The sequence below is a fragment of the Pseudoduganella buxea genome (genome assembly GCF_009720835.1).
In the GTDB taxonomy this organism is placed as follows: domain Bacteria; phylum Pseudomonadota; class Gammaproteobacteria; order Burkholderiales; family Burkholderiaceae_D; genus Rugamonas; species Rugamonas buxea.
The window spans coordinates 1-56,835 of the sequence record NZ_WNKZ01000022.1 but is presented as its reverse complement, the minus strand read 5'-3'; the positions used below and the strand labels follow the sequence as shown (position 1 = coordinate 56,835).

Annotated in this window: 54 protein-coding genes, 1 tRNA gene and 1 riboswitch (1 of these 56 only partly in view); of the genes, 31 read left to right on the top strand and 24 right to left on the bottom strand. The window is 66.6% G+C overall.

From position 1 onward, the window contains the following. From GM672_RS28910 to GM672_RS10245, 6 genes are all read left to right on the top strand, one after another. Positions 1–2,379, top strand: partial view of a two-partner secretion domain-containing protein gene (locus tag GM672_RS28910; protein ID WP_155470433.1) — the 3' portion only. Its footprint begins 1,224 nt before the window's first position; 2,379 of the gene's 3,603 nt are visible here — the last part of the coding sequence; its start codon lies off the left edge, out of view; the stop codon is at positions 2,377–2,379. Between the two features lie 40 nt (positions 2,380–2,419). After that, entirely contained in the window at positions 2,420–3,145 is a 726-nt protein-coding gene (locus GM672_RS10265; RefSeq protein WP_155470432.1) for a FecR family protein, read from the top strand. 79 nt (positions 3,146–3,224) lie between these two features. After that, positions 3,225–3,443, top strand: a riboswitch (cobalamin riboswitch). A gap of 83 nt (positions 3,444–3,526) precedes the next feature. Continuing rightward, positions 3,527–4,135 (top strand): MotA/TolQ/ExbB proton channel family protein, encoded by a 609-nt coding sequence (locus GM672_RS10260; protein ID WP_155470431.1) that lies wholly within the window; start codon positions 3,527–3,529, stop codon positions 4,133–4,135. Continuing rightward, positions 4,135–4,470: a DUF2149 domain-containing protein gene (locus GM672_RS10255; protein WP_155470430.1), complete on the top strand. Its 336-nt coding sequence runs from the start codon at positions 4,135–4,137 to the stop codon at positions 4,468–4,470. The genes GM672_RS10260 and GM672_RS10255 overlap by 1 nt, the downstream gene beginning before the upstream one ends. Continuing rightward, positions 4,457–8,392, top strand: coding sequence for a cobaltochelatase subunit CobN (locus tag GM672_RS10250; RefSeq protein WP_155470429.1), 3,936 nt, complete (start codon positions 4,457–4,459; stop codon positions 8,390–8,392). The genes GM672_RS10255 and GM672_RS10250 overlap by 14 nt, the downstream gene beginning before the upstream one ends. Before the next feature lie 12 nt (positions 8,393–8,404). Beyond that, complete coding sequence (locus GM672_RS10245; protein WP_229417659.1) at positions 8,405–10,471, top strand: TonB-dependent receptor; 2,067 nt, start codon at positions 8,405–8,407, stop codon at positions 10,469–10,471. On the opposite strand, the gene GM672_RS10240 is transcribed toward GM672_RS10245, so the two are convergent. After that, positions 10,472–11,233: a sulfite exporter TauE/SafE family protein gene (locus GM672_RS10240; RefSeq protein ID WP_155470428.1), complete on the bottom strand. Its 762-nt coding sequence runs from the start codon at positions 11,231–11,233 to the stop codon at positions 10,472–10,474. 145 nt (positions 11,234–11,378) lie between these two features. On the opposite strand from GM672_RS10240, the gene GM672_RS10235 reads away from it, so the two are divergent. After that, a complete protein-coding gene (locus GM672_RS10235) occupies positions 11,379–12,098 on the top strand; it encodes a glutathione S-transferase (RefSeq protein ID WP_155470427.1) in 720 nt (239 codons plus the stop codon). Here GM672_RS10235 and GM672_RS10230 read toward each other — a convergent pair whose 3' ends face one another. The 5 genes from GM672_RS10230 to GM672_RS10210 form a co-directional block, all read right to left on the bottom strand. Next, a complete protein-coding gene (locus GM672_RS10230; protein ID WP_155470426.1) occupies positions 12,099–12,299 on the bottom strand; it encodes a heavy-metal-associated domain-containing protein in 201 nt (66 codons plus the stop codon). 211 nt (positions 12,300–12,510) lie between these two features. Then, a complete protein-coding gene (locus GM672_RS10225) occupies positions 12,511–13,479 on the bottom strand; it encodes an IS1595 family transposase (RefSeq protein WP_155470425.1) in 969 nt (322 codons plus the stop codon). Positions 13,480–13,620: 141 nt separating this feature from the next. Then, on the bottom strand, positions 13,621–15,489 hold the full coding sequence (locus GM672_RS10220) for a PhoH family protein (RefSeq protein ID WP_155470424.1): 1,869 nt from the start codon (positions 15,487–15,489) through the stop codon (positions 13,621–13,623). Between the two features lie 294 nt (positions 15,490–15,783). Further along, positions 15,784–16,251 carry a peroxiredoxin gene (locus GM672_RS10215; RefSeq protein ID WP_260098572.1) on the bottom strand — a complete coding sequence of 156 codons (468 nt, stop codon included), beginning with the start codon at positions 16,249–16,251 and terminating at the stop codon, positions 15,784–15,786. A 44-nt stretch (positions 16,252–16,295) separates the two neighbouring features. Continuing rightward, entirely contained in the window at positions 16,296–16,670 is a 375-nt protein-coding gene (locus GM672_RS10210; RefSeq protein ID WP_155470423.1) for an Mth938-like domain-containing protein, read from the bottom strand. Positions 16,671–16,858: 188 nt separating this feature from the next. Here GM672_RS10210 and GM672_RS10205 point away from each other — a divergent pair, with 188 nt between their 5' ends. Beyond that, the gene (locus GM672_RS10205) at positions 16,859–18,088 is read left to right on the top strand and encodes a pyridoxal phosphate-dependent aminotransferase (protein ID WP_155470422.1); all 1,230 of its coding nucleotides are present in this window, start codon (positions 16,859–16,861) and stop codon (positions 18,086–18,088) included. Between the two features lie 55 nt (positions 18,089–18,143). Beyond that, complete coding sequence (locus GM672_RS10200; protein WP_155470421.1) at positions 18,144–19,466, top strand: homoserine dehydrogenase; 1,323 nt, start codon at positions 18,144–18,146, stop codon at positions 19,464–19,466. Between the two features lie 50 nt (positions 19,467–19,516). Here GM672_RS10200 and GM672_RS10195 read toward each other — a convergent pair whose 3' ends face one another. From GM672_RS10195 to GM672_RS10170, 6 genes are all read right to left on the bottom strand, one after another. Beyond that, positions 19,517–20,437: an AraC family transcriptional regulator gene (locus GM672_RS10195; RefSeq protein WP_155470420.1), complete on the bottom strand. Its 921-nt coding sequence runs from the start codon at positions 20,435–20,437 to the stop codon at positions 19,517–19,519. A gap of 201 nt (positions 20,438–20,638) precedes the next feature. Further along, positions 20,639–20,956 (bottom strand): BON domain-containing protein, encoded by a 318-nt coding sequence (locus GM672_RS10190; protein ID WP_155470419.1) that lies wholly within the window; start codon positions 20,954–20,956, stop codon positions 20,639–20,641. 874 nt (positions 20,957–21,830) lie between these two features. Continuing rightward, positions 21,831–22,145: a BON domain-containing protein gene (locus tag GM672_RS10185; protein ID WP_155470418.1), complete on the bottom strand. Its 315-nt coding sequence runs from the start codon at positions 22,143–22,145 to the stop codon at positions 21,831–21,833. A gap of 210 nt (positions 22,146–22,355) precedes the next feature. Continuing rightward, entirely contained in the window at positions 22,356–23,735 is a 1,380-nt protein-coding gene (locus tag GM672_RS10180; RefSeq protein ID WP_155470417.1) for a sigma 54-interacting transcriptional regulator, read from the bottom strand. Beyond that, positions 23,735–24,313, bottom strand: a complete 579-nt coding sequence (locus tag GM672_RS10175; RefSeq protein WP_155470416.1) for a hypothetical protein — start codon at positions 24,311–24,313, stop codon at positions 23,735–23,737. The genes GM672_RS10180 and GM672_RS10175 overlap by 1 nt, the downstream gene beginning before the upstream one ends. Beyond that, positions 24,303–25,736 (bottom strand): HAMP domain-containing sensor histidine kinase, encoded by a 1,434-nt coding sequence (locus GM672_RS10170; protein WP_155470415.1) that lies wholly within the window; start codon positions 25,734–25,736, stop codon positions 24,303–24,305. Before GM672_RS10170 ends, GM672_RS10175 begins: the two co-directional genes overlap by 11 nt. A gap of 287 nt (positions 25,737–26,023) precedes the next feature. Between GM672_RS10170 and GM672_RS10165 the strand changes: the two genes are divergently transcribed. Genes GM672_RS10165 through GM672_RS10150 form a run of 4 tightly spaced genes read left to right on the top strand, consistent with a single transcriptional unit; the run spans position 26,024 to position 28,342 of the window. Further along, positions 26,024–26,989, top strand: coding sequence for a CsgG/HfaB family protein (locus tag GM672_RS10165; protein ID WP_188915865.1), 966 nt, complete (start codon positions 26,024–26,026; stop codon positions 26,987–26,989). A 2-nt stretch (positions 26,990–26,991) separates the two neighbouring features. Continuing rightward, complete coding sequence (locus GM672_RS10160; RefSeq protein ID WP_155470414.1) at positions 26,992–27,315, top strand: hypothetical protein; 324 nt, start codon at positions 26,992–26,994, stop codon at positions 27,313–27,315. After that, entirely contained in the window at positions 27,312–27,674 is a 363-nt protein-coding gene (locus tag GM672_RS10155; RefSeq protein WP_155470413.1) for a DUF4810 domain-containing protein, read from the top strand. The genes GM672_RS10160 and GM672_RS10155 overlap by 4 nt, the downstream gene beginning before the upstream one ends. Then, positions 27,671–28,342, top strand: coding sequence for a DUF799 domain-containing protein (locus GM672_RS10150; RefSeq protein WP_155470412.1), 672 nt, complete (start codon positions 27,671–27,673; stop codon positions 28,340–28,342). The genes GM672_RS10155 and GM672_RS10150 overlap by 4 nt, the downstream gene beginning before the upstream one ends. Positions 28,343–28,404: 62 nt before the next feature. Here the strand turns inward: GM672_RS10150 and GM672_RS10145 are convergent, their stop codons facing one another. Next, complete coding sequence (locus GM672_RS10145; protein WP_155470411.1) at positions 28,405–29,061, bottom strand: energy transducer TonB; 657 nt, start codon at positions 29,059–29,061, stop codon at positions 28,405–28,407. A 149-nt stretch (positions 29,062–29,210) separates the two neighbouring features. Here GM672_RS10145 and GM672_RS10140 point away from each other — a divergent pair, with 149 nt between their 5' ends. The 7 genes from GM672_RS10140 to adeC all read left to right on the top strand — a co-directional run bounded on the left by GM672_RS10140 (position 29,211) and on the right by adeC (position 40,109). After that, positions 29,211–29,861: a response regulator transcription factor gene (locus tag GM672_RS10140; RefSeq protein ID WP_155470410.1), complete on the top strand. Its 651-nt coding sequence runs from the start codon at positions 29,211–29,213 to the stop codon at positions 29,859–29,861. After that, entirely contained in the window at positions 29,858–31,120 is a 1,263-nt protein-coding gene (locus tag GM672_RS10135; RefSeq protein WP_155470409.1) for an ATP-binding protein, read from the top strand. The genes GM672_RS10140 and GM672_RS10135 overlap by 4 nt, the downstream gene beginning before the upstream one ends. 129 nt (positions 31,121–31,249) lie before the next feature. Next, positions 31,250–33,148, top strand: a complete 1,899-nt coding sequence (locus GM672_RS10130; protein WP_155470408.1) for an MFS transporter — start codon at positions 31,250–31,252, stop codon at positions 33,146–33,148. Positions 33,149–33,247: 99 nt separating this feature from the next. Next, positions 33,248–34,009, top strand: coding sequence for a hypothetical protein (locus tag GM672_RS10125; protein WP_155470407.1), 762 nt, complete (start codon positions 33,248–33,250; stop codon positions 34,007–34,009). Positions 34,010–34,300: 291 nt separating this feature from the next. Further along, a complete protein-coding gene (locus GM672_RS10120) occupies positions 34,301–35,512 on the top strand; it encodes an efflux RND transporter periplasmic adaptor subunit (protein WP_155470406.1) in 1,212 nt (403 codons plus the stop codon). Between the two features lie 24 nt (positions 35,513–35,536). After that, entirely contained in the window at positions 35,537–38,698 is a 3,162-nt protein-coding gene (locus GM672_RS10115; protein ID WP_155470405.1) for an efflux RND transporter permease subunit, read from the top strand. 1 nt (position 38,699) lies between these two features. After that, the gene (gene adeC, locus GM672_RS10110; RefSeq protein ID WP_155470404.1) at positions 38,700–40,109 is read left to right on the top strand and encodes an AdeC/AdeK/OprM family multidrug efflux complex outer membrane factor; all 1,410 of its coding nucleotides are present in this window, start codon (positions 38,700–38,702) and stop codon (positions 40,107–40,109) included. Between the two features lie 324 nt (positions 40,110–40,433). Here adeC and GM672_RS10105 read toward each other — a convergent pair whose 3' ends face one another. Next, complete coding sequence (locus GM672_RS10105) at positions 40,434–40,928, bottom strand: GNAT family N-acetyltransferase (RefSeq protein WP_170300006.1); 495 nt, start codon at positions 40,926–40,928, stop codon at positions 40,434–40,436. A 128-nt stretch (positions 40,929–41,056) separates the two neighbouring features. On the opposite strand from GM672_RS10105, the gene GM672_RS10100 reads away from it, so the two are divergent. Together GM672_RS10100 and GM672_RS10095 are read left to right on the top strand one after the other, a co-directional pair. After that, positions 41,057–41,668 (top strand): TetR/AcrR family transcriptional regulator, encoded by a 612-nt coding sequence (locus tag GM672_RS10100; protein WP_155470402.1) that lies wholly within the window; start codon positions 41,057–41,059, stop codon positions 41,666–41,668. 19 nt (positions 41,669–41,687) lie between these two features. After that, the gene (locus GM672_RS10095) at positions 41,688–42,398 is read left to right on the top strand and encodes a fumarylacetoacetate hydrolase family protein (RefSeq protein WP_155470401.1); all 711 of its coding nucleotides are present in this window, start codon (positions 41,688–41,690) and stop codon (positions 42,396–42,398) included. 3 nt (positions 42,399–42,401) lie between these two features. Here the strand turns inward: GM672_RS10095 and GM672_RS10090 are convergent, their stop codons facing one another. Next, positions 42,402–43,244: an SIR2 family NAD-dependent protein deacylase gene (locus tag GM672_RS10090; protein ID WP_155470400.1), complete on the bottom strand. Its 843-nt coding sequence runs from the start codon at positions 43,242–43,244 to the stop codon at positions 42,402–42,404. Positions 43,245–43,402: 158 nt separating this feature from the next. Here GM672_RS10090 and GM672_RS10085 point away from each other — a divergent pair. Next, a tRNA-Pro gene (locus GM672_RS10085) sits at positions 43,403–43,479 on the top strand. 107 nt (positions 43,480–43,586) lie between these two features. Here GM672_RS10085 and GM672_RS29945 read toward each other — a convergent pair. Both GM672_RS29945 and GM672_RS10075 read right to left on the bottom strand, forming a co-directional pair. After that, positions 43,587–43,775, bottom strand: coding sequence for a helix-turn-helix transcriptional regulator (locus GM672_RS29945; protein ID WP_371867050.1), 189 nt, complete (start codon positions 43,773–43,775; stop codon positions 43,587–43,589). Positions 43,776–43,797: 22 nt separating this feature from the next. Further along, the gene (locus tag GM672_RS10075; protein WP_155470398.1) at positions 43,798–44,286 is read right to left on the bottom strand and encodes a hypothetical protein; all 489 of its coding nucleotides are present in this window, start codon (positions 44,284–44,286) and stop codon (positions 43,798–43,800) included. Positions 44,287–44,583: 297 nt separating this feature from the next. On the opposite strand from GM672_RS10075, the gene GM672_RS10070 reads away from it, so the two are divergent. Continuing rightward, complete coding sequence (locus tag GM672_RS10070) at positions 44,584–45,234, top strand: PEP-CTERM sorting domain-containing protein (protein ID WP_155470397.1); 651 nt, start codon at positions 44,584–44,586, stop codon at positions 45,232–45,234. Positions 45,235–45,468: 234 nt separating this feature from the next. Here GM672_RS10070 and GM672_RS29940 read toward each other — a convergent pair whose 3' ends face one another. The 3 genes from GM672_RS29940 to GM672_RS10060 form a co-directional block, all read right to left on the bottom strand. Beyond that, complete coding sequence (locus GM672_RS29940) at positions 45,469–45,567, bottom strand: PEP-CTERM sorting domain-containing protein (protein WP_371867049.1); 99 nt, start codon at positions 45,565–45,567, stop codon at positions 45,469–45,471. Between the two features lie 47 nt (positions 45,568–45,614). After that, positions 45,615–45,839 (bottom strand): hypothetical protein, encoded by a 225-nt coding sequence (locus GM672_RS28305; protein ID WP_170300005.1) that lies wholly within the window; start codon positions 45,837–45,839, stop codon positions 45,615–45,617. A 96-nt stretch (positions 45,840–45,935) separates the two neighbouring features. Beyond that, positions 45,936–46,112, bottom strand: coding sequence for a hypothetical protein (locus GM672_RS10060; RefSeq protein ID WP_155470395.1), 177 nt, complete (start codon positions 46,110–46,112; stop codon positions 45,936–45,938). An 806-nt stretch (positions 46,113–46,918) separates the two neighbouring features. Between GM672_RS10060 and GM672_RS10055 the strand changes: the two genes are divergently transcribed. Continuing rightward, positions 46,919–47,239 carry a hypothetical protein gene (locus GM672_RS10055; protein ID WP_211517346.1) on the top strand — a complete coding sequence of 107 codons (321 nt, stop codon included), beginning with the start codon at positions 46,919–46,921 and terminating at the stop codon, positions 47,237–47,239. Positions 47,240–47,253: 14 nt separating this feature from the next. Here the strand turns inward: GM672_RS10055 and GM672_RS10050 are convergent, their stop codons facing one another. Continuing rightward, on the bottom strand, positions 47,254–47,526 hold the full coding sequence (locus tag GM672_RS10050) for a hypothetical protein (RefSeq protein ID WP_155470393.1): 273 nt from the start codon (positions 47,524–47,526) through the stop codon (positions 47,254–47,256). Between the two features lie 223 nt (positions 47,527–47,749). On the opposite strand from GM672_RS10050, the gene GM672_RS10045 reads away from it, so the two are divergent. The 4 genes from GM672_RS10045 (at position 47,750) to GM672_RS10030 (ending at position 49,662) form a co-directional block, all read left to right on the top strand. Beyond that, the gene (locus GM672_RS10045) at positions 47,750–47,956 is read left to right on the top strand and encodes a hypothetical protein (protein ID WP_155470392.1); all 207 of its coding nucleotides are present in this window, start codon (positions 47,750–47,752) and stop codon (positions 47,954–47,956) included. Between the two features lie 102 nt (positions 47,957–48,058). Beyond that, positions 48,059–48,427 carry a DUF6152 family protein gene (locus GM672_RS10040; protein ID WP_211517345.1) on the top strand — a complete coding sequence of 123 codons (369 nt, stop codon included), beginning with the start codon at positions 48,059–48,061 and terminating at the stop codon, positions 48,425–48,427. Beyond that, positions 48,427–48,921, top strand: coding sequence for a DUF6644 family protein (locus tag GM672_RS10035; RefSeq protein WP_155470391.1), 495 nt, complete (start codon positions 48,427–48,429; stop codon positions 48,919–48,921). Before GM672_RS10040 ends, GM672_RS10035 begins: the two co-directional genes overlap by 1 nt. A gap of 3 nt (positions 48,922–48,924) precedes the next feature. Next, on the top strand, positions 48,925–49,662 hold the full coding sequence (locus tag GM672_RS10030; RefSeq protein ID WP_155470390.1) for a metallophosphoesterase family protein: 738 nt from the start codon (positions 48,925–48,927) through the stop codon (positions 49,660–49,662). A gap of 23 nt (positions 49,663–49,685) precedes the next feature. Here GM672_RS10030 and GM672_RS10025 read toward each other — a convergent pair whose 3' ends face one another. From GM672_RS10025 to GM672_RS10015, 3 genes are read right to left on the bottom strand one after another with little or no spacing between them, the layout of a single operon-like run. Next, complete coding sequence (locus GM672_RS10025) at positions 49,686–50,036, bottom strand: VOC family protein (RefSeq protein ID WP_155470389.1); 351 nt, start codon at positions 50,034–50,036, stop codon at positions 49,686–49,688. A 7-nt stretch (positions 50,037–50,043) separates the two neighbouring features. Continuing rightward, positions 50,044–50,262: a DUF7661 family protein gene (locus GM672_RS10020; protein ID WP_155470388.1), complete on the bottom strand. Its 219-nt coding sequence runs from the start codon at positions 50,260–50,262 to the stop codon at positions 50,044–50,046. 56 nt (positions 50,263–50,318) lie between these two features. Further along, complete coding sequence (locus GM672_RS10015) at positions 50,319–51,197, bottom strand: LysR substrate-binding domain-containing protein (RefSeq protein ID WP_155470387.1); 879 nt, start codon at positions 51,195–51,197, stop codon at positions 50,319–50,321. A 99-nt stretch (positions 51,198–51,296) separates the two neighbouring features. Between GM672_RS10015 and scpC the strand changes: the two genes are divergently transcribed. Further along, positions 51,297–52,796, top strand: coding sequence for a succinyl-CoA:acetate CoA-transferase ScpC (gene scpC / locus GM672_RS10010; protein WP_155470386.1), 1,500 nt, complete (start codon positions 51,297–51,299; stop codon positions 52,794–52,796). Between the two features lie 267 nt (positions 52,797–53,063). Then, on the top strand, positions 53,064–56,835 hold a 3,772-nt coding region (locus GM672_RS10005; protein WP_155470385.1), incomplete at its 3' end, for an Ig-like domain-containing protein.

Here is a 56,835-nt window from a genome sequence, read left to right as displayed (position 1 = left end):
GGCGGCAATGGTGCCTGGCTGCTCGACCCTTATGATATCGACGTCAGGCGCGTGCCCGTCAACGGCGGCGCCGGCCTGGCCGACGTGGCCGATTTCGGCGCTGGCGCAGCCCAGGGCGTAACGGAGATCGACACGGCGCTGCTGTCGGATGCCCAGGCCGACGTCGTGCTGCAGGCAAAGCACGACATCACGTTCAGCCATGCCGTCAACGTGGCGGCGCAGGGCGTGGGGCTGACGGCGCAGGCCGGACACGACATCAACATCAATGCGTCGGTCACGACGCACGGCGGCGCCGTCATTTTGACGGCCGACGATCCGGCCGCCGCCGGCGGCTTCACGGGCGGCGCAGTCACCACCAGCGGCGCGATCCGCACCGGCACGGGCGACGTGACGATGAGCGGCGCGGCCGTGGCGATCGGCGCTCCTGTCACCGCCGCCAATATCTCGCTGGTGGCCGATGCCATCAACCTTGGCAGCGACCTGTCCGCGCCGGGCGGCACCGTGTCGCTGACGACGGCAACGGCCTCGCGCCCGATATCGCTCGGCGCCGAGACGGCCGGCCAGATGGGGCTGACCGGCACCGAACTGCGCCGCATCGGCACGGGCGACCTGCATATCGGATCGAGCCTGCACACGGGCGGCGTGAACGTGCCTGGGGCCGTGGCGCTGGACGGCGTGGACGCCCTGTATGTCGAATCGCAGGGCGACATCGCCGTGAGCGCGGCACTGGGCACGAGCCGTGCCGGCAGCCTGGTCTACCTGGGTAACCAGGACGGCGCGGGTCGCGTCGTGCTGGGTGGCGCCGCCGCCGTGACGGCGCCCTCGGTGCGCCTGCGTTCGGATCACCTGGTGCTGCAGGATGCGGCCCGCATCGCGGCGGACGCCGTGTATGCCGACGCCTACGGGTTCGATACGGCCCTGTCCCTGGGCGCCGCCGATGCCTGGTTGAGCAATGCCGCTCTGGCCCGCATCGATTCGCCCAAGGTGGCGATCGGCACGTGGGAAGGCTACACCGGCGCCGTCACCGTGACGGGCGCCATCAGCCTGGGACAGACGGCGGCCAACGGCCTCACGCTGGCCGGCGGCAGCATCGCCATCGACGCGCCGCTGGTCACGCAGGGCAAGCTGTCCCTGCTGACGAGCGGTGACGTGACGCAGGGCGGCCGCATCGCGGCCGACAGCCTGGCGGTGCGCGCCGCCTCGGTCGCCTTGGACAGGGAAGACAACCGGGTACGCAGCCTGACCGTCGACAGCGAGGGCACCGTCAACTTCGCCAATGCGGCCGACCTGGCCATCGCTGGCGTGCGCGGCACGGACATCATGCTGGCAACGGGCGGTTCGCTGTCGTCCAGCAACGTGGCCGATGCCGTAATCTCCGGCGACACGCTGGCCATCACGGCCGGCGGCGCCATCGGCAGCAGCGCCAGGCCCCTGTTGACGGCTGTCCGTCAACTGGACGCAGAAAGCACGGCCGCCAGCGGCACGTCGCCGATCGCCATCCGCAACAACACGCCGGGTCTCGCCAACGGGCTGACGGTGCGCCGGCTCAAGCTGGGCCTGGGCAACGGCGGCGCCATCACGCTGAACAACTATGGCGCCGTGACCTTGCAGGAGGACGGCCAGATCACCAGCGACAGCGGCGACATCGCCGTGACGGCGCACAGCCCGTTGACGATCTTCGGCGCAGTGACGTCGCGCCAGGGCGACATCACGCTGGAGGCGGCCCCCAGCGGCTCGCCGCTGGACCGCCTGACGGTGGGCCCGGGCGCGCGCATCAGTACCGACCGCCGCATCGCGCTGCGGGCCGGCGCCACCGTCACCGTCGATGCGGCCGCCGTTGTCGGCGCCGGCGCGGGTATCACGACAACGGAAAACCTCAACGGCGCGGCACCACCGCCGGTGGACCCTGTGCCGCCGGTGACCCCGCCCGTCGATCCAGTCACCCCGCCAGTCACGCCGCCGGTCACGCCGCCGGTCACGCCACCGGTGGAGCCGGTGCCCCCGGTCGTCCCGCCGGTGACGCCGCCAGTGGATCCGGTCACGCCGCCCGTCACGCCACCGGTAGACCCCGTGCCGCCGCCCGTCACCCCGCCGGTCACGCCCCCGGTCGGGGAGCCCATCACGAACGTGGACCAGTGCCGCCTGACGCCGACGCTGCCCGCTTGCACGGTGATTGCGCCGCCGTCGGTGACGGAGCCGGACAAGCCGGTCCAGCGTGCGGCCAACCAGGTCATCGCCGCCGTGCAGCAATCGCAGCCGGTACAGGAAGAACGCCAGGCCGGGGAACCGGCCGAGAAGAAGACAACAAGCGACGGCAGCGCCGACGCAGCAAAGGGAGCGCCAAATGAAAAACCCGCGATCAAGAACTACTGCAACTAAGGCAGCCATCGCCGCGCGGCCATCCGCCCCGCGGTCGGCCATGCTGTCGGTCCTGCTGCTCGCCTTGACGCTGTTCGCCACGGCCGGGGCCTGGGCCGCGCCCGTGGCCGGCGTCGTCGTCCAGCTGAGCGGCCCCCTGCTGGCCAAGAAGGCCGGGGGCGCCGTCAAGATCCTGTCGCTCAAATCCGAAGTGGAGAACGGCGACACCCTGGTCACGGAGAAGAACACGTACGCCCAGATCCGCATGATCGACAGCAGCGAAATCACCTTGCGCCCGGCCTCCACCTTCGTCATCGAAAACTTCAGCTTCGACAGTGCCAGACCCGAAGGCGACCAGGCCCGCTTCAACCTCGTCAAGGGCGGCCTGCGTTCCGTCACGGGCCTGTTGGGCAAGCGCAGCAAGGAAAAATTCGAGCTGAAGACGCCAACGGCGACGATCGGCATTCGCGGCACTACTTTCGTCGCCGAGTTCGTGCCGCCTGGCGTCCCGACGGCACCCGGTGCAGGCTCGGCCAGCCGCAGCCCTGGCCTGTACGTGCAGGTGCTGGACGGGATGATCTACGTCAGTAACCCGGGCGGCGGGGCCAGCTTCAACGCGGGTCAGTTCGGTTTCGTGCCCAATGCCGTGCTGCCGCCGGTGATCGTGCCGGCCAATCCCGGCATCCAGTTCACGCCGCCGCCCGTGTTCAACGCGAGCACCGGGCCGCAGGCGGCAGGCCGGCCCGGCACGGCGGCGCCCGGGGCGGTCGACTGCGAGGTACGCTGAACGGGCCAAGGCGGCGACGCATTGCCGCCACGGCGACGGGCGGCCCGACTGCCTGATCTTGCAAACCCTCGCCACCAACGTATAATCCGCCCCGTTTGGTGCCCGCGCCCGTGTCCACGAGCGCAGTTAAACGGGAAACACATGGCGTGACGCCAGGGTGTGCTGCCCCCGCAACGGTAAGCAAGCGCCGTCGATGACGGCAGAGCCTCTTCGTAAACCACTGTTCGCCGCAAGCGGATGGGAAGGTGAGGGGTTCGGACTTGCCAGCCCGGATACCGGCCAGACAGGTGGAGCGACATGCTGTCCGCGAGGATGGGCATGCGCTCTGTTCAGGCGCGCCCACGGGGAAGTCGGCGCGCTTGCCTGCTGACCGGGACCTCCATGTTCGACCTGCCTGCCGATGGCGCCGTGCGCACCGTCGAGAGTTTGCTGTACTCCGTTTCCACCTTGCTGTACCTGCCCGTCCTGCTGGGCATCGCCGCGCTGGCCCTGTACATGCTGGTCTGCCTCGGTGTTTTCGCTGGCGAGTGGCGCGAGCGCCGCTGCGGGGTGCGCATGCTGGTCGACGCAGCCCGGGCCCAGATGCTGGCCTGTGCCGCCGACGGCGACGGTGACGACGCAGCGGCGGCGCCGCTGGACGCGCGCCTGGAACGCATCGTCCAGCGTGCCGACGGCCTGGGCCTGCGGCGCCTGGACCGGGTCCGCTTCGTCGTGCGCGTCGGCCCCGCGCTGGGCCTGATGGGCACCCTGATCCCGATGGGCATCGCGCTGGCCGGCCTGGCCCAGGGCAATGTGCCGAAGATGGCCGAGAGCATGACCACGGCCTTCACGGCCACCGTCGTCGGCCTGGCCGGCAGCGTGCTGGCCTACGTGCTGGCGCTGGCGCGCGAGCACTGGCTGCGGGCCGACATGACGGACGTGGCCTTCTGCGCCGAGGAGATCCTGCACGCCCGGCGCGGCGGTCTACACTTGGTGCGGAAGGATTCCTGATGCGCTTCATGCGAAGCACCCGGCACGCCCGCCATGCCGACAGCGGCGACGATCCGCTGGCCGGCGTCGCCAACCTGTTCGACGCCAGCATCGTCTTTATCGTGGCGATGATGCTGGCCCTGTTCTCGGCCTGGAACATGATGGACCTGCTCGACCCCGATTCCGAGGTCACCATCGCCAAGAAGGGCGCGGACGGCAAGGTCGAGATCCTGACGAAAAAAGGCGCCGAGATCAAGGTCAGCCGGGTCAGCGACAAGCCCCTGTCCGGCGACGGCAAGCGCCTGGGCACGGCCTACCAGCTGCCCGACGGGAAGGTCGTGTATGTGCCGGAATAAGCTGCACTGCTGGCTGTTCGCCCTGTGCGCGTTGCTGGCATCGCTGGGCGCGCAGGCACAGACGCGCACCTTGGCGCTGCTGCTGGGCGACGTCGAATCGCGGCCCGCCGTGCTGGCCGCGCGCGAACTGGGCGCCGAGCTGAACGCAGCGCGCGTGGCCGTGCGCATCATTCCCGCCAGCGGCATGACAGCGGGCGATCACGCCGCGTTGGCCAGTGCCGATGTCGCCATCGTCAACGTCAAGGGCAGCCAGCTGGTGCAGGCCATCGCGCCCGAGCTGGAAACCTTGCGGCGGCGTGGCGCCACTGTGCTGGCCGTCGGCGCCACGCCGGACGACGCCCAGCGCGCGCTCGGCTTCACGGTCGATACTGCCGTGCAGGCCTATCACCGCGAAGGCGGCGTGGAGAATGCGGCCGGGTTACTGCGCCACGTGCTGGTTCAATCCTTCGGCGCAAATGTCACCGTGCCGCCCGTGCAGGCCATGCCGGAACACGGCCTGTACGACGTGGCCGCGAACCGCAGCGCGGCCAGTTTCGACGATTTCGTGGCGCATTACGCCCGCCACCGCCCCGGCGCGCCATGGATCGGTGTGATGTTCTACCGCTCGAACCTGGTGGCCGGGCAGACCCTGCCGCTGGCGGCCATCGTCGCGCGGCTGGAGCAGTCCGGCTACAACGTGCTGCCGGCCTACGGCTATCCCTACGATGTGCCGCTGCGCCTGTTCCTGGACGGCGCGGGCCGCAGCCGCATCGAGCTGCTGGTGGCGCTGGGCATGAAGGTGGGCGGCACGGCCGCCACGGCCGGGCTGCTGGAACGGATCGGCGTGCCCGCCATCAATGCCATCACCCTGAGCCAGCACAGCGCGGCCCAGTGGGAAGCGTCGAAGACGGGCCTGGACCTGATGGAGCGTACGTGGCAGATGGCCGGCGCCGAGATCGCGGGGCTGATCCAGCCTACCGTCGTGGCCAGCCGCGAGAACGTGCGCGACAAGGCCACGGGCCTGGTCTACGTGGAAGAGCAGCCCATCGCCGGGCGCATCGAACGCCTTAACGCGCGCGTGGCGGCCTGGCTGGCGCTGCGCCGCACGCCGAACGGCGAGAAAAAAATCGCCATCCTGTATTACAACTATCCGCACGGTTCCGGAACCATCGGCGCGGCCTACCTGAACGTGCTGCCGGAGAGCCTGTGGCAGATCGGCGCGCGGCTGCAGGCGGTCGGCTACCGCTTCGGCGTGCATTACCCGGCCACGCCGGCGGCGCTGCAGGCCGAGATCCAGCAGTGGGGCAATTACCCCGGCAAGGGCGGCAAGGAGTACCTGGCCGGCCTGGCGCGGCTGGCACGCAGCGGCGAAGCGCTGCTGGTGCCGCTGGCGGACTACCGACGCTGGTACGACGCCTTGCCGGCCGCGCTGCGCACGGCGGTGGAAGCGGCGTGGGGCAAGCCGGAAACGTCGCCCGTGCTGTGGCGCGACACCCATGGCGTGCCGCACTTCGTATTCCCCGCGCGCCGGCACGGCAACGTGCTGCTGGCGCCCCAGCCGGGCCGCGCCTGGGAACAGAACCTGGCCAAGCTGCACAACGATGTCAGCCTGCCGCCGGGGCACGAGTACATCGCCTTCTACCTGTGGCTGCAGCATGGCTACGGTGCCGGCGCGGTGCTGCACGTCGGCACCCACGGCACCCAGGAATGGCTGACGGGGAAGGAGGCGGGCCTGTCGGAAAGCGACGCCACCGAGGCGCTGATCGGCGCCATGCCGAACATCTACCCGTATGTGATGGACGACGTGGGCGAAGGCCTGCAGGCCAAGCGGCGCGGCATGGCCACCATCATCGACCATATGACGCCGCCCTTCGACGCCGCAGGACTGAACCCCGACCTGCGCGAGCTGGGTGCGCTGCTGAACGACTACCGCGTGGCCGGGCAGAAGAGCCCCCTGCTGGTGAAGGCGCACCTGGCCGCGCTGAACGCGCTGGCCGCGAAAGCTGGCGTGCTGAAGGACATGGGCAGGAAGGGGCTGACGACGGAAGCGGACATGGAGGCGCTGGAGGAGTACCTGGACGATACGGGCGCCAGGCTGACGCCGTTCGGCCTGCACACCTTCGGCGTGGCGCCGCCGGCCGCGCTGCGCAACGCGACGGCGCGCGCCGTCGTCAGCCTGGACACGTCCGTCGCCCCGGACCGGCAGGCCGCGCGCACCGCGCAGCTGGAGGACGACATCGTCGCCAGCGCCGAGGCCGAGCTGGCCCGCCTGGTGCAGGCACTGGACGGGAAATTCATTCAGACGGGACCCAGCGCCGACCTGCTGCGCAACCCCGGCGCGCTGCCGACGGGGCGCAATTTCTTCGGCCTGGACCCGTCGCGCATTCCCAGCCGCGCCGTGTACGAGCAGGGTAGCAACCTGGCCACCAGCCTGGTGACGGACTACCGGCGCCGCCACGGGACATGGCCGGACCGCATCACGATGAACCTGTGGGGCGTGGAGACGTCGCGCCACGAGGGCGTGATGGAAGCGCAGGCGATGGCACTGATGGGCGTCAAGCCCACGTGGGACGAGCGGGGCCGCGTCACGGGCGTGGAAGCCATTGGCCGCCGCGCGCTGGGCCGCCCGCGCGTGGACGTGACGATGGTGTCCTCCGGCCTGTTCCGCGACCTGTTCGGCAACCTGCTGGCGCTGCTGGACCAGGCCACGCAGCTGGCCCAGGCCCAGGACGACGGCGGCGAAAACGGCAGCGACAATCCGCTGCGTGCACGCACCCAGGCCACGGCGGGGGCATTGCGCACGGCCGGCCTGGACGCCGATACGGCGGTCCGGCTGGCCGGCGTGCGCATCTTCGGCCTGCCGTCCGGCGCCTACGGCACCAACATCGAAAAACTGATCCCGCTGACGAACGCGTGGCAGGACGAGAAGCAGGTGGCCGACGTATTCGTCAACCGCATGAGCCACCCCTTCGGCAACGGCTACTGGGGCGACGATGCGGCCGACCCGGCGCAGCGCCGCGCGCTGTTCCGCCAGGCCCTGTCCGGCAGCAAGATTGCGCTGCACAGCCGCTCGTCGAACCTGTTTGCCACCCTGGACAACGACGACTTCTTCCAGTACCTGGGCGGCACGGCGATGGCGATCCGCTCCGTCGACGGCAAGACGCCGGACGTGATCGTGTCCGACCTGTCGAATGCGCGCCGGCCCGGCCACAAGACGCTGGCCCAGTACATGGGCCAGGAAATGCAGAGCCGCTACCTGAACCCCCGCTGGGCCGACACGATGCTCAAGGAAGGCTACTCGGGGGCGCGCTTCATCAACCGCGTCGTCGATTACCTGTGGGCGTGGCAGGTAACGGTGCCGGAAGTGGTCGACAACGGCACCTGGCAGCGCATGTACGACACCTACGTGGCCGACCGCCATGGCCTGAAGGTGCGCGAGCGCATCGCCGCCGGCGGCAACCTGCGCGCTTACCAGGCCATCACGGACCGGATGCTGTCGGCCATCGAACGGGGCTACTGGCAGCCTTCGCGGGAAGTGCGCGACACCCTGGAGGCGCAGAACGATGCCGCCATCGCCCAGGCGGGCGTGGCCTGCAGCGCCGATTCGTGCAGCCGGGCCACGTTGCGTTCGGCACCCCTGCTGGCGCCGGGTCCGGCAGGGCAGGGCGGCGCGCCGGCCGACACGGTTACCGAAGCTGTCGCGGTGAAGGCGGCGCCCGTTGCCGGGACCGCGCCACTGGTGCCGACACAGGCGCAGGCGCAGCCGGCTCCTGCGCAGGCTTCCACGGCAGTGAGCGGCTTCCAGATGGAAGCGATCGAACACATGACACCGGTGCAGAAGACCATCGGCGCGCTGGTGCTGCTGGCGCTGGCGGCCGTGCTGGTCGGCCTCGGGTACTGGTGGCGGCGCGGCACGGCTGCGCGCCTGCAGGCGGATTTATAAATGGAGAAGCCAATGAAGCGAAACACGCTGCGCCGTCGCATGACGGTGCTCACCGCAAGCCTCCCCTCGCTGCTCGTCGGTGCCGGCGCCGGCGCCCAGGAAGAAGCGCCACCGGTGGTCAAGGTGCTGGGTCACTACGATAACAGCGTCGGCACGTCCGACGCGGCCAGCCAGGGCACGGTGACGGCCGGGCTGATCGCCAACCGGCCCGCGCTGCGTCCGGGCGAGCTGCTCGAATTCGTCCCGGGCGTGATCGTCACGCAGCACAGCGGCGACGGCAAGGCCAACCAGTACTTCCTGCGCGGCTTCAACCTCGATCACGGCACCGACTTCGCCACCTATGTCGACGGCATGCCCGTCAACATGCGCAGCCACGCGCACGGCCAGGGCTACACGGACTTGAATTTCCTGATTCCCGAACTGGTATCGCGCATCAGCTACCGCAAGGGGCCGTACTACGCCGACGAAGGCGATTTCTCGTCCGCCGGCGCCGCCCACATGGGGCTGGCCGACCGTCTGGATGCCGGCACGGCCACCGTCACGGTGGGGCCGCACCAGTACCGCCGGGCGCTGGTGGCCGATTCGGTGGCGCGGGGCGACGGCAACCTGCTGTATGCGCTGGAACTGGCCCACAACGACGGGCCGTGGCAGACACCGGAAGCCTTCCACAAGTGGGCAGGCGTGCTGCGCTACAGCTTCGCCGCCGGCGCGGACAAGTTTGCCGTCACGGCGATGGGCTACCGGGCCGGCTGGCGCGCCACCAGCCAGATCCCCCTGCGCGCCGTGACAAGCGGGCAGCTGGACGAATTCGGCGCCCAGGACCCCAGCGACGCGGGCCACACGTCGCGCTACAGTCTGTCGGGCGAATGGAAGCGGCGCACGCTTGACACGGCCTGGCATGCCAATGCCTACGTGGTGAGATCAAGCCTGACCCTGTACAACAACTTCACGTGGTTCCTCGACGACCCCGTCGACGGCGACCAGTTCATGCAGGCCGAGCGCCGCACGATGGCCGGCTTCGACGTATCGCACACGTGGTTCGGCCGGCTGGGCGAGCGTGCCGCCAGCACCGTGGTGGGCGTGCAGGGCCGCTTCGACCATATCGCGCCGCTGCTGCTGGGCGCGACGCGTGCGCAGCAGCCGCTGCGCACCTATGCATCGTCGAAGGTGGACGAGGCGAGCGTGGCCCTGTGGCTGCAGAACACGGTGCAGTGGAACGGCTGGCTGCGCTCCGTCGCCGGCCTGCGGCACGACAGCTACCGCTTCGACGTCGACAGCTCGCTGGCCGCCAACAGCGGCCGCGCGAACGACCATGTGACGTCGCCCAAGCTGTCGCTGGTGCTGGGGCCCTGGCGCAAGACGGAACTGTTTGCCAACTACGGCGCCGGCTTTCACAGCAACGACGCACGCGGCACGACGGCCCACGTGGCGCCGCGCGAACTGGCGCCGGTCGATCCCGTCACGCCGCTGGTGCGCACGCGCGGCTCGGAGCTGGGCCTGCGCAGCGAAATCGTGCCGGGGCTGCAAAGCTCGGTGGCCCTGTGGCGGCTGCGCTCCGGGTCCGAGCTGGTGTTTTCGGGCGACGCCGGCGACACGTCGGCCAGCCGTGGCAGCAAGCGCAGCGGCATCGAGTGGAACAACCACTATATCGCCGCGCCGTGGCTGCTGTTCGACCTGGACCTGGCGTATTCGCGCGCCCGCTTCACGGAAAGCGACCCGGCCGGCGACCATGTGCCGGGCGCGGTGGAGAAGGTGGCTTCGTTCGGCGCCACCGTCAACGATATCGGCCCTTGGTCGGGCGCCTTCCAGCTGCGTTATTTCGGTCCCCGTCCGCTGGTCGAGGACAACAGCCGGCGATCCTCGTCGACGGCGCTGGCCTACCTGCGCGCGGGTTATCGCATCAACCGGGCGTGGGCGCTGTCGGTGGACGTGTTCAACCTGTTCGACCGCAAGGTCAGCGACATCGAGTATTACTATGCGTCGCGGCTGCCGGGCGAGGCGGCCGAAGGGGTGGAGGACATCCATTACCACCCGGGCGAGCCGCGCAGCGCCCGCGTGACCCTGCGCCTGACCTTCTGATCAGCGCAGGAACATGTAGACCGTCAGCAGCGCGCCGACGATCACGACGAAGATGCGCATCACGCGCGGTGGCAGGCGGTGGATCAGCCAGGCGCCCAGCAAACCGCCGCCGATGCCGCCGGCGCACAGCGCGGCCGCGGCGGGCCAGCTGATCAGGCTGGAGAAGGCGAAGATCAAGGTGGCCGCCGCGTTCATCGCCATGGCCAGCATGTTCTTGGTGGCGGTGGCCGCGCGGATCTGCTGGCCGGCGATGGTCAGCGCGGCCAGCATCAAAAAGCCGATGCCGCCGCCGAAGTAGCCGCCATAGACGGCGATGGCGCTCTGCGTGGCGACCAGGGCCCAGCGCGGCATCGACGCCGCCGCGTGCAGGGGCTGCTTACGAAAGGTCCCCCAGGCGAACATCGACGTGGCGAACAGCACCAGCCACGGCACCAGCCGTTCGAAGAAGGTGGGCGGCGTCACGCGCAGCAGGATGGCGCCAAGGATGCCGCCGACGATGCTGATGGCGAACATCTGGCGGAAGGTCAGGGGCCCGACGTCGTCGACCAGCTTGCGCCCGGCGATGGCCGACGTGGTCTGGCTGGGGAACATGGCGATGGTCGACGTCATGTTCGCCGCCAGGGGATTCAGGCCCGCCAGCAGCAGGGCGGGAAAGGTGATGAAGGAGCCGCCGCCCGCCAGCGCGTTCTGGGTGCCGGCAAACAGGCCGGCGGCGGCGATCAGCAGGATGGTGGGCAGGTCGAGGGGCGGCACGGGCGGCATGAAGGCTTTCAGGAGGGCGCAAATCCGGGAGAGATCGAAACGCGTGGTCAAGCGATTATAGCGTCGCCCGCAGGCCACCGCCTGCCGTGCGCTGCCCGGGCAGCGCTACAATCGAACGACCGACAATCACTCACGCGGAGGCAGCTTGGACCCTTATATCCTGTACTACTGGCCCACCATCCAGGGCCGCGGCGAATTCGTGCGCCTGGCGCTGGAGGAGGCGGCCATTCCCTACCAGGACGTGGCACGGGGCAGGAACGGCATGGCGCAGATGGAAGCGGTGCTCGACGCCGGCCGCGAAGCGTTTGCCGCCTATGCGCCGCCGGTGCTGCGGGCCGGCGAACTGCTGATCGGGCAAACCACCAATATCCTGCTGTTCCTGGGCGCGCAACACGGCCTGGCCCCCCGTACCCAGGCCGGACGCCTGTGGTGCAACCAGCTGCAGCTGACGATCGCCGACGTCGTGGCCGAGGCGCACGACAGCCACCACCCGATCTCGATGAACCAATACTACGAGGACCAGAAGAAGGAAGCCAAGGCACGCGCGGCCGACTTCCGCGCCGAGCGGATACCGAAATACCTCGGCTACTTCGAAGGCGTCCTGGCGCGTAATCCGGGCCGGGGCGGTTTCGCCGTCGGCTCGCGCCTGACGTATGTGGACCTGTCGCTGTTCCAGCTGGTCGAAGGCCTGCGCTACGCTTTCCCGGCCACGATGGCCCGGCTCGAACCGCAATGGCCGCACCTGGTGGCGGTGCGGGACACCGTGGCGGCACGGCCGAACATCGCCGCCTACCTTGCCTCGAAGCGGCGCATCGCCTTCAATGAGGACGGCATCTTCCGCCGCTACCCCGAGCTGGACAAGTGATCAGGCGGCGGCCGTGACCGGGTAGCCAGCCTCGGCAATAGCCGCCTTGACGGCCGCCAGCGGCGCGGATGAGTCCACCTTGACGGCCTTGGCGCCCAGGTCCACCTCGACCTGGGCGCTCCCGTCGACCGCCTTGATGGCCTTCGTCACGCTGGCCACGCAATGGCCGCAACTCATGTTTTCCACTTGCAGTTGGTACATGCTGTACTCCTTTCGTTGTCGATACCGTACTGTAATGCTTACCACGGTGGGAAGGTCAAGCGTGCCCGCAATATTGCCCGAATTCGGGAATTCCATGCTTGAGAACCTGTGTCGCCTGAAAACGGTGCCTGACCGCTGCGGCGGACCGACCGGTTTTCAGGCAATAAAAAAGGCGCTGTCACCCGGTCGCAGTGAACTGTCCACTCAGCATTCAACTTCCTGCCGGGAATAATGCAGCCCGTAAAAATTGCTGCGGCGTGCTCAGGTGTCGACAGTCGAGCTCGTGTATCCAGCCCAGGTAGTAGGGCAGGTAGCGGCTCGCCACGCCGTGGAAGCGGAGCAGCCAGTTCTTGAACACGGCGTGATACCGGTTCACGTTCTGGACGTGGATTTCCCCCAGCACCCGCTCGCCCTGGCGCAAATTGACGGCCCGGTGTGCGATGCCGTGACCTTTCGCGAAATCCCGATAGGCTGCCGCCGCATCGGTGGCCAGCAGCACGGCCTTGTCCAGCACGGGCAATAAATGGCGCTGCAATTGCGCCACCGTGACGGGGCCGCGCCCCGGCACGAAATCGCAGGTACGCCCTTGCCGGTCGCGTGCCACGAGAATGCAGTCCAGTTCGCCGCTGATGCCGCGCTTTTTCGCATGACCACCTCGCCGCCGGGGAGGACGCGTCATGTGACGCGAGCCCTTCTGCGATTCCAGTAAATACGTTTCGTCGGCCTCGACGATGCCGTTCAAGGGTTTGGGGCGGTCATCCTTGGCCATGGCGAGAAAGCGGTGGCGCCAGCGAAAACTGGTGTTGCGGTGGATGCCGGTCGATTCGGCTGCCGCGCGCACAGTCATCGAACCGAGCATGCACTGCAGGAACGGCAGCCATTTTTCGCGCAGGCGGATGAAAGCCAGCGGCGTATCGGTCAGTGCATTGAAGGACCTGTGGCACTGCCGGCATCGGTATCGCTGCAGGCCGCGCAGGATGCCGTGGCGGTACAGCTTGTCGCCGTCGCAGTGCGGGCATCGGCGTATGCGCGCGCCCCGTTCCTCGATGACGGCCAGGCAATCGGCCAGCGAGGCACATCCTTCGAACAGACGGCGCAAGCCCTCGCCCTGCTCCCAGGTCAGCCTGGTCAGCCAGGCCAGACATTGCATCCGTACGGCTTGGTACTCGTCGATTTCCATGCCCGCCTCCGTCTTGGCTGATGCCAACTTACGGTATGACAATGGTCGAGCCTACAAGTTCCTTGCGGCCGGGGCACAGAGCCATAAAAAAACCCCGCCGGCATCGCTGCGGGCGGGGTATGGCGCCGTGAGGCGTGAGATTTACAGCACGTCGCTGGCGTGGTCGGCCAGGCGCGAGCGCTCGCCGCGGGCCAGGGTGACGTGGCCGCTGTGCGACCAGCCCTTGAAGCGGTCGACCACGTAGGTCAGGCCGCTCGACCCTTCGGTCAGGTAAGGCGTGTCGATCTGGGCGATATTGCCCAGGCACAGGATCTTCGTGCCGGGACCGGCACGCGTCACCAGGGTCTTCATCTGCTTCGGCGTCAGGTTCTGCGCCTCGTCGATGATGAGGAATTTGTTGACGAAGGTGCGGCCGCGCATGAAGTTGAGCGACTTGATCTTGATGCGCGAGCGGATCAGGTCCTGCGTGGCGGCGCGGCCCCATTCGCCGGCGTCGTTATCGGATTTGTTCAGCACTTCCAGGTTGTCGTCGAAAGCGCCCATCCACGGCCCCATCTTCTCTTCCTCGGTGCCCGGCAGGAAGCCGATATCCTCGCCCACCGGCACGGTAACGCGGGTGACGATGATCTCGTTGTACAGCTTTGTCTCCAGCACCTGCGCCAGGCCGGAAGCGAGCGCCAGCAAGGTCTTGCCGGTACCGGCCTGGCCCAGCAGGGTAACGAAATCGCATTCCGGGTCCATCAGCAGGTTCAGCGCGAAGTTCTGCTCGCGGTTGCGCGCCGTTACGCCCCACACATTGTTCTTGTTGTGGCTGTAGTCGCGCAGCACCTTGATGACGGCCGTCTTGCCGTTCAGCTGCTTGACCTGGCCGTAGAACGAGGCCTCGCCGTTGTTCGGCTCCAGGAACACGAACTGGTTCACCAGCAGCGACGGCACGAACGGGCCCGTGACGCGGTAGTAGGTGTAGCTGTAGCCGTTCTTGTTCTCCTGCCAGGACTCCATGTCCTTGCCGTGCTTGTTCCAGAAGTCGTCCGGCAGCTGCACGATGCCCGAGTACAGCAGGTCCGTGTCTTCCAGCACGTGGTCGTTGAAATAGTCCTCGGCGGGCAAGCCCAGCGCGCGCGCCTTGATACGCATATTGATGTCTTTCGACACCAGCACGACGGCACGGCCCTGCTGGTCCGCTTCCAGCGAACGGACGACGGCGAGGATCTGGTTGTCGGCCTTGCCTTGCGGCAGGCCTTCCGGCAAGTCGGCCAGTTGCAGGCGGGTCTGGAAGAACAGGCGGCCCTTCGCGTCCTTGTTGCCCAGCTTGGCCAGCGGGATGCCCTGTTCGATGGCATCGTCTTCCGTGTTGGCGATCAGGGCGTCCAGGGTGCGCGACACCTGGCGGGCGTTGCGCGCCACCTCCGTCATGCCCTTCTTGTGGTTGTCCAGCTCTTCCAAGGTCATCATCGGCAGGTAGACGTCGTGTTCCTCGAAACGGAACAGCGATGTCGGGTCGTGCATCAGCACGTTCGTGTCGAGCACGAACAGCTTGGTGCCGCCGACCTGGTCGGCATGGCGGCTGGCCGAGGACTTGATGACGACTTCCTTGGCCTTGTGGTGAACCGGGTGCGGTGCCTCGGCCTTTTGCGGCACGTCGGCTTTTTGCGGCGTGGACTTGGCGCGGGGTGCCTTGGCGGTCACGGGGGCAGCTTCGGCAACCGGCACCGGTGCGGCGGCAGGCGGCGTCGGCACGGCAGGAGCGACGGGGGCAGCGGCCGGCGCGGCGGTCTTCGCCACGCTCTTGCGCGCGGTTTTCTTCGGTGCCGGCGTCGGCAGCTCGGCCATCACCGGTGGCGCCACCGGTTCCAGTACTTCCACGGATTTCGCGCGGGCCGATTTCTTCGGCGCGGCGGCGGCGGCTTCGTGTTCAGGGAAAGGGACCGGATTCGCTCCGCTCGCCTTGGGGTAGTCTTTCGCCAGCAGCAGGGTCGCTGGCTTGGTAGGCAGTTTTGGCAGTGGCATCAGGATCTCGTCTTAAAAGGGTGCGCCATGGCGGGCACATGCCGGGCCATGGGGGCGGGGTCTGTCGGAATAATGGGATGCCGGGTTTGGGCGCAATGCCGGGACAAAACAAGGAAACAGCTGGTGACCCGGGGGCCACCGATCAGTGGGGAGAGGAGAACGCTGTTGACTCAAAATCTGGCGATGAAAGTAGGGAAGATCCGTGGCTGACGTTCGTTGGAATCAGTGTAAGGCATGCGGTGATCGGACATGCCCGGCCAGTGTACCGCGCCGGCCGAAACAGTGCTGTACTGTTCAGCTGCGCGTGACGAATTCCAGCACTTCGTCGACGTGGCCGGGAACCTTGACGCCACGCCATTCTTTCACCAATCGGCCGTCAGCGTCAATGACAAACGTACTGCGCTCGACCCCCCGCACTTCCTTGCCGTACATCTTCTTCTGCTTCATGACGCCGAAGGCCAGGCACATCGCCTCGTCGGGATCGGAAATCAGTTCGAACGGCAGTTCCAGCTTGGCCTTGAAGCCTTCATGAGAACGCAGCGAATCGCGGCTGATGCCGTAGATTTCCACGCCGGCTGCCTTGAAACGCTCGTGCAGGTCGCGGAAGGCCAGGCTCTCGGTGGTGCAGCCGGGTGTATTGTCTTTCGGGTAGAAATACAGCACGGTGGCCTTGGCCGGGCGGCCCAACAGCCGGAAGGTCTGGCCGCCCGTCATGGCGGCGGTAAAGTCAGCCAGGGGGGCTGGGGTTTGGCTATCTGCCACTGCGATTCTCCTGGATTTTCAGATGATGCCGGCCGTGCCGGCACTTATTTTTCGATGATCAGGGCCAGCAGCGCCTTGCGCCCTTCGCCCATCAGGATATTGTAGGTGCGGCAGGCGGCATTGGTGTCCATGCACTCGACGCCGATTCTCTGCGCGGTCAGCGGCGCGGACAGGCGCGGGTGGATGAAGCGCTGGCGCTCGCCCGTGCCGAGGATGACGACATCGGGCTGCTCGGCCAGCAGCTGCTCGAAATGCTCGACCGTCAGCTGGTCGAAAGCGGAGACGGGCCAGGCACGCGGCGCCGTCTCGGGCAGCATCAGGAGGCTGTAGTCGTAGGGTTGGGCGTTGATTTCGACACCGCCCTGAAAGTACCCCGTCACGGTCTGGTACTGTTTGGTGTTGCTGGCGTGAAGCTTCATGAAAAAGGCTCGTATCTGGTCTCAAACAACCCTTATTGTAACGCCAATCGTGGGGTTTACCGGGCAGGGCGGGGCCGGAGGTTGCTTAAATGGGGCGCTTTCGGCAGAATGGGTTATTTTCGCAATGCAGCATCGCGGGATCGGCGGGCCAGGCGGCACGCCATTTCGCGGACAGACAAGGATTGATTTTGCGCCCGATTCAGAAATCGAACAAGCTGGCCGAAGTTTGCTATGAAATCCGTGGTCCCGTGCCGGAAAAGGCGCGGCAGATGGAGGAAGAGGGCCACAAGATCACGAAGCTCAATATCGGCAACCTGGCCGTCTTCGGCTTCGATCCGCCCGACGAGATCGTGCAGGACATGAAGATCCAGCTGCCCAACGCGGCCGGCTACACCGATTCGAAGGGCATGTTCGCGCCGCGCAAGGCGGTGATGCACTACACCCAGGAGAAAAATATCGCCGGTGTCAGCATCGACGATATCTACCTGGGCAATGGCGCCTCGGAACTGATCGTGATGGCGATGAACGCCTTGCTCAACAACGGCGACGAAGTGCTGGTGCCGGCGCCGGATTACCCCCTGTGGACGGCCGCCGTCAGCCTCTCCGGCGGGCGCCCGGTGCACTACATCTGCGACGAGCAGCAGGACTGGTACCCGGACATCGAGGACATGCGGCGCAAGATCACGCCGAACACGAAGGCCATCGTCGTCATCAACCCGAACAACCCGACCGGCGCGCTGTACCCGGACGAGGTGCTGCTGCAGATTATCGAGCTGGCGCGCCAGCACCAGCTGATCATCTATGCCGACGAAATCTACGACAAGGTGCTGTACGACGGCGCCGTCCACACGTCCATCGCGGCGCTGTGCGACGACCTGCTGGTCGTCACCTTCAACGGCCTGTCGAAGAACTACCGCGCCTGCGGCTACCGTGCCGGCTGGATGGTGCTGTCGGGCGAGAAGCGACATGCGAAGGACTATATCGAAGGCCTGAACATGCTGGCCTCGATGCGCCTTTGCGCCAATGCGCCGGGCCAGTTTGCGATCCAGACTGCGCTCGGCGGCTACCAGAGCATTCATGACCTGGTGGGCCCGGGCGGGCGCCTGCTGAAGCAGCGCGACCTCGCCTACCGGCTGCTGACGGAAATCCCCGGCATCAGCGTGGTGAAACCGAAGGCGGCGCTGTACATGTTCCCCCGCCTCGACCCGAAGATCTACCCGATCGCGGATGACCAGCAGTTCGCCTACGACCTGCTGGCCGAAACCAAGGTCCTGGTCGTCCAGGGCACGGGCTTCAACTGGATCGCGCCGGACCACTTCCGCGTCGTGTTCCTGCCCAATACCGACGACATGACGGAGGCCTTCGGACGCATTGCCCGCTTCCTCGAAGGCTACCGCCGCCGCAACGGCCAGGCCTGACCGATCAACCCGGTGCCCTTGCCGCAAGGCGGGGCGCCGCACCAGAAGCACAGACATGAAATCGATAAAAGTAGGTTTGCTAGGCGTGGGCAATGTCGGAGGCGGTACCTTCGACGTCCTGAAACGCAACCAGGAAGAGATCCGCCGCCGCGCTGGCCGCGGCATCGAGGTGGTGGCCGTCTCGGCCCGCAATACCGAGCGCGCGAAACAGCGCACGGGCGGCGAGGTCACCGTCGTGGCCGATCCTTTCGCCATCGTCGACGATCCGTCGATCGACATCGTCGTCGAACTGATCGGCGGCTACGACACGGCGCGCGAGCTGGTGCTGCGGGCGATTGCCAACGGCAAGCACGTCGTCACCGCCAACAAGGCCCTGCTGGCCGTGCACGGCAACGAGATCTTCAAGGCGGCCCAGGACAAGGGCGTGATGGTGGCCTTCGAGGCGGCCGTCGCCGGCGGCATCCCCATCATCAAGGCGCTGCGCGAAGGCCTGACGGCCAACCGCATCGAATGGCTGGCCGGGATCATAAACGGCACCACCAACTTCATCCTGTCCGAAATGCGCGACAAGGGCCTGGACTTCGACACCGTGCTGAAACAGGCGCAGGCCCTGGGCTACGCCGAAGCCGATCCGACCTTCGATATCGAAGGGGTGGACGCGGCGCACAAGGTCACCATCATGTCGGCTATCGCCTTCGGCATTCCGATGCAGTTCTCCAAGGCCCACGTGGAAGGCATCACGCGCCTGGAAGCGATCGACATCCGCTACGCCGAGCAGTTGGGCTACCGCATCAAGCTGCTGGGTATCGCCAAGCGCGCCAAGGTCAATGGCGTGGAAGGCATCGAGCTGCGCGTGCACCCGACCCTGATTCCCGCCAAGCGCCTGATCGCCAACGTGGAAGGGGCGATGAACGCCGTGCTGGTGCAGGGCGACGCCATCGGCGCCACGCTGTACTACGGCAAGGGCGCCGGCGCCGAGCCGACCGCGTCGGCCGTCATCGCCGACCTGGTCGACATCACCCGGCTGGCCACGGCCGATCCGGAACACCGCGTGCCGCATCTGGCCTTCCAGCCGGATGAACTGGCCGATATCGCCATCCTGCCGATGGCCGAAGTCACCACCAGCTACTACCTGCGCATGCGCGTGGCCGACCAGCCGGGCGTGCTGGCGGACCTGACGCGCATCCTGGCCGATGGCGAAATCTCGATCGACGCGATGATGCAGAAGGAGCCGGCCGAAGGCGAGGTCCAGGCCGACATCATCATGCTGACGCACCAGACCCAGGAAAAGAAGGTGCTCGCGGCCATCGCCTGCATGGAAGGCCTGCCGACGGTGCTGGGCAGCGTCACCAAGATTCGCCTGGAAAACCTGAGCTGACTCTGCCTCGCGCCGGCGCATGAAGGACGGCAGCAGCCGTCCTTTTTTGTTTACAGCGGCGCCACCGGCATGCACAGCTCCGCCTCGAACACGCCGGTGGCGGGATCGTAGGCCGCGTCGGGTGGGTAGTGCTCGAAGAAGGGCCGGCCGTCCAGCTGCAGCCCGCTCGACGGCAGCCAGTCGCGGGTCAGTGCCGTCCATGCATGGTTGACGGCGTGGCCCGGGCCGCGGAAGCGGTGCACGGCATAGCGCCCGCCCGGCAGCACGGTGCGCATCGGGTTGCCGGACAACACACGCTCCGGCGCCACCTCGACGGCCGCGTCGTAGCGGCACTGTGCGGGCGCCGTCGTGATGGGATCGTCCAGGCAGATGCCGTAGCGGGGCAATCCCAGCAACTGGTTCGTCGCCATCCACGGATAAACCGTTTCGGTCCAGAAGGTGAAAAGCTCGGGGCCGTAGGGTCCCGTCTTGCGCAGGTAGGCCAGGTGGACGGGCTGGCGTTCGACGATGGTGACTTCGATCATGGTGTGCTCCCTCGGGTTGGTGGAGACACCATCGTGCCGCGTCGCGGGACTGCCCGCCTGACCGCCGTTGCGGGCCACCTGACCGGACTTGCTGTCCTGTGCCCGCTGCCCCTGGCGCCATGTCGTCGGCGCCTGGCCGAAGCGGGCCTTGAAGGCGCGCGTAAAGGCCTCGGCCGAGCCGAAACCGGCCGCCAGCGCCGCCTGCAGCACCGTCACGTCGGGTTGCGAAGCCAGGCGCGAGGCGGCCGTTTCCAGCCGGCGCCGACGCACGTAGTCGCCCACCGTCTCGCCCATCCAGCTCGAAAACAGACGGTGAAAGTGGAACGGTGAAAAATGCGCCACTTCGGCCAGCTCGGGCAGGCTCACCTGCCGGTCCAGGTGGCGGTCGATATGTTCCAGTACCCGGTGCATGCGGTGCTCGTATTCGCGGCGGTGCAAGTCGGTCATGGGCGTCCTCGGCGTGATGGCTACACGCTACCTTGGACTACGTCGGCGGGCAAGGGGGGACGGCGCAAAAAAAACGGGCGACATCTGCATGTCGCCCGGGAAGGGGTTACTGCTACTCTCAGATACTACTCACACTGCGGCATTGCCGACCGCGCAGGTCCCGGCTCCCCGGGATGTTTGCGGTCCTTACACAGGTCGTGCTTACTTCGCTGCGACGGTCAGTTCGCTTTTCACTTCCTTGACGCCGGCGACGGCCGATGCAGCCTGGATGGCCTTGGTGCCTTCGTCGGTGCTCGCAACGGTGCCTTTCAGGACGACGACGCCAGCGTTGCTGGTGACGGCGATTTCTTTCTGGTCAGCCAGCGCGGCCGAGACTTTCGCGGTCAGCGCGGTATCGCCCGAAGCGGCGGCTGCACCTGCCATGGCCGCATCCTGCTGCGGCTCGGCGGCGATAGCGAAGGAAGCTACGCTCAGCGAAGCGGCGGCCAGCAGGGATGCGATCAGGTTCGATTTCGTCATGGTTACTCTCCAGTGTTATTTAAGGGAACGCCTTGTGACGTTGAAGAGGTAATAGCGAATACCGTGCCAGCTAAACTATTTGTTTATGAATCAATGACTTAAAAGTTTGGCACGGATTTTTGTTTCTGTGAGGTAGTGAAATAGATGGCGGAATGACGCCATATGGCGACAGTTATCGCTACAGTATTTCTAAGTATTTGATTTTAAAGAATTATTTTTGTTACCGAACAGCGACAAAGGCGCTTCCGGGCGGTATTTCACGGGTTTTTAGCTGCCGCATGGGAATAAACCGCCGCCAAAGCGCCGTCATGGCTACCCATTCGCCCAATGCACAGGCGCCTCCGCCGGCGACAAGGGTCACGACCAGGATGATGGGATGGATGATCGGCGCGGCCCCGGCAGCGGCGCCAGGCAGCAGGCCGGCAACGAGCCAGGCGCCGACGCCGCACAGAATGCGGCTGGCATAGGCGGACAGGCGCTTACCGTAGCGGTAACCCGCCAGCGGGACGGCAGGCCAAGCATCGTCGCCAGCGCCGCCATGTCGGTTACCGCGCCTGCTGCCAGCGCCAGGAGCGTGGCGAGCTGGCCGTGCATAAAGGGAGGCAAGATGTCGAGTTTCTTGACGAAGGAAGACATCGGGATCGTTATGAGATGCATAACCTGCCAGTTTAGCTCCGGGGGTAGTGGCCAGGGCAGGAGTGGGGAGGGCGGCGACGGATGGTTGCGCCAAAAAAAACGGGTGACATTTGCATGTCACCCGGGGAAGGGGAGGTACTACTGCTACTCTCAGATGCTACTTCTACTACAAACTACAAAACAACAGCCTCGGCTCCCCGAGGCTGCGGGGGATCGGTATTGCAGTGTCGTGCGCCGTTTACTTGGCGGCGACGGTCAGTTCGCTTTTCACTTCCTTGACACCGGCCACGGCGGACGCTGCCTGGATGGCCTTCGTGCCTTCGTCGGTGCTGGCAACGGTACCGGTCAGGACGACGACGCCGGACTGGCTCGACACGCCGATCTGCTTCTGGTCAGCCAGTGCAGCCTTGACTTTGGCGGTCAGCGCTGTATCGCCCGAAGCGGCGGCTGCGCCTGCCATGGCGGCGTCCTGCTGCGGCTCGGCGGTAGCGATGGATGCAACGCTCAGCGAAGCGGCGGCCAGCAGGGCAGCGATCAGTTTCGATTTCGTCATGGTTTATCTCCATTCAATATTAAATAACGCCTAATGACGCTGTCGAATACTGAGCAAAAGCCGTGCCAGATAAAATAACGTCATATAAATCAATGACTTGAAAATTTTTGGGGCGTTAAATTTGCGTTAAGGAATCAAAAAAGGCCAGATCTGTCGCCTGGGAGCGACAGCTTCTGGCCCATAAACGTCAAGTGGTTGATTCTTATGCGTTTATTCCTGTCGCTCCTCAGCGACAGCATTATTGTCGATACGGAACTGGCTGGCGTTCAGGTCGTACTTCTGCAGCAACCGGTAGAACTCGGTGCGGTTGCGTTCGGCCAGCCGGGCAGCGTCGGAAACGTTGCCATCAGTGAGTTTCAGCAGTTGCACGAGGTAGTTGCGCTCGAAACGCTGCTTCGCTTCCGTGTAGCTGAGCACCTCCAGGGTCGGCACGCGCAGCGCGCGTTGCACCAGCGACAGGGGCACCAGCGGCGCCGTCGCCAGGGCGCACACATGCTCCACCACGTTGTACAGCTGGCGCACATTGCCCGGCCAGGAAGCGCGTGTCAGCGCCTCCAGTGCGTCCGGCGCGAAGCCGTTGACGGTCTTCTCGTATTTCTTCGCCAGCATCTGCAGGAAGGTGGTCGACAGCAGGCCGATATCCTCGCGCCGCTGTGCCAGCGCCGGCAAGGTCAGGGTAATGACGTTCAGGCGGTAATACAGGTCCTCGCGGAACTGGCCTTCCAGCATGGCGGCATCCAGGTCGCGGTGCGTGGCCGACAGGATGCGCACGTCCACCGGCTTGCCGGCGTCGGAGCCCAGCTGGCGCACTACGCGCTCCTGCAGCACGCGCAGCAGCTTTACCTGCAGCAGCAGCGGCATGTCGCCGATTTCGTCGAGGAACAGCGTGCCGCCGTCGGCTGCCTGCACCAGGCCTTCGCGGTTCGTCACGGCGCCCGTGAACGCGCCCTTGACGTGGCCGAACAGTTCCGATTCCAGCAGGGGCTCGGGAATCGCGCCGCAATTGACGGCGATGAACGGCGCCTTGGCGCGCCGGCTGGCGCGGTGGATGGCGCGCGCCAGCAATTCCTTGCCGGTGCCGCTCTCGCCCCGTATCAGCACGCTGGCGTCGGAAGCGGCCACCAGGCGCGCCTCGGCCAGCAGCTCGGCCATCGACTGGCTGCGGCTGATGATCTCGGCGCGCCAGCTGTCGTCGCCGCTGGTGCGATTCGCCGTCGGCGCCGTCAGGGCCAGGGCCTGGCCGATCCGTTCCAGCAGCACCTTGGCGTCGAACGGCTTGGTCAGGTAGGCGTAGGCGCCCAGCGACGTCGCCTCGACGGCGTCGGGAATGGTGCCGTGCGCCGTCAGCAGGATCACGGGCAGGGCAGGATACTGGCTGCGGATCTGCTGGAACAGGGCCATGCCGTCCCGTTCGGGCAGGCGGATATCGCTGATGACGAGCGACGGCAGTTGCATCGACATGCGTGCCAGCGCCGCTTCGGCGCTGCCGACGGCGGTGACGCGGTAGCCGTTGGCCGTCAGCCGCATCGACAACAGGCGCAGCAGGTCCGGGTCGTCGTCGACCAGCAGCAGGTGGGCGCCGTTCGACATCAGCGGCTCCCCGCGGTCGAGCTGCCGCTGGTGGGCCGCACGGGCAGCCCCCGTTCGATGGCCTTCAGCGCTTCCAGCGTTTCGCCCAGCTGATCGGATTTGCGCTGCGTCTCGCGCAGCTGGAGGGCCAGGCGGTCGGCCGTGTCGGACAGGCGGCGCGCTTCGGCGCAATGGCTCGACAGCAGCTGCGCCAGCGGCTTCAGGCCTTCCGCTTCCGGTTCGTTGGAAGTGGCCACGCTGTCGAAGATCGACTGGGCCCGGGCCAGGTCGCCGCCGCCGCGCGTGAGCATCAGGATCAGGCCCGTCTGCAAGGTGATCTTCGGCGTGCGCTGTTGCAGGGTGATGCCGGACAGTTCCTTCAGCAGTTCGCCCTGGGTCATGCGGCGCAGCGACTGGTGATAGGCCAGCAGCGGCGCCACCTCGTCGCGCGGCGCCACCGGGGCCACGGCCACCGGCAGCGGCGCCACGCGCGGCGTGACGGGATAGTGGATGGCAAGCGGTTTCTGCGCGCAGCCGGCCAGCAGCAGTGCCAATGACAGGCACAAGGGCAGGCCGGGCGCGTTCGATTTAATGTTCATAAGGCAGTTCGATGCGGAAGTGGGCCCCCCGCGAGGAGGGCATGAGTTGCAGGCTGCCGCCGTGCGCGTTGATGTATTCGCGCACGATGGACAGGCCGATGCCATTGCCGCGGCGGGCGCCCGGCGGCTGGCGTTCGCCCTGGTAGAAGGGCTCGAAGACCCGCTCGGCATCGTGCGGGGCCACGCCCGGGCCCTGGTCGATGCAGTCGAGTCGCAGCTGCCTGCCTTGCGGCGTCGCCACGCAGTCGAGCGTGAAACGGATGGTGCCGCCGGCGGGGCTGAAGCGCAGCGCGTTCGACAGCAGGTTGCTGACGACGATGGCCAGCTGGTCGCCGTCGATGTCGATCGGCGGCGCCATGCCGTCCACCGTCACCGTCAACGCATGCGCCTGCCATTGCAGGCGCTGGCTGTCGATCACCCGTGCCAGCAGTTCGCCCATGTCCGTGCGCACGCGGCGCAGGTGCTGCGCGTCGAAACTGGCAGCATTGTAGCGCAGCAGGTCCTCGATCTGGCCCTGCAGCGACACGGTATTCTGCCGCAGGATGACGGCGATCTCGCGCTGGTTCGGCGCCAGCGGTCCGGCCACCTCGTCCTCCAGCAGGGCCACGCCTTCGACCAATGCGGCCAGCGGCGTTTTCAGTTCGTGCGAAATATGGCGCAGGAAGCGCGACTTGTCTTCCTCCAGGTGCGACAGGCGCTGGCGCAGCCAGTCCAGGTGGCGGCCCAGGCGGCGCAGGTCGGCCGGGCCGTCGACCGCCACCGGCACGTCGTAGCGGTTGTCGCCCAGCTGGGCGATGGCGTTCTCGATCTGGCGCAGCGGCCGCGCCAGCCAGATGCCGAAGGCCAGCGCCAGCACGGCAGCCAGCCCGATCGACAGCGCGGCCTGGCCTTTCAGGATGGTGCGGCGTTCATCGAGCTCGGTCAGGATGGCGGCGTTGCGCCGGTCCACTTCTTCCTTGACCCGCTCGGCCAGTTCATCGTTGACGGCGGGTAGTTGCGACAGGGCCGCGTCGAGGCGCAACTGGCGCGCATTGCGCCGCTCGCGTGGCATCTCCAGCGCCTGCCAGGCCGCCTGGCCGTTGCGGCGCCAGTCGGCGAACGCCGTCGGCTCGCCCGCCGGCAGTTCCGCGGCAATGGCGTCGAGCGAGGCCAGCGCATCGCGCCAGGCTTCGGCGAAGCGTTCGCGGAAGGCAGCATCGTCCAGCACGAGGAACTGGCGCGCACTGCGTTCCATCGCCACGCTGCGCTCGGCCAGGCGCTGGGCATTGGCCGTCAGCGCGATCGCATCCTTGCTCGTTTCGCGGCTTTGCGCGGCCAGCCGCTCGAGCGTCAGCAGCGCCTGCACCGACGTGGCGGTGAGCAGGGCCGCAATGAGCAGGAATGCCCCCAGCAGCAACTGGCGAAATGACGGTTTCAGGGACATGGAAGGGGGCGAATCGGGCGGCAAAAGTCCTAATGTTAACCGATCAATAATATACAGGGTGGTTTCCTTTGCGCGGGCGCGCTGTGGCGCGGACTGGTGCCAACCGTCGTGGCGTGGCAAAGCGGCCACGCCAAGGGTGTTCGATTCCGTATGGACAATATAAATTTCCATATCATAATTAGTTGCCTGATAGTCTCACCAATTGTCACAGCTGCAAAAGTATACTTCTGAAATTTCCAGGTGGAAATAGTACGATGGCGTTTTCGTGACTGCCTGATGAGGTTGATGTGTTCAAGAGTTCTCCAGCGGTAGCGGCCGGCCTGTTGTTCCTGGCCGGCTGCGCCACCACCAGCACGCCGCCGGTCGCCGTCGAGGCACCCGTATCGCGCGTACAGCAGGCCCAGGCCCAGAAGGCCGCCGCGCTGCCCCAGCAAAAAATCTTCAAGCGCAAGGTTGCCATCGGCCGCTTCAGCAATGAAACGCGTTACGGCCGCACCTTCCTGACGGACGCCAGCAGCGATCCCCTGGGCAAGCAGGCCTCCGACATGCTGGCAACAAAACTGGTCGGCTCCAACAAGTTCCTCGTCTTCGAACGCCAGGACCTGGCCAAGATCACGAGCGAGCAGCAGCGCAATGGCGCCGCGGCGAGCGACCTGGTGGGCGTCGATGCCCTGATTCTCGGTTCGGTGACGGAGTTCGGCCGCAGCACCACGGGCAAGGCCGGCTTCCTCAGTTCGACCAAGATCCAGACGGCGCGGGCCAAGGTCGAAGTGCGCCTGGCCGACGCCCGCACGGGCCACGTCTTCTTCACCGCATCGGGCACGGGCGAGGCAAGCACGGAATCGGGCGAGGTTGCCGGTTATGGCAGCAAGGCCGATTACGACGCGACCTTGAACGACCGCGCCATTGCCGCGGCCATCTCCGACGTGCAGACGGCGCTGATGAACAAGCTCGAAGAGCGCCGCTGGCGCACCGACATCCTCAAGAGCGACGGCCGGTCGGTGTTCATCTCCGGCGGTGCGAGACAGGGCGTCGTCGTCGGCGATACCTTCGCCGTCATGCGCGAAGGCGAAAAGGTCAAGAGCGCCCAGAGCGGCTTCGAGATCACGCTGCCCGGCACCCAGGTGGCGACCGTGAAGGTGGTCAGCCTGTTCGGCGACGCCGAGAACAACGAAGGTGCGGTGGCCGAACTGGTCAGCGGCAGCGTGCCGAAAAGCGGCGGCGCTTACTTCATTACGGAAGCGGGGAAATGACGATGGCAATGATGAAGACGATATTGGCCGCCGCGCTGGCGGCGGCGGTGGCCGGCTGCGCGCTGCCCACCACCACGGTGAAGGCAGGCGCGTCGCGCCCGGCGCTGTCGGTGCAGGGCGCACCGGCGGGTGCGGTGCTGTATGTCGACGGCATGTCGATGGGCGAAGCCGGCACCTATGACGGCGTCAAGCAAAAGCTGCTGATCGAGGAAGGCGCCCACCGCGTCGAAGTGCGCCAGGGCCAGGCGGTCCTGCTGACGCAGCAGATATTTGCCGGCAGCGGCGAGACCACGACCGTCACCGTCAGCGCGGAGGCGGCCAAATGAAGCGGCTCGCACTGATCGCCACGACGGCGCTGCTGGCGGCATGCTCGACGGCGCCGCAGAAGAAATACGACTGGGGTAATTACGAGCAGTCGCTCTACCAGTACTACAAGAGCCCGGCCGAAGTGAATGCGCTGGTGGCATCGATCGACGCCACGATCGGCAACGCCGAGAAGGCCAGCCGTCCGGTCCCGCCAGGGCTGTATGCGGAGTACGGTTTCCTGCTGCTGCAACAGGGCAAGACCCAGGACGCCATCGCCTTCTTCGGCAAGGAAAAAACCCGCTGGCCCGAATCGGCCACGCTGATGAACCGGATGATCAAGATGGCCGAATCGAAGCCGGCGCGCGAGGTGACCCCATGAAGCGCATCATCGGTAAACTGGCGGCACTGGGCGCATTGGCGGCGATCGTCACGGGCTGCGCCACTCAGCCGCCCCAGCGCAAGGACTACACGGCCTTCCGCCAGGCCGATCCCCGTTCCGTGCTGGTGGTTCCCGTCGTCAGCCGCAGCGTCGACGTCGATGCGCCGGACTACTTCCTGTCGACCATTTCGCAACCGATCGCGGAGCGGGGATACTATGTCTTCCCCGTCAACCTGATCAAGCGCGTCATGGAAGACGACGGCCTGGGCGACGCCAATCTGGTGCACGCCAGCGCAACGCCGAAGCTGGCGGAACTGTTCGGCGCGGACGCCGTGCTGTACGTCGTCATCGAGCGCTGGGATTCCAAGTATGCCGTGTTCTCGACCGTCACGACGGTGGAACTGAGCTACTCGCTGAAGAACGGCAAGAGCGGCAACGAGCTGTGGAAGCATTCGGAAAAAATGGCCTACGACCCGGCCGCCCAGCAGTCGCAAGGCGGCCTGGCGGGGCTGATCGCCAAGGCGGTGGTGGCGGCAATCGAAAAGGCCAAGCCGAACTACATTCCGCTGGCCCGTTCCGTCAACGGCGCCTCGGTCGTGCGCGCGGGCCACGGGCTGCCGGCCGGTCCCTACGATCCGGGCTACAAGGCCGACCAGCAGCAGTTCTGATTCCGGCTGCACTGCCAGGGGCCGGGCCGTCATTGGCCCGGCTCTTTTTTTTCATTCGTCCTTCACTCGTCCAGCTGCCAGACATACTGCATCCGCGTCCATGACTGGTAAGGTACGCCGTCCACCGTGCCGGGCTGGAAGCGGCACAGCGACAGCCCCGCCTGCGCCGCGCGATCCAGTTCGCGCGTGCCGCTCGACTTCTCCACCTTCGATTCCACCACCTTGCCATCCGTGCCGATCAGGAGCGCCAGGGTGACGGTGCCCGTATCGCCGTTTCGCTGCGCAGTGCGCGGGTACTCGGGCCGCGTGCAGGCCTTCGCGTCGACCACGGCTTCCTTGCGCACGGGCGCCGCTTTCGGCACCGGTTCGGCCACCTGGGCCGTGCCCGTGCCGATGCCCATGCCGGGGGGCGGCGCCACCGTGTCCGTGGTAGAGCGGGTCGTCAGCACCGGTGGGTCGGTCGGCTGCTGGAAGTCCGGCAGGTCCACGGGCGGTACCGCCATGGATGGTGGCGCCTTCATGCTTGGCTCCGGCAGGGGTTCCGGCAGCGGCTCGGGCTCGGGAATGGGCGTGGGCAGGATGTCGATCACGCCCGGGATGCTGTGCGTCAGGCTGACCGTGCTGTTTTGTAGGGCGATGCCCGCCGCGAGTACGTGCAGCAGCACGACGGCGGCAATGCCGGTGGGGTTTTTGCGGCGTCCATTGGCAATGAAGTCCATGGTGATCTCCGGTGGTTTGTGGAAGTTCGAATTGCTATGAAGTGGAAGTATATTATTCCATCGAATAGCAATATTGGAACGAATTTCTTTGCCATGTCCTCCCGTGCTATCCTTCTTCCAATAAGTACTCTGATTGCCAGGAGGTGGAAATGAAGAAGAAGGCGGAACGCATCCGCGTGATGCTGGCCGACGATCACCCGATCGTCATGGCGGGGTTCGCGATGTCGCTGGCGGCACCGGAATTCGATGTGGTGGCGCAGGCGCGCACGCCGGAGGAGGCCATCGCGCAGTTCGGCGAGCAGCGGCCGGACGTGCTGATCCTCGATATCCGCTTCGGCGAGCAGCTGACGGGGCTTGATGTGGCGCGCCGGCTGCTGGCCGACACGCCGGACGCACGCATCGTGTTCCTGACCCAGTTCGATCAGGACAGCCTGATCAAGGAGTGCTACCGCATCGGCGGGCGCGCCTTCATCACGAAGGATTGCGACCCCGAGGAACTTGCGGCGGCGGTGCGGCGCGCCCACGCGGGCGAGCTGTATTTCATGGCGCCGATCGCGGAGCGGCTGGCCAGCATTTCCGTGCTGGGCGACGTGTCGCCCCAGGCGCTGCTGGACGAGCGCTCGCTGGAGATCTTCACCTTGATGGCCGAAGGGCTGACGAATGCGGAAATCGCCGAGCGGCTGGACGTGTCGAGCAAGACCATCAGCAACGCCAGCCAGGCCGTCAAGGAAAAGCTGGGCATCCACCGGCCGGCCGACATCACCAGGCTGGCCGTGCGCCATGGCCTGATCCAGCCTTGAACCTGCGCTGGAGCACGCGCAAGCGGCTGCTGGCGATCACCATCGCGCCGCTGGTGGCGATGTGCCTGACCCTGGTGTGGACCAATTACCAGTCGCGCCAGGACGAGGTGCGGGCCGAACTGGCAGAGCGGGGCCGCTTGCTGGCGAGGGTGCTGGCCGACAGCAGCGAGCGGGCCATCGCGGCGGGGCATTACGAGGACTTGCAGCGCACCATCCGCGACGTGCTGCAGTCCGACACGGCGATCTGGCAGGTGGCCCTGTTCGACGCGCGGCGCCGCCCGCTGCTGCGGGTGCAGGGCCGAGCCCCAGGCGGGCCGGAGACGCGCTACTACGAGGCGGCCGTGCTGAAGCGGCTGATCTGGGTCAGGACGCCGGCCGGCGGGAACGGCACCGGCATGTCGGTCGAGACGGTGGGCTACCTGCAGGTACGCATGGCGCCGGCGGCCCTGCTGCAGAAGCAGGCGCGCCGCTTCCAGCTCGAGCTGCTGTGGGCCAGCCTGGGGCTGCTGCTGTGCGGCGCTGCCGCCTTCCGGCTGTCGCAGGGTTTCGACACGTCGCTGCAGCAGTCGATGCAGGCGCTGCGCGATGCCGATGCCGAGAAGCGGCGGCTGCTGCGGCGGGTGAATACGGCCGTCGAGGAGGAGCGCCGCAGCATCGCGCTGGAGATCCACGACGAACTCAATGCCGTGCTGGTGGCCGCGCGGCTGGAGGCGCAGCGCATCGCCGCGCTGGCGCGCGGGGTCGAGCCGCAGGCGACGGGCCTGGACATCGCCCGGCGCGCGCAGACCGTCACGCAATTGACTCTGGGCCTGTATAACAGCGGCCGCGCGCTGGTGCGCCGGCTGCGCACGGAAGTGTTGGACATGCTGGGCCTGCAGGGCGCCGTGGAGGAAATGGTGCGCCAGTTCGACACCAGCCATTCGGACTGCACTTTCGACTGCCGCGTGGTGGGCGATTTCTCCGGCATCGGGCCGGAAACGGCCATCACGGCCTACCGCGTCGTCCAGGAGGCGCTGGCCAATATCGTCAAGCACGCACGCGCTTCGCACGCTTCGGTGCTGCTGGAACGGCAGGGCGCATCGCTGCGTATCGAAGTATGTGACGATGGCATCGGCTTTCACGCTGCCAGCCGTCAGGATGGCATCGGCGTGGCCGGCATGCGCGAACGGGTGCATGCGCTGGAAGGCAGCTTCACGATCGCCAGCAACGGCGACGGCGGCGGTACGCGCATCGTCATCGCGCTGCCGCTGGCCGGCTAGCGCCCCGGTGGCAAGACAGCGACCGGATGCACCCGGCGGTATCGCGAGCCGATACCGTGCGCGGCAGCATTGTTCGTGCGCCGGTTGTGCTGTATGTTGTCGATTCCCTCAACTCGAAACACCACCACCATGAGCCAGGCGAGCCAGTTTTCGCTGCTGACGCAGCGCCGTTTCGCGCCCTTCTTCTGGACCCAGTTCCTGGGTGCCTTCAACGACAACCTGTTCAAGACGGCGTTGATCGTCGTGCTGACCTTCGACGCCGCCAGCTGGACCAGCATGTCGCCGTCGCTGATCACGAACCTGGTACCGGGCCTGTTCATCCTGCCGTATGTGCTGTTTTCCGCCACGGCCGGCCAGATCGCCGAGAAGTTCGAGAAGGCCGGCCTGGTGCGCTTCATCAAGTGGCTGGAGATCGCCATCATGGGCGTGGCGGCGCTGGGCTGGATGACGCAGACCTTGTGGCTGTTGATCCTGGCCGTCTTCGCCATGGGCACCCACTCCACCCTGTTCGGACCCGTCAAGTATGCCTACCTGCCGCAGCAGCTGCGCCCCGAGGAGCTCACGGGCGGCAACGGCGTCGTCGAGATGGGCACCTTCGTCGGCATCTTGCTGGGGCAGGTGTTCGGCGACGTCATCGTCATGCACAAGGGCCTGGGCATCGCCTTCGTGGCGGCCGGCACGGTGGGCTTTGCCGTGCTGGGACTGGTGGCCAGCTACCGCATTCCCGTCACGCCGGCGCCGGCGCCGGACCTGGTGGTCAACTGGAACCCGTTCACGGAAACGGTGCGCAACCTGAAGCACTCGGCCGGCAACCGCAGCGTGTTCCTGTCGATGCTGGGCAATTCGTGGTTCTGGTTCTACGGCGCCATGATGCTGGCCCAGTTCCCCGTCTACGCAATGACCTACCTGCGGGGCGACCACAGCGTGTTCGTGCTGCTGCTGACGGTGTTCTCGCTGGGGATCGGCGTCGGCTCGCTGCTGTGCGAGCGCCTGTCCGGCCACAAGGTGGAAATCGGCCTGGTGCCGTTCGGCTCGATCGGCCTGTCGCTGTTCGGCATCGACCTGTATTTCGCCAGCCTGGGGTATGGCGGCGGCGCCGGCGTGACCGCCACGGTGGACGCCTTCGGCATGCTGGCGCAGCCCGGCAGCTGGCGCATCGTGTTCGACGTCGTCATGATCGGCGTGTTCGGCGGCCTGTTCATCGTGCCCCTGTTCGCGCTGATCCAGCTGCGCTGCGACCCGCGCCACCTGTCGCGCACCATCGCCGGCATGAACATCCTGAACGCGCTGTTCATGGTGGCCGCCGCCGGCGTCGCCATCGTGCTGCTGGGCCAGGGCTTCACGATTCCCGAGCTGTTCCTGGCCACGGCCATCATGAACGCCATCGTCGCCATCTATATCTTCTCGCTGGTGCCGGAGTTCCTGATGCGCTTCCTGGCCTGGCTGCTGATCCACACGGTGCACAAGGTCAAGGTGATCGAACACGGCCGCATTCCGGAGGAAGGCGCCGCCATCCTCGTGTGCAACCACGTCAGCTATGTCGACGCCATCGTCATCATGGCCGCCAGCCCCCGTCCGATCCGCTTCGTCATGGACCACCGCATCTTCAAGACGCCGCTGATGGGCTTCATCTTCCGCACCGCCAAGGCCATTCCCATCGCCGCGTCGAAGGAAGACCCGTGGCTGCTGGAGAAGGCCTATGTCGACATCGCCCATGCGCTGCACGACGGCGAGCTGGTGTGCATCTTCCCGGAAGGGCGGCTGACGACGACGGGCGAGATCAACGAATTCAAGGGCGGCATCGCCAAGATCGTCGAACGTTCGCACGTGCCCGTGATTCCGATGGCACTGCGCGGGCTGTGGGGACACCTGCTCAGCCGCAGCGGCGACAACCTGCTGGAACGGGCTTTCCGCAAGGGCCTGCGCTCGCGGCTGGCACTGGCCGTCGGAACGCCCGTCGCCCCCGCCGAGGTGACGCCCGAACTGTTGCAGCGCGAAGTGGCGGCGCTGCGGGGCGACTGGAAATAGGACGTTGGCTCTTATACAACTCGTTACAATATAGGAACACAGGAAAAGGTTTCCTTCTTAAAATAACCACTTTGCGCAACGAATGAGAGACCTAGCACGATGAACCGACTCTGGACGACAGCAATTTCCGCAGCAACCCTGGCCCTGCTGGCCGCCTGCGGTGGCAGCGACGACGACCCCGTGGGCACGTCCACGGGCGCGACCCCGACCGCGTCGGCCCGCCTGCTCAGCACCGATTTCACGCAGGGCGCGGACGGCTGGGTCGGCGAAAGCAGCGACTACACGACCGGGACGGCGCCGACCGAGGTGGTGTTCGAGCAGCGTGAAACGGACAGCCTGAACCTGGGTTACGTCAAGCCCAGCAAGGCGCAGTTCATCAGTGGCCGCAACAACAGCGACGACCTGTTCCTGTACATGAAAAAGCAGTTGCCGGGCTTCCTCGCCAACACGAGCTACACGGTGACGTACACCGTCAACCTGCTGAGCAATGCGCCGAGCGGCTGCATGGGCGTCGGCGGCGCACCAGGCGAATCCGTGTGGCTGGTGGCGGGCGGTTCTGCGACGGAGCCAAAGCCGGTGAACGACGGTAGCAACATCAAGTTCAACCTGGACAAGGGCAACCAGGCCGCCGCCGGCGCCACCTCCGTTATCCTGGGCAACCTGGCCAACGGCCGCGCCTGCGAAGGCGAGCGCGTCTACGCGGCCAAGGTGTACCGCAACGTCGTCAGCCCGGCCATCAAGGCCGATGCCGAAGGCAAGCTGTGGATCTACCTGGGCATCGACTCCGGCTTCGAAGCCACGTCCAGCATCTACCTGCAAAGCGTGACGATGACGTTCACGCCGGTGACGCCGGCGACCTGACCGGCCAGCACCCCGCACCAGCGCCTTCCCGCCTCCCGGCCGGAAGGCGTTTTTCATTGCCGCAAGACCGAAGACAGTCCCCTGTTTTCCGGCAATGAGCACCGATTGCCGGAGGAGCAGATTGCTCATGAACCGGGGATCTGATACCAGCTTTGAGCAACCTTTCTGCAGTACAAAATTTCCCGAAAGCCATGTTGCTGACCGCACGGTCAGTAAGTGCAAAAGTTTCTAATCTGTATTAGAATGATCGTTCATTCTATTGGCACGACCCTCACAACAGAAAGTGACCGTATGAACCACACACTCTCGAGCCCGCCGCTGCGGTCGGCTGGCATCCTTTTCCTCGCATGCGCGGCGGCACTGACCGCCGGCTGCGACTCCAACAAGGCCGCTGCCGGTCCCGGCGCCGCGGGCGCCAACCGGCCGCCGCCGCAGGTCGGCGTGTACACGGTGACGCCGCAGGCGCTGCCGGTCATTACCGAGCTGCCGGGCCGTACTTCCGCCTACCAGGTTGCCGAGGTGCGCCCGCAGGTGGGTGGTATCGTGCAGAAGCGCCTGTTCACGGAAGGTGCCGACGTCAAGGCCGGCACGCCCCTGTACCAGATCGATTCGGCCACTTACCAGGCCACCTACAGCGCAGCCAAGGCTGCGCTGGCACGCGCCAAGGCCAACCTGCTGACGTCCGGCCCGAAAGTGGCCCGCTACAAGGAGCTGGTCGAGATCGAAGGCGTCAGCCGCCAGGACTACGAAGACGCCATCGCCGCCAACGCGCAGGCCAAGGCCGACGTGGAATCGGCCCAGGCGTCGCTCGAGACGGCCCGCATCAATGTCGGCTACACCCGCGTCACCGCGCCGATCTCCGGCCGCATCGGCCGCTCCACCGTGACCCCGGGCGCCCTCGTCACGGCCGGCCAGGCGGCGGCGATGACGACCGTGCAGCAGCTCGACCCGATCTATGTCGACGTGACCCAGTCCAGCGAAGAGATGCTGCGCCTGAAGCGCCAGTTCGAATCCGGCGGCGTCAAGCAGGCCAACGGCCAGGCCAAGGTGACGTTGAAGCTGGCGGACGGCAGCACCTACGCCCAGCCGGGCAAGCTGCAGTTCGCCGACGCCAGCGTCGACCCGTCCACCGGCAACGTGACCCTGCGCGCGCTGTTCCCGAACCCGAAACAGGATCTGCTGCCGGGCATGTTCGTGCGCGCCGTGGTGGAAAACGGCGTCGACGAGAAAGCCATCGCCGTGCCGCAGCAGGGCGTGACGCGCAATCCGAAAGGCGAGGCGACGGCCCTGGTGCTGAACCAGAAGGGCATCGTCGAGCAGCGTATCCTGACCACGTCCGGCACCCTGGGTGACAGGTGGCTCGTCACGTCCGGCCTGGCCGGCGGCGACCGCGTCATCGTCGAAGGCGTCCAGAAGGTAAAGCCGGGCGCGCCCGCCACCGTTGCGCCGCCGACCGCGGCCACCACCGCCGCCGCCAAGCCCGCCGCACCGGCCGCACACTAAGCGGTCCACCAGGAGAACCATTTCATGGCACGATTTTTCATTGACCGGCCCATCTTCGCGTGGGTGGTCGCCATCGTCATCATGCTCGGGGGCATACTCTCGATCATGCGCCTGCCGATCGCGCAGTACCCCAGCATCGCGCCGCCGTCCATTTCGATCAGCGGCTCCTATCCCGGCGCCTCGGCCAAGACGGTGGAAGACGCCGTCACCCAGGTGATCGAGCAGAAGATGAAGGGCATCGACGGGCTGCGCTACATGTCGTCGTCGTCCGATTCGACGGGCGGCATCAGCATCACCTTGACCTTCAAGAGCGGCACCAATCCCGATATCGCCCAGGTGCAGGTGCAGAACAAGCTGCAGCTGGCCACGCCGCTGCTGCCCAGTGCCGTCACCCAGCAGGGCCTGGTGGTGTCGAAAGCCACCAAGAACTTCCTGATGGTGCTCGGTTTCGTGTCCGAGGACGGCAGCATGAACAATGCCGACCTGGGCGACTATGTCGCCGCCAACGTGGTCGACCCGCTGTCGCGCGTGACCGGCGTCGGCGACGTCACCCTGTTTGGTTCCCAGTACGCCATGCGCATCTGGCTGGACCCGGCCAAGCTGCAAAGCTACCAGCTGACCCCCGCCGACATCACCACCGCCGTGCAGGCGCAGAACGCCGAAGTGTCGGCCGGTGAACTGGGCGGCGCGCCCGCCATGCCGGGCCAGCAGCTCAACGCCACCGTGACGGCGCAGAGCCGCCTGCAGACGGCCGAGCAGTTCGGCGCGATCCTGTTGAAGACGATGGAAAACGGCGCCACCGTGCACCTGCGCGACGTCGCCAAGATGGAGCTGGGCCGCGAGAACTACAACACCGTGGCGCGCTTCAACGGCAAGCCCGCCGCCGGTATCGCCATCAAGCTGGCCACGGGCGCCAACGCGCTCGACACGGCCGAGGCGGTGAAGGAAAAGATCGACCAGATGGGCAAGCTGTTCCCGCAGGGGATGAAGGCCGTCGTCGCGTTCGACACCACGCCCTTCGTCGAGCTCTCCATCGAGGAAGTGGTCAAGACCCTGGCCGAAGCCATCGTGCTGGTCTTCCTCGTCATGTACCTGTTCCTGCAGAACTTCCGCGCCACCCTGATTCCAACGATGGCCGTGCCGGTCGTGCTGCTGGGTACCTTCGCCATCCTGTCCACGCTGGGCTACTCGATCAACACCCTGACGATGTTCGCGATGGTGCTGGCCATTGGCCTGCTGGTCGACGATGCCATCGTCGTCGTCGAAAACGTCGAGCGCGTAATGACGGAAGAGGGCCTGTCGCCGAAAGAGGCGACCAAGAAGTCGATGGGCCAGATCTCGGGCGCCCTGGTCGGTATCGCCATGGTGCTGTCGGCCGTGTTCGTGCCGATGGCCTTCTTCGGCGGCTCCACCGGCGTCATCTACCGCCAGTTCTCGATCACGATCGTCTCGGCGATGGTGCTGTCCGTCGTGGTGGCGATGGTCTTCACGCCGGCGCTGTGCGCGACGTTCCTGAAGCCGGTCGAAAAAGGCCACCACATGACGAACCGGGGCTTCTTCGGCTGGTTCAACCGCAACTTCGAGGCGGGCACCAACAAGTACCAGGGCTGGGTCGGCAACATGATCCGCCGCAGCGGCCGTTCGATGATCGTCTACGCGCTGCTGCTGGGCGTGATGGCCGTCGTCTTCATGCGCCTGCCGACGTCCTTCCTGCCGGAAGAAGACCAGGGCGTGCTGTTCTCGCAGATCCAGCTGCCCACGGGCGCCACGCAGGAACGTACCCTGAAGACCATCGAGAAGGTCGAGGAGCATTTCCTGATTACCGAGAAGGCCAACGTCGCTTCCGTATTCGCCGTGGCCGGCTTCTCCTTCGGCGGCAATGGCCAGAACACGGGTATCGCCTTCGTGCGCCTGAAGGACTGGTCCGAGCGGGGCGGCGCGGAAAACCGCGTCGGCGCCATCGTCGGCCGCGCCATGGGTGCGTTCTCGCAGCTGCGCGACGCCATGGTGTTCGCCTTCGCCCCGCCGGCCGTGCTGGAGCTGGGTAACGCGTCGGGCTTCGACCTGCAACTGCAGGACCAGGGCGGTGTCGGTCACGAGGCGCTGATGGCGGCCCGTAACCAGCTGCTCGGCATGGCCTCGCAGAACAAGGCCCTGGTGGGCGTGCGCCCGAACGGCCAGGAAGACACGCCGCAGTACAAGATCACCGTAGACCAGCAGAAGGCCACCGCATTGGGCCTGACTGTGGCTGATGTGAACAAGGTGCTGTCGGTGGGCTGGGGTTCGGCCTATGTCAACGACTTCGTCGACCGCGGCCGCGTGAAGAAGGTGTTCATGCAGGGCCAGCCGGATTCGCGCATGGCGCCGGAAGACCTGAACAAGTGGTTCGTCCGCAATGCCTCCGGCGACATGGTGCCGTTCTCCGCCTTCGCCCACGGCGAGTGGATCTACGCTTCGCCGCGCCTGGAACGCTACAACGGCCTGTCCTCGGTCAACGTGCAGGGCAGCCCGGCACCGGGCGTGTCGTCCGGCGTGGCGATGGCCGAAGTGGAGAAGATGGTGGCGCAACTGCCGCCGGGTATCGGCTTCGAATGGACCGGCCTGTCGGTGGAAGAGCGCGAGTCCGGCTCGCAAACGCCGGCGCTGTATTCGATCTCGATCCTGATCGTGTTCCTGTGCCTGGCCGCGCTGTATGAAAGCTGGTCGGTGCCGTTCTCCGTACTGCTGGTGGTGCCGCTGGGCGTCATCGGTACCGTGCTGGCCACGTGGGGCTTCCACCTGTCGAACGATGTCTACTTCCAGGTGGGCCTGTTGACGGTGGTGGGCCTGTCGGCCAAGAACGCCATCCTGATCGTGGAATTCGCCAAGGAACTGCAGGAAGCGGGCAAGGACGTGCGCGAAGCCACGCTGGAAGCGGTCAAGCTGCGCCTGCGTCCGATCCTGATGACGTCGATCGCCTTCGGCCTGGGCGTGCTGCCGCTGGCCATCGCGAGCGGCGCCGGTTCGGGCAGCCAGAACGCCATCGGCGTGGGCGTGCTGGGCGGGATGCTGACGGCAACCTTCCTCGGCATCTTCTTCGTGCCCGTGTTCTTCGTGCTGGTGCGCAGCAAGTTCGCCAGCAAGGCCGCCGGCAAGTCGTCCCAGGCGCCCGCCGCCGACGGCGCAATCGTTAAGGAAGCACACTGATATGACCAAGACCCTCATCACCGCGGCCGTGGCCGCGCTGCTGGCCGGCTGCAGCCTGGCGCCCGTCTACGAGCGTCCGCAGGCACCGGTCACGCCGGCCTGGCCGCAAGGCGAGGCCTACAAGCCCGCCGCGCAGACCGGCGACGAACGCCAGGCCGGCGACATTGCCTGGCGCGAATTCATCGCCGACGACAAGCTGCGCCAGCTGGTCGAGCTGGCGCTGAACAACAACCGTGACCTGCGCGTGTCGATCCTGAACATCGAGCGGGCCCGCGCCCAGTACGGCGTCACGCGTGCGGCGCAGCTGCCGGCCGTGAACGCGTCGGTGGGCCAGACGGCCAACCGCGTGGCGGACAACCAGAGCCCGGACGGCGAAGGCTACATCAACCGCCAGTACTCGGCGGGCCTGGGCATCACGTCCTTCGAGCTCGATTTCTTCGGCCGGGTGAAGAACCTGTCCGAAGCGGGGCTGCAGCAGTACCTGGGCACGCAGGAAGCGCGCCGCGCCCAGCAGATCGCGCTGGTGGCCGAAGTGGCCAACGCGTGGCTGACCCTGGCCGCCGACCAGGAACGCCTGCGTCTGGCCCAGGATACGCTCAAGAGCCAGCAGATCAGCTTCGAGCTGTCGAAGCGCCGCTTCCAGGCGGGCGCCACGTCCGGCCTGGACATGTACGAAGCCCAGCAGAGCGTGGAAACGGCCCGCAGCGACATGGCGATCTATACGGCGCAAGTGGCGGCCGACCAGAACGCATTGACCTTGCTGGCCGGCGCACCGGTCGGGCCGGAACTGCTGCCGCAAGGCTCGCTGACGCAGGTCACGCAACTGACCGAGCTGCCGGCTGGCGTGCCGTCGTCGGTGCTGCAACGCCGTCCGGACGTGCTGTCCGCCGAGCGGAGCCTGCAGGCCGCCAATGCCAATATCGGCGTGGCGCGCGCCGCCTTCTTCCCCAGCATCTCGCTGACGGCATCGGCCGGCAGCGCCAGCGGCGACCTGTCAGGCCTGTTCAAGGCCGGTTCCGGCGTGTGGAGCTTCGTGCCGCAACTGACACTGCCGATCTTTAACGGCGGCGCCAACCGGGCCAACCTGGACATCGCCAAGGCCGACCGCGATATCGCCGTGGCGCAGTACGAGAAGGCGATCCAGTCGGCCTTCCGCGAAGTGGCCGATGCGCTGGCCCAGCGCGGCACCCTGGACGAACGCGTTGCCTCGCAGGCGGCCCTGGCCGAAGCGTCGGCCCGCAGCTACCGCATCTACGAAGCGCGCTACCAGAAGGGCGCCGACACCTACCAGACGTCGTTGACGGCGCAGCGCAACCTGTACACGGCGCAGCAGGGCCTGATCAGTGCGCGGCTGGCGAAGGCTTCCAACCAGGTCACGCTCTACAAAGTCCTGGGCGGCGGCTGGCAGTAAACGACGGCCTAAACGGATTCATGGCGGCGTTGCAGCCCCTTGCCGTGCTTGAGCACTGTCTGCGGGGCCGCGCCTTGCCCTGAACCCGTTGAGGCCGTCGTTACAGGCCTAAACGGATTCATGGCGGCGTTGCAGCCCCTTGCCGTGCTTGAGCACTGTCTGCGGGGCCGCGCCTTGCCCTGAACCCGTTGAGGCCGTCGTTACAGGCCTAAACGGATTCATGGCGGCGTTGCAGCCCCTTGCCGTGCTTGAGCACTGTCTGCGGGGCCGCGCCTTGCCCTGAACCCGTTGAGGCCGTCGTGAAGATCGACAGCGAAAACCGGCCTACGTCAACAACGGCGGCCACCACTCCAGGCTGTTGTGGACGCCGTTGGCGCCGCGTGGCGTGAAGCCGCAGCGGTGGAACAGCCGGTAGGCCTGGCTGCTCAGCAGCAGGTCGATCCGGACCGGCACGCGCATGCGCACGGCCTGGGCCTGGAGGCTGCGCAACAGGCCCAGGCCGATGCCGCGGTTGCGGTATTCGGGCAGCAGGCTGATGTCGAGGATGCGGATGTCCTCATGGCCGTAGTTGACGTACAGGCTGCCGATGGGGCGGTCCCGTTCGAAGATGACGGCGATGTCGCCGTGCGGGTACTGGGTGCGCAGCTGCGCCTGGCGGGCCCGGAACTGCAGGGCGACCAGCAGCGCCTCGGTGCGGGCGTCGCAGCCGTCCATGCGCTGGTCTGCGCCGCGGGTGCTGGCGTACAGCTGTTCCATGAAGCGCTGGTCGGCCGGTTCGGCGGGCCGCATTTCGATGGTGCGGGAGGTCCTGGAAGCCATGTACTTTCCTGAAAAAGAAACAGGTTGGCAATGCGGGGACTGCGGTAGAAATAATAGCATCGACCGAACGGGCAAGTGCTGTCCGTTTGACAAAGAATCGTGGCCAGCGGCCAGACCGGATGAAGACTATGACCATCACAGAAAAACGCCACCAGGATCCCGAGCGGGCCGCCGGCCGGCGCCGGCAGGTGCTGGATGCCGCCGCGGCCTGCTTCGGGCGCAGCGGCTTCCACGGCGCCAGCATGGCCGAAATATCGAAGGCGGCCGGCATGAGCGCCGGCCATATCTACAATTACTTCGACGGCAAGGATGCCATCATTGCCGCCTTCGTCGAGCAAAACGTCGAGCGCGTGTCGGCGCTGCTGCGCGACCTGGAGACGCGCGGCGACCCGCTGCAGGCGCTGCTGGACGACGTGCCGAAAAGCGTGCGCGAGCACATCGACCGGGAAACCTGGAAGCTGCCGCTGGAAATCACGGCCGAGGCATCGCGCAATCCCACCATCGCCGCCGTCGTGCACGATGCGGACCGCCGCACACGCGCGCAGTTCCGCCCGATCCTGAAGGCCGGGCGCGAGTTGCACGGCCTGCCGGTGGACGACGCCACCCTCGAAGGCCGGCTGGACGCTATCATCTCCGTGTTCCAGGGCCTGCCCGTGCGCGCGCAGCACAACCCGGATCTCGACAGCGAAGCCCTGGTCGCCGCGTGCACGGTGGCGATGAAGGCGCTGCTGTTCACCTGACATCCACTTACGGAGCATCATGAGCACCAACTTCATCTTCTCCCCGCACCAGGCGGCCAGCCTGGCCGTCGCTGGCGTCGACGCCCGCTTTCCCGTGCGCCGCGTCTACTGCGTCGGCCGCAACTACGCCGGCCACGCCCGCGAAATGGGTTCGGACCCGAACCGCGAGCCGCCGTTCTTCTTCTGCAAACCGGGCGACGCCGATGCCGTCGTGGCGGTCGCACCGGGCACCACGGCCGAGCTGCCGTTCCCGCCGGCCACCAGCAACTTCCACTTCGAATGCGAGCTGGTGGTCGCCATCGGCAAGGGTGGCGCCAACATCGCCGTGGCCGACGCGGCCAGCCATATCTTCGGCTACGCCGTCGGCTTCGACATGACGCGCCGCGACCTGCAAGGCAGGATGAAGGACGCCGGCCGCCCATGGGAAATCGGCAAGGCCTTCGATTTCTCCGCCCCCGTCGGCCAGTTGCACCGCGCCGCCGACGTTGCCGACATCGCCAAGGCTGCCATCGGCCTGCAGGTCGATGGCGTGACGAGGCAGGAAGGCCACGTGGACGACATGATCTGGTCGATCCCGGAAACCATCGCCAACCTGTCCACCTTGTTCACCCTGCAGCCGGGCGACCTGATTTTCACGGGGACGCCGGAAGGCGTCGGCGCCGTCCAGCGCGGCCAGACCATCGCCGGCCATGTCGACGGGCTGACCGGCCTGTCGGTCCGCTACATTTAAGGGTTACAGGCGGGCGGCGACGGCCTGGATACCGGCCAGCGCCCCTGCCGCCAGGCCCACATCCCGCGCCCCGGCCACCTGCCACTCGCGCGGATTGATCCGCACCAGCCGCCCGCCGCCCTGCACGACCTGCTGGCTGAAATGCCGCACGGACGGGACGGCCGTCCCGGCCCCCAGTTCGACGACGACGGGCCGCCGCACCTTGTCCAGCCAACGCTCCAGCCGCGCTGCCTGTTGCGCGCTGCGCCGCTCGATCCAGTCCCAATCGCCGAACATCAGGATATTCGGCCGCGCCAGGCCACCGCAATGCGGGCAGGCCGGCGGATCGCCGCGCAGGCGGCATGCTTGCGCATCGACGTCGGGCGTGAAGCCGTCGGCCGGCCATACTTCGCCGCAGCAGGGCGCCAGGCATTGCAGGTGGTGGATCGAGCCATGGCATTCGTGGACGCGGGTTGGATCGAAGCCGGCCCGCTGGAACTGGCCGTCGACATTGCTGGTGAAGACGTGGCAGCCATGCGTCATCGCCGCGCCCCAGCCGCGCAGCAGCGCGAAGCCAGCATGAGGCACGGTAGCGCGGTACAGCGCCAGCCGGTGCCCGTAGAAGCCCCAGGCGAGTGCCGGATCGTTACGGAAGGTGGCGGGCGAGGCGACACTCGTGAAGGCCAGCCGCGCACGCCCAAGGGCAGGGTAGGCGCGCCAGAAGCCGGCGTCGCCCCGGAAGTCGGGCAGGCCGGAATCGACGCCCATGCCAGCGCCGGCCGCCACCACGAGGCCATCGGCCTGGCGTATCAGTTCGGCGGCCTGTTCGAGCACGGCGGGATCGAGATTGTTGTCGGTTTCATGCATGGGCCGATTCTAGCGCGGCGCGGCGGGTGGCGCGCGGGGGCGCAGACGTGGGCCGATTCCGGGGCGGCGCGCCGGCGGCGTGCAGAGGAGAAGAGCCTGCTTTTGTGCAAAAGACCATAGCAAAAACTCAAACCCGTCTGCTATAATTCGCAACTCGTCGGGGCGTAGCGCAGCCTGGTAGCGTACTTGCATGGGGTGCAAGGGGTCGGAGGTTCGAATCCTCTCGCCCCGACCAATAGATTCAAAGACTGAGGCCAGCTTTCGAGCTGGCCTTTTTTCTTTGCTGGGAGTTTCACCCCTACATTTACCCCTGCAGGGATTACTGCCCTCCGGTTTTTGCTCCTACGGGCCAGTTTTCGGCTGAACCGGGCTCGCCTCGTCAGTCCGCCGCTGCTGCCAACTGGCGATCTCAGTCGAGTGCCAGGCAAGAGCTCGCGCTCCCACTCGAACCGGTGTTGGGAAAGCCCCCAGCTGCATGTCACGGTAAATCGCCGTCCGCGACTTTCCGACCATATCGATTACGGCCGGCAGGCGCGGGAATCGTCTCTGTGCGTCAGCTCCAGCTGGAACAGCGCCAAGAACCTGGCCGGGAAGCCGGCCAGGGTGTCGTTGACGAGAGGGTACCTGTCGCCGTCGCTAAACTCGTGCACGCCGCCAGTGAAGCATGCCAGGGCTGGCTGGTCGTCTCCACGCGGTATCCACGCACGATGGCGAACGACTGGGCCGCAAAGGTGTCGATCCGTCGCTGCTTCGCCAGCTCGCGGATCGCGGCCACGGCGACATCCACACCGGTCCCTGGTGTGTTCCCCCAGCCTGGGAGAATCTCTTCCAGCACCGCGCACACCTCGCGCCATGCTTTCACCTGTGCTGCCTGCGCCCTCTTGTCCAGCGCCTGCAGCCTCTCTTCGTTGGCGCTGGACGGCGCTGGGCCAGCTGCGGATTTTGCTGGCGCCGCCTGGCCGAGCGCCTTGATCGCACTGCAGTAGCTCGCCGCACCGTACGAACCTGGAGCGCCAGTTGCGCCAGAGGTGGCCGCAGACATTCTCGGCCTCGCCGCTGACACTGCAGGACTTGTGCGGAAGTACGAGCGCCTCACCGAGCGCTACGACGCATGCCGCGCGCTGAATGACGGAAATGCGCTGGCGGGAACAGCTGCCCCGATGTGATTCGTCCGAACGCAACGTGAGAAATTCCGAGCAACCCTTCCTTTTGCAAGGATGTCGTTATACACAGTCATTGTCGTGTAAAAATAACAAAGGGCGATGCTGGACAAGATGATAAGATGGTGGGAAGATTGCTGGCTGTTTTCTAAAAATATACTATCAATCTAGGAGTAACGATGAAATCATTTTTCTTAATCGCGGCCGCTGTATGCGCGATGGAGGCCCAAGCGGCTGTGGTGACTGTCGAATACAATGCAACCATTGATTTTATACATAGGGAATCATTCAGCGAGGGGATATTTGATGCCGTTGAAAGCTCTGATTGGCCAGGCTATACCATCTCAGTTGGCGAAACTGTAACGGGTCGTTTTAGTTACGACGATACCAGTGGTAGTGTCGACGGCCATGGGATCACCTCGGCCAATGCTGCAAGCTATACGCAGATATTCAATGGCAGCGGGACTATTCTAGATCGTGGATCAAGTGGCGAACTGACGGTCTTTCAGGGATATGGCGGACTCGTAAGTCGTTTTGGGAATCACCCATACGCGTCCGTTAGTTTTTTCTTTCCAGCTGGCCACCTATCCCCCGGAGTTCTGCCGACTGCCAACGATTGGTCGCTGGCGGCAGTTGATAGCTATCCATCAAACAATTTTCTGATGTTATTCGTAATTGCTCCACAGAAAGAGCTTCATGTGGGCGGCAATAAGGTCTCGTTTAACGTCGTCTCCGCTGTTCCGGAGCCAGCCACTTATGCAATGCTTTTTGCAGGGCTGGCGGTGACGGTCGTTGCTTCCCGGCGTCGCGGGCAGCAAGTTCGGAGCTGACCCAGCGACAAATCATTCGCAAAAGGATGGCACTGCAACCTAGATTGACGTCTGACATGCTGCGTTTGGCCACGTCAGTGCAGCCATTACCGGCCGGCGCGGCCCCGCTGGTAGTGGCGCCCTCAGCAAACGATGGTCGTCGTACAGCATCGCTACTGGCACTGGCACGTCCGCTGGATCGCATGCAGTGGGACACGCGAGCTGAATAAGCCGGCTAGCGTATTTAAGGCGATCTCAGGCCTTGCGACGGGGACGTGCCGTGACCGCCGGCAGGCCGAAGCCAGCGGCGAGCATAGCCCAGGTGGATGGTTCGGGTACCGGCGAGACTTGCACGGTCAGCACCAGGTCGCGAAGACCGAACGTTACACCGGTGTCGCAAGTCACGATGTAGCCTTCGCCAGAGCCGGATGACCACAATAAGCACCTGCCTGCGCGGTCAACTCGTATTTCGTCTCCAGGCGCAGCACCAGGTCGTCGTAGAACGTCTGGTTCGACGAGACCGGCACGGAGCGGTTTCCCTGTACCGCGTCATAGGTATCCGCAGCGAGCGTGGGATAAGGGTATTCGTCCGATCGTAGCTTGACGTCGAACGAATTCGTTGCCACGCCGATCTGGCTGCCATTGGGAATTTCGGCAGCTGGCAGAATGCCTGGGTTCAGAGACCCGTAGCTCGTGCCGCAGACCGCAATAGAATCGATGCGCTAGCCTTCGTGCAGATCGATCGTGAAGTAGCTGCCGAGCGTCATCCACATTCGGTTGTATCCAAGATCATGATCATTGCCAGGAAAGCTCTCGAGCATGATCAAACTCCTCAGCTCGCCGGCGCGCATAGCCAGGTTGAAGCGGGCAGTGCCGGCTGCATTGGACAGCAATTCCATCTCGGCCGCCAGCAGCCCCGCGCCGCCTCATTCGATGGCGATACCGAACCCCTCCGTGGTAATCGATGTGGCGGCGTGAACCGTCGAACTGCCCAGTGCCGACGTACTCGACAAGAGGGCCGCAAACGTCTTGCACATTGTAATTCCCCGCAGTGGGTTAAAGGTCAAAAATGCCAATGATGCTTGCACGCGAGCCACACCTAAGACTCGCCAAAATCACCTTTAAAAAATAGTCTCCAGGCAAGGGCGGTCCCTTTTGCCGCCCTCGTCGAAGCGCAACCGGCCGAGAACGGCGCGTCGATGGTGCGCTTTGTCGCCGGTCTGGCCTGTCGAATTTCGAGTGTGCCATGACCTCTCCCGGGCGACAGAATGTATGTCGGTGCGGGCTGCGGATTGATCAGAACAGGCCCGTTTTGTTGTCTATTATGACCGGGGAAACGACGCTGGAAGCCACATGGAATGGCGCCTTAAAAGAACCGTATGTAAGACGCCTCTAGCGCAAAGCCAGTATGCATGCGGATTTCAGGCGGGTCTGGTCCCGCACTGGGTGCAAGGGGGGAGGTTCGAATCCTCTTGCCCCGACCAAAGCTTCAACGAAAAAGCCAACCTTCGGGTTGGCTTTTTTGTTTCCTGACCCAGCTGGGCCGCCACGAGCCAGTTAAAGCCCGAAGCAGCCAGCGTCCTTTGCGCCGGGCCCCATCTACCACCCATGATTGGTTTGCGCGAGGAAAGAGTACATCCTGGCACCATTTGCAGCATAGCAAAAGGAGCCCCTCGCGGCTGCATGAACCGTCCGGAGTCTACTGGTGAAAATCGAATCGTTTGTCTTTGCCGCGCTGTTGATCAGTGCGCCATTCGTTGCAGCAAAGGGGCCAGCGGCGGCCCCGTCCGATGCGGCGATACGAAAACAGATGATCCAGGAGTCGATCGCTGCATACCCGGGCAACTGTCCTTGTCCGTACAATGCGGCACGCAATGGCAGTGCATGCGGTGGCCGTAGTGCCTGGAGCCGACGGGGAGGCTATGCCCCGCTGTGTTACGACAAGGACATCAGCAGGGACATGGTCGAGGAGTGGCGGGCCAACCATGCAATCTCGACGGTGGTCGATGCCAACGTCAAGCCGTAGCGGCAGCGGGACTATTACTTCGGCGCCGCCAAGCCCTTGGCCAGCAACTCCGCCACCGTTCCATTCAAGTCCCCGCCATTCTCCGCGGCCAGCGCCTGTACCTGCTTGACCAGCTCGCTGTTGAGCTTGACGGCGAACGGCACCAGGCCCAGCGCCTGGTCGCGCTTGCGCTGTTCGCGCTTGTCGATGGCCGGGGCGGCCGTGTTGCCGAAGGCGGCCGTGCCTGGTGCGACCATCTTGCCCATCAGTTTTTTGGCGTCGTTCTTTGCCAGGTCCGCTTTTTTCATGTGTTTGCCCTTTAAAACGGTACATTGTACGCGTCAAGGACGAATCGGCATCGGCCGGCACGGGGCAGCCTCGCTTGTCGCAAAATTGTAAGCAGCGTCATCGCACACGCAGCCGATACGTTGTGCGGGAAGGGAGATGTTGCGTGAAAACCGCTCCCGTGCGCCACAAGGCGTGCAGTTTTGATAAGATGAATGGTTTCCCCATCGGGTAAAGGTTCGAATCATGGCGGAACGCGGCAAGACCAGGGCGCGGGCTGACGGTTTCACGGCGGCACGCGTGGACGAGGCAATTCGGATTGCGGACACGGACGGTGTCAATCCCGCGCTGGAATACATGGAGGAAGCGGGCATACCGCGCTGGACGGCCCTGCGCGTGCTGTGCTCGCCACTGATGCACCGGCGCCGGGAACGGCGTTCCAATCCGCGTTAGCCCCGGGCGCGCGCGGCCGGGCTGCGGGCGGTCCAAAACAGAATACACTCATATCGTGACGTTGCAGTGACACCCCTTGCGTTCAACCTGCCGGGAGCTTTCATGAACAAGTCCGTCTCGAAGTCCGTTATCCTCACGCCATTGCTCGCCTGCGCCATGCTGGCCGCCGGCACCGCGCTGGCCCACCACGGGTGGAGCGAATACGATGCGGCCAAGCCGCTGAACCTGTCCGGCACGATCGTCGAGAGCGGCTACACGCAGCCGCACGGCCATGTGCTGCTGCAGTCGGCCGACAAGCGCTGGCACGTGGTGCTGGCGCCGCCGTCGCGCATGGAAAGCCGTGGCCTGGCGAAGGAAGCACTGACCTCCGGCGCCAAGGTCACCGTGTACGGCTACCCTCACCGCAGCAAGCTCGATGAGCTGCGCGCGGAACGCATCACCATCGGCGAGAAGACGACGGAGCTGCGCTGATGGCGCTGGCCCCCGGGCCTGCCTGGGCGGAATGGGTGGCGGCCACGCCCATGGCGCAGGCCATGCGCGACGGCGTCTGGCTGTATCCGGTCGTCGAGATTGTCCATATCACGGGCTTCGCCGTGCTGGTCGGCGCCGTGGCGCTGTTCGACCTGCGCCTGCTGGGCTGGGCGCGCGCCTTGCCGCTGCGGCCCCTGGCGGCGCACCTGCTGCCGTGGGCCGTGGCCAGCCTGCTGCTGATCGTGCCGGCCGGCCTGCTGATGTTCGCCACCCAGCCGCGCGACTTCCTGTCCAACGATACCTTCCTGCTGAAGATGGCGCTGCTGCTCGCGGCCGGCGTCAACGCGGCCCTGTTCCACCTGGGTCCGTGGCGCCGGGCAGCGGATTGGGAGGTGGACGTCGCCACGCCGCCGGGCGCCCGTCTGCATGCACTGCTGTCGCTGCTGCTGTGGGTGGGCATCATCGCCTGCGGGCGCCTTCTGGCCTATACGTGAAACATGAAGATCGCCTGTATTTCCGACATCCACGGCAACCTGCACGCGCTCGATGCCGTGCTGGCCGATATCGCCCGGCGCGGCGCCGACGTCATCGTCAACTTGGGCGACATCCTGTCCGGCCCCTTGCTGCCGCGCGCCACGGCCGAGCGCCTGATGGCACTGGACCTGCCCACCGTCGCCGGCAACCACGAGCGGCAGGTCCTGGCGGACGATCCGGCCCGGATGGGGAACTCGGACCGCTTTGCCCGCGACGCCATCACGCCGGCCCAGCGCGACTGGATGCGCGCGCTGCCGGGCACCCTGCGGCCGGTGGGCGACGTGTTGCTGGTGCACGGCACGCCGGACTCGGATGTCGTGTGCTGGCTCGACAGTGTCTCGCCCGCGGGCCGGCACGCGGCCAGCCATGAGGAAGTACGCGAGCGGGCCGGCACGGCGCAGGCCAGCCTGATCCTGTGCGGCCACACGCACGTCCCCCGCAGCATGCTGCTGGACGACGGCCGCCTGGTCGTCAATCCCGGCAGCGTGGGCCTGCAGGCGTATTACGACGAGCATCCGTTCCGGCACAAGATGGAAAACGGCACACCGCATGCCCGCTACGCCATTGTCGAGCGGGTGGGGGCGACATGGACCGTCGAGCACAGGGCGGTGTCGTATGACTGGGAGGCCGCCGCCGCGCTGGCCGAGCGGCACGGGCGGCCCAATTGGGGCCATGCCTTGCGGTGGGGGCGGATGCCTTAGCGGTCGGCGTGGAGCACGCGCTGTCAGCTCCGGTGGCCGATCTCGACGACGATACCGCCCGGCGCGCGCACCCAGAACTGCAGGCAGCCATAGCCCACGGCCGGCGGCGGCGCGTCGAAGCCGGCGTCCATCAGGGTGGCGTGGGCCGCATGGACGGCATCGTCCGACGGCTGCAGGAAGCCGATGTGAAAGCCTTCCGGGTAGTGCGGGTCCATCGTGGCCGTGAGCACCAGCACGAAGCCATCTTCTGCCTGCAGCACGGCCATCGCATTGGCGCCGCGCGTGGACCGCTGCGTGAAACCGCAGCCCCGTACGAAAAAATCCGCCGTCGCGGCCACGTCCGGCACGGCCAGGTCGAGGTGGTTCAGCCGCATCGCCGCCTCAGGGCAGGCGCGCCGCCGTGCTGTTGCGCGGCGTCGCGTGTTCGTGGAACAGATCGGCCAGGTAGTCGCACAGCTCGTGCTCGGCCACGTCGTGCGACACGATGAAGTCGGCCGGGCGGCGCTTGCCCTCGGCACCGAAGTACCAGGCATGCCAGGCGCCGGGGGTGCCCGTGATGGCGATCAGCGCGCCGAAGATCTTGAATCGCTGCTCAGTCATTGTGCCTCCATCGAAGTGAGGTGAACCAGTCAGTCCAGCCAGTGTAGCAGCACGCCTCACCCCAGTACTTCCTTGCAGACAGCCAGCCAGGCCCGCGCCGCGTACGACAGGTAGCGTCCGTTCCACACGTGGGCCACCCGCCACTGCAGCTCCGGCTCGACGATGCGCACGGCGTGCAGCCTGTCGCCGGCCAGGCGGTCGACGAACGGTTCCGGCAACAGCGCCACGCCGATGCCGCTGGAGGCCATCTCCACCAGCCAGTCCCACTGGCCGCTCTGCGCCGCCACCTTGGGCGTGAAGCCCGTGTCGGCGAACGCCTGGCGCAGGCTGCGCGTGAGCGCGAAGTCGTCCGTCAGCAGCACCAGCGGCATGTCCTTCAGTGCCGCCAGGCGGATCGTGGTGCGGCGCGGCTGGAACGCGCCACGCGCCGCCAGTGCCCTGATCGGCCAGGATGCCACGGGCAGCGTCGCCACCGCCAGCCCGGCAGCCACGGGCAGCACCGTCATGCCCAGTTCCAGCTCGCCCGCCGCGACCAACCGTTCGACCGCCTGGCCCGGTTCCTCGCGCAGCACCAGGGCGATGTCCGGATGGCGTTCCCGGAACAGCTTCAGCACGGGCGTGAACAGCACGTTGATCATCGGCGGAATGCCGATGGCGAGCGTGCCGCGCTCGCTGGCCTGGATGTCGCGCACCTCCGCCGCCAGGGTACGCATGGTCGCCAGCATTTCCTGGCCGCGGTCGTAGACCACCTGGCCCGTGTCCGTCAACGTCAGGCGCCGGCCTTCGCGGACCAGCAGCGGCGTGCCCAGTTCCTGCTCCAGCTGGTGGACCATCTTGCTGATGGTCGACTGCGTGACGTGCAGCAGCGTGGCGGCCTGCGTGAAGCTGGACAGGCGGGCGGTTTCGACGAAGTAGCGCAGCGAGCGGATATCCATGAATTTTCTGAATGCTTTTAGGGAATATAAGTCATATTCTGCATGAATTGCGGATTCTATACTGGCGCCATCGCAGATCGAGAAGCCGAGGACGACAGCATGAATCCATCCCGTTACACCCCCCGCATCCGCCGTGGCGACCTGCTGGCCAAGGTCATGCCGGCCGCGGACGCGGCGCGCCTGTTCCAGCCGGGCATGACGGTCGGCATGAGCGGCTTTACCCGCGCCGGCGACGCCAAGGCGCTGCCGCGCGCGCTGGTGGAACGCTCGCGCACCGAACCCCTGGGGCTGACCCTGATCACCGGTGCCTCGCTGGGCAACGACAGCGACGGCCTGATGGCCGAGGCGGGCGTGCTGGCGCGGCGCCTGCCGTTCCAGGCCGATGCCGCGCTGCGCCGCAAGATCAACACGGGCGAGGTGATGTTCATCGACCAGCACCTGTCCGACACGGCAGAACAGCTGCGCAGCGGCAGCCTGCCCGCCATCGATATCGCCGTCATCGAGGCCGTGGCGATCCGCGCCGACGGCAGCATCGTGCCGACCATGGCGGTCGGGAACAGCGCCAGCTTCGTACAGCATGCGCGCGCCGTCGTCGTCGAACTGAACCTGGCGGCGCCGCTGGCGCTGGAAGGCCTGCACGACATCTACCTGCCCCGTGCGCGGCCCGAGCGCACGCCGATCCCCTTGACGACGCCGGGCCAGCGCATCGGCGGCACGGCCATCGCCGTCGATCCGGCCAGGATTGCCGCCATCGTCGTCACGGACAGTCCGGACAGCCCGTCGACCGTGCTGCCGCCAGACGAAGGCACGGCTGCCATCGCGCGCCACGTGGTGGCGTTCCTGGAAGGGGAGGTGGCGGCCGGCCGCATGGGCCCGCGGCTGCTGCCGCTGCAGGCCGGCATCGGCACCATCGCCAACGCCGTGCTGCACGGGCTGGCGCAGTCGTCCTTCCGTGGCCTGACGATGTATTCGGAGGTGCTGCAGGATTCGGCCATCGCGCTGCTCGACTCGGGCCACCTGGCGCTGGCATCGGCATCGTCGATCACGCTGTCGGCCGACATGCACGATCGCTTCGTCCACAACATCGAACGCTACCGCGAGCGCATCGTGCTGCGGCCGCAGGAAATCAGCAACCATCCCGAGATCGTCAGGCGCCTGGGCATCATCGGCCTGAACACGGCGCTGGAGTTCGACATCTACGGCAACGTCAACTCCACCCACGTGGGCGGCACCCACATGATGAACGGCATCGGCGGCTCCGGCGACTTCGCCCGCAACGGCGAACTGGCCATCTTCGTCAGCAAGTCCGACGCCAAGGGCGGTGCCATCTCCAGCGTCGTGCCGATGGTGGCGCACGTGGATCACACGGAACACGATGTCGACGTGCTCGTCACCGAATGGGGCCTGGCCGACCTGCGCGGCCTGGCGCCGCGCGAGCGCGCGCCGCTGATCATCGAGCGCTGTGCCCACCCCGACTACCGCGCCGCCCTGCACGATTATTTCGGCCGCGCGCTGCTGCGCGGCGGCCAGACCCCGCACGTGCTGGACGAGGCGCTGGCGTGGCACGAGCGTTACCGGAACGCCGGCTCGATGCGGTGAGGCGGCTGGCAGGCGGCAAGTATCCGTGCTCGTTCATCACGCTCCGGTTTCGGCGACTGAAGAATCTTGCCGATATTGAAGCGAGCCAGTCGCCATAAGGCTCGCTTTCAGATCATCAGTGACAATCCGATAGTGTTGGAAAGCCTCGACAAGCAGGTCAGAGAGGACGCATTTTGCTGTTTTCGCCGCGCCCTCCTGTGGCATCATCGGTTCGGCTCGGGTGCCGCGCACCCTCCACTCTCGTGTTCTGCTTACATCGAGGATGTCATGATGATCGCCACGCTTGACGAGGCCGCACAGGCCATGCACCCCGAAACCGATGCCGCGGACGCGGAGCCGGTCCGCCTTGCCGCCGCGATGGCGGCGCCCATCACCTTCGATTTCGAGGCCAACTTCACGGCCGACGAGGAGGTCGGTGGCCCGACCCGCTTCGATGTGCACCAGAGCGTGGCAGGCCATACCTTGCATGTGACGACGACGGAAACGCCGCTGATCGTCGCGCCCGAGGGCACCTTGACAGGCCAGCCCAACGACCCCGTCATGCAGGGCAACGTGCTGGCCATCGATTGGGATGAGGAGGGCGTCATCATGCCCTACTACCTGGAGCTGCGCATGGATCCCGGCGTGGTGTTCGACCTGACGGCGTTCTCGATGGTCGACATGGGCGTGATGGGTTCCCTGCGCGTGACGACCAACCTGGGTCACGTCGACCTGCCCGTGCCGTTCAGCATCGCGGGCACGTACTACACCTCCGACAGCCCGGTCCTGCACGGCATCACCTACGCCCGCATCGGTAACAGCGCCGGCACGGTAGTGGCCATCCAGCTCGACGACATCGTCGTCGCCAACGTCACCGCGCCGCCCGTGTTCGTCGGCGCCATTACGTCGATCGCGTCGATCCAGAACGGCAGCGGCGTCAACCTCGCCGGCCTGCTGCATGTCAGCGATGCCAGCGGCGGCGAAACGCTGACGTGGAGCCAGGCCGTCGCACCGGCCCACGGCTCGCTGTTCCTGCTGGGCGCCACCGCCGCATCCGGCGGCACCGACATCGCGCCGCCGGGCACGCTGACCTATGTGCCGGCCGTCGGCTTCGCCGGTGTCGACAGCTTCACCGTGCAGGTGTCCGATGGCGCCGCCACGGCCACCCGCACCATCACCGTCGCCGTGACGCCTGAGCAGCCCGGCGCGCCGGACCTGGCGGGCGCCGCCGACACGGGGGGCGACCCGCTCGACAACGTGACGGCCGCCGGTACGCTGGGCTTCACCGGCACCAGTGCCGTGGGCGACAGCGCCAGCACGGTGCGCGTCTTCGTCGATGCCGACGGCGACGGTGCCTACGACGTGGGCGAGATCACGGCCACGGCCACCGTCACCAATGGCGGCTGGACCGTGGGCGGCATCGATGCTTCCGGCCTGGGCAACGGCAGCCACGCCGTGCGTGCCGTCGTCACGTCGGTCACGGGCGGCCTGTCCAGCACTGTCAGCGCGTCCATGAGCGTGACGATCGACCGCGAGGCGCCCACGGCGGCGGTGCCGGCGCTGACGCAGCTGGTCGCGCCCACCGGCAATGCCTTCGACTTCACCGTCACCTACGCCGACATGGGCGGCGCCGGCCTGGACGCCGCCACCTTCGGCACCGGCAACGTGGCCGTGCGCGACACCCTTGGCAATGCGCTGGCCGTCACCGGCTTCGCTGTCGACGGCAACGCCGTCACCTACACGGTCCAGGCTCCCGGCGGCAGCTGGGATGGCAGCGATGCCGGCGCCTACACGATCGCGCTGAACGCCAATTCCGTGCGCGACGTGGCGGGCAATGCCGTTGCCGCAAACGCCGCGGCCGGCACCGTCGACGTCACCTACGCCAGCGCGCCCACGGTGTCCGGCCTGGCGCTGGCGGCCGACAGCGGTGCCGATGCGGGCGACTTCGTCACCAACGTGGCCGGCCAGGCCATACATGCGACCCTGAACCGTCCGCTGGCCGTGGGCGAAACAGTGTGGGGCTCGGTCGACAACGGCGCCCACTGGTCCGACATCACCGCCCTGGTCAGCGGCACGGCTATCGGCTGGACCGGCGTCACCCTGTCGGGCAGCGGTACCGTCGCCATCAAGGCGCGCGACGCGGGCGGCCAGGACAGCTTTGTTGCCAGCCACGCTTACGTGATCGACGTCGCCGCGCCGGCCGCCGCCACGCCCGTGCGCGCCGACCTGATCGATCCGGTTGGCGCCGCGTTCACCTTCACCGTCAAGTATGCCGACACGGGCGGCGCGGGCCTGGACCCGGCCACTTTCGGCACGGACGACGTCATCGTCACGGGTCCGGCCGGCGCGCTCGCCGTAACCGGCCATGCGGTGGCGAACGGCACCGTGACGTACACGGTCGGCGCGCAGGGCGGCGCCTGGGACGCGCCGGAGCTGGGCGACTACACCATCGCCATCGCCGCCGGCGCCGTGCGCGACCGGGCCGGCAACGCGGTGCCGGCCGACGGCGCGGCCCACACCTTCCACGTCGGTGCACGGCCGGTGGCCACCGTCAACGTGGGCGACAGCACGCTGACCGCCGGCGAAACGGCCCTGGTGACGATCGCCTTCGCGCGGCCCGTGCAGGACCTGGACGCCGGCGACCTGGCGGTGGGCAATGGCATGCTCTCCAGCCTGGCCAGCAGCGACGGCGGCCTGACGTGGACGGCGACCTTGACGCCGGCCGCCGGCGTGTGGGCGGCGGCCAACACGGTGGCCCTCGACATGCGCCTGGTGCACAGCGCCGACGGCACGCCGGGCACCGGCACCGTGCAATCGAATCCGTACGCCGTGCAGACGGGGACGCCGCCTCAACCCGGCCAGCCGGGCAACGCCATCATCGACGGCGTGCCCGTGGTGATCGAGCAGCAGCGCGATGCCGCCACTGGCCTGACGGTCAACATCATCACGGTGCCGACCATCACGGGCGACCGTGCCGACGACCCCGGCACGCCCAATCCGGCGCTGGCCGACATCGTGCTCGAGGCCAGCGGCGGCGGGCAGGCCGCCACCTTGACGGCCAGCCTGCCGGTGGGCAGCAGCCTGTGGGCCAGCGGCCCGGCCACCCTGCTGGCCACGGACGGCGCCTTGCCGGACCTGGTCGGGCGCATCGAGCAGCACACGGCGGCCGGCTCGGCCAGCCGGCAGGCCATGACGGACGCAGGCAAGGCCTTCCTGGCCGACCTGCAGCCGGGCGTGCAGCTGCAGACGGCGACGCTGGCGCCCTCGATGGGCGGCGCACTGGCGCCGTCCAGCTTGCTGGTGCGGGGCGCCGACGGGACGGCCGGCACGGCCACCGGTATCGTGCTCGATGCACGCGCGCTGGCGCTGGAGACGACCGTCATGCTCGACGACGTGGCCTTCGCCGTCGTCATCGGCGCGGCCACCTTGCGCGGCGGCGGCGGTGGCAACCACGTGATCGGCGACGCCGCCAGCCAGCAGATCGACGTGGGGGTGGGCGACGATGTACTCGATGGCGGCGCCGGCGACGACGTGCTGGCCGGTGGCGGCGGTGCCGACAGCGTTGCCGGCGGCGCGGGAGACGACCTGGTGCAGGGCGGGCGAAGCGACGTGGGCGCCTGGCGCTTCATGCTGGGCACCGATGGCACCTTGACGGCCCAGCACAGCTTCCGGCCCGGCGCCGCCGGTCCGGGCCAGCAGGAAACCGTGCAGCGCGGCGAACTGGACGGCTCGGCCGCCGGCCTGGGCTGGCTGGCCGCGTCGAACGAGACGCTGACCGATCTTGCCCTGCTGTACCGGGGCGCCTTCGGCCGCGCGCCCGACCTGGGCGGCCTGGCGTTCTTCGTGGAGCAGGGCGGTACGGCGGCCGCGGTGGCGCGCGCCTTCCTCGGGTCCGGCGAATGGGGCGACACGGCCCCGCCGCAGGCCGAAAACGCCCTGTTCGTGGCCGACCTGTACCAGCGCGTGCTGGGCCGCGCCGCCGACGGCGCCGGGCAGCAGCACTGGACGGCGGCGCTGGACGGCGGCACCTTGACGCGCGGCGAGGTGCTGGCCGCGTTGG

Bases quoted from the DNA above. Each gene is read 5' to 3' on its own strand.
- GM672_RS10015 (WP_155470387.1), bottom strand. From the start codon at position 51,197: ATGGATATCCGCTCGCTGCGCTACTTCGTCGAAACCGCCCGCCTGTCC.
- GM672_RS10030 (WP_155470390.1), top strand. From the start codon at position 48,925: ATGAAGATCGCCTGTATTTCCGACATCCACGGCAACCTGCACGCGCTC.
- GM672_RS10200 (WP_155470421.1), top strand. From the start codon at position 18,144: ATGAAATCGATAAAAGTAGGTTTGCTAGGCGTGGGCAATGTCGGAGGC.
- GM672_RS10160 (WP_155470414.1), top strand. From the start codon at position 26,992: ATGGCAATGATGAAGACGATATTGGCCGCCGCGCTGGCGGCGGCGGTG.
- GM672_RS10265 (WP_155470432.1), top strand. From the start codon at position 2,420: ATGCTGTCGGTCCTGCTGCTCGCCTTGACGCTGTTCGCCACGGCCGGG.
- GM672_RS10260 (WP_155470431.1), top strand. From the start codon at position 3,527: ATGTTCGACCTGCCTGCCGATGGCGCCGTGCGCACCGTCGAGAGTTTG.
- GM672_RS10220 (WP_155470424.1), bottom strand. From the start codon at position 15,489: ATGCCACTGCCAAAACTGCCTACCAAGCCAGCGACCCTGCTGCTGGCG.
- GM672_RS10120 (WP_155470406.1), top strand. From the start codon at position 34,301: ATGAACCACACACTCTCGAGCCCGCCGCTGCGGTCGGCTGGCATCCTT.
- GM672_RS10210 (WP_155470423.1), bottom strand. From the start codon at position 16,670: ATGAAGCTTCACGCCAGCAACACCAAACAGTACCAGACCGTGACGGGG.
- GM672_RS10050 (WP_155470393.1), bottom strand. From the start codon at position 47,526: ATGAAAAAAGCGGACCTGGCAAAGAACGACGCCAAAAAACTGATGGGC.
- GM672_RS10255 (WP_155470430.1), top strand. From the start codon at position 4,135: ATGCGCTTCATGCGAAGCACCCGGCACGCCCGCCATGCCGACAGCGGC.
- GM672_RS10070 (WP_155470397.1), top strand. From the start codon at position 44,584: ATGAAATCATTTTTCTTAATCGCGGCCGCTGTATGCGCGATGGAGGCC.
- GM672_RS10095 (WP_155470401.1), top strand. From the start codon at position 41,688: ATGAGCACCAACTTCATCTTCTCCCCGCACCAGGCGGCCAGCCTGGCC.
- adeC (WP_155470404.1), top strand. From the start codon at position 38,700: ATGACCAAGACCCTCATCACCGCGGCCGTGGCCGCGCTGCTGGCCGGC.
- GM672_RS10145 (WP_155470411.1), bottom strand. From the start codon at position 29,061: ATGGACTTCATTGCCAATGGACGCCGCAAAAACCCCACCGGCATTGCC.
- GM672_RS10180 (WP_155470417.1), bottom strand. From the start codon at position 23,735: ATGTCGAACGGCGCCCACCTGCTGCTGGTCGACGACGACCCGGACCTG.
- GM672_RS10115 (WP_155470405.1), top strand. From the start codon at position 35,537: ATGGCACGATTTTTCATTGACCGGCCCATCTTCGCGTGGGTGGTCGCC.
- GM672_RS10140 (WP_155470410.1), top strand. From the start codon at position 29,211: ATGAAGAAGAAGGCGGAACGCATCCGCGTGATGCTGGCCGACGATCAC.
- GM672_RS10170 (WP_155470415.1), bottom strand. From the start codon at position 25,736: ATGTCCCTGAAACCGTCATTTCGCCAGTTGCTGCTGGGGGCATTCCTG.
- GM672_RS10090 (WP_155470400.1), bottom strand. From the start codon at position 43,244: ATGCATGAAACCGACAACAATCTCGATCCCGCCGTGCTCGAACAGGCC.
- GM672_RS10100 (WP_155470402.1), top strand. From the start codon at position 41,057: ATGACCATCACAGAAAAACGCCACCAGGATCCCGAGCGGGCCGCCGGC.
- GM672_RS10250 (WP_155470429.1), top strand. From the start codon at position 4,457: ATGTGCCGGAATAAGCTGCACTGCTGGCTGTTCGCCCTGTGCGCGTTG.
- GM672_RS10020 (WP_155470388.1), bottom strand. From the start codon at position 50,262: ATGACTGAGCAGCGATTCAAGATCTTCGGCGCGCTGATCGCCATCACG.
- GM672_RS10025 (WP_155470389.1), bottom strand. From the start codon at position 50,036: ATGCGGCTGAACCACCTCGACCTGGCCGTGCCGGACGTGGCCGCGACG.
- GM672_RS10150 (WP_155470412.1), top strand. From the start codon at position 27,671: ATGAAGCGCATCATCGGTAAACTGGCGGCACTGGGCGCATTGGCGGCG.
- GM672_RS10040 (WP_211517345.1), top strand. From the start codon at position 48,059: ATGAACAAGTCCGTCTCGAAGTCCGTTATCCTCACGCCATTGCTCGCC.
- GM672_RS10130 (WP_155470408.1), top strand. From the start codon at position 31,250: ATGAGCCAGGCGAGCCAGTTTTCGCTGCTGACGCAGCGCCGTTTCGCG.
- GM672_RS10075 (WP_155470398.1), bottom strand. From the start codon at position 44,286: ATGTCTGCGGCCACCTCTGGCGCAACTGGCGCTCCAGGTTCGTACGGT.
- GM672_RS10225 (WP_155470425.1), bottom strand. From the start codon at position 13,479: ATGGAAATCGACGAGTACCAAGCCGTACGGATGCAATGTCTGGCCTGG.
- GM672_RS10185 (WP_155470418.1), bottom strand. From the start codon at position 22,145: ATGACGAAATCGAAACTGATCGCTGCCCTGCTGGCCGCCGCTTCGCTG.
- GM672_RS10195 (WP_155470420.1), bottom strand. From the start codon at position 20,437: ATGACCGACTTGCACCGCCGCGAATACGAGCACCGCATGCACCGGGTA.
- GM672_RS10105 (WP_170300006.1), bottom strand. From the start codon at position 40,928: ATGGCTTCCAGGACCTCCCGCACCATCGAAATGCGGCCCGCCGAACCG.
- GM672_RS10045 (WP_155470392.1), top strand. From the start codon at position 47,750: ATGGCGGAACGCGGCAAGACCAGGGCGCGGGCTGACGGTTTCACGGCG.
- GM672_RS10175 (WP_155470416.1), bottom strand. From the start codon at position 24,313: ATGAACATTAAATCGAACGCGCCCGGCCTGCCCTTGTGCCTGTCATTG.
- GM672_RS10230 (WP_155470426.1), bottom strand. From the start codon at position 12,299: ATGTACCAACTGCAAGTGGAAAACATGAGTTGCGGCCATTGCGTGGCC.
- GM672_RS10035 (WP_155470391.1), top strand. From the start codon at position 48,427: ATGGCGCTGGCCCCCGGGCCTGCCTGGGCGGAATGGGTGGCGGCCACG.
- scpC (WP_155470386.1), top strand. From the start codon at position 51,297: ATGAATCCATCCCGTTACACCCCCCGCATCCGCCGTGGCGACCTGCTG.
- GM672_RS10240 (WP_155470428.1), bottom strand. From the start codon at position 11,233: ATGCCGCCCGTGCCGCCCCTCGACCTGCCCACCATCCTGCTGATCGCC.
- GM672_RS10190 (WP_155470419.1), bottom strand. From the start codon at position 20,956: ATGACGAAATCGAACCTGATCGCATCCCTGCTGGCCGCCGCTTCGCTG.
- GM672_RS10155 (WP_155470413.1), top strand. From the start codon at position 27,312: ATGAAGCGGCTCGCACTGATCGCCACGACGGCGCTGCTGGCGGCATGC.
- GM672_RS10060 (WP_155470395.1), bottom strand. From the start codon at position 46,112: ATGGAATTGCTGTCCAATGCAGCCGGCACTGCCCGCTTCAACCTGGCT.
- GM672_RS10245 (WP_229417659.1), top strand. From the start codon at position 8,405: ATGAAGCGAAACACGCTGCGCCGTCGCATGACGGTGCTCACCGCAAGC.
- GM672_RS10125 (WP_155470407.1), top strand. From the start codon at position 33,248: ATGAACCGACTCTGGACGACAGCAATTTCCGCAGCAACCCTGGCCCTG.